51 protein-coding genes are annotated in these 48,525 nt (G+C 28.2%); 14 read left to right on the top strand and 37 right to left on the bottom strand.

Annotated elements, in window-relative coordinates; all coding sequences use genetic code 11:
- Both GBG18_RS07915 and GBG18_RS07910 read right to left on the bottom strand, forming a co-directional pair.
- Nucleotides 1-438 (bottom strand): pyridoxamine 5'-phosphate oxidase family protein (locus tag GBG18_RS07915; RefSeq protein WP_152189988.1); only part of this gene is annotated, 438 nt, incomplete at its 3' end.
- A gap of 1 nt (nt 439) precedes the next feature.
- Complete coding sequence (locus GBG18_RS07910; RefSeq protein WP_152189986.1) at nt 440-1,024, bottom strand: DJ-1/PfpI family protein; 585 nt, start codon at nt 1,022-1,024, stop codon at nt 440-442.
- A gap of 90 nt (nt 1,025-1,114) precedes the next feature.
- On the opposite strand from GBG18_RS07910, the gene pdxR reads away from it, so the two are divergent.
- Complete coding sequence (pdxR, locus tag GBG18_RS07905) at nt 1,115-2,509, top strand: MocR-like pyridoxine biosynthesis transcription factor PdxR (protein ID WP_152189984.1); 1,395 nt, start codon at nt 1,115-1,117, stop codon at nt 2,507-2,509.
- Between the two features lie 14 nt (nt 2,510-2,523).
- Here the strand turns inward: pdxR and GBG18_RS07900 are convergent, their stop codons facing one another.
- Nucleotides 2,524-4,356 (bottom strand): SLC13 family permease, encoded by a 1,833-nt coding sequence (locus tag GBG18_RS07900; protein WP_152189983.1) that lies wholly within the window; start codon nt 4,354-4,356, stop codon nt 2,524-2,526.
- Nucleotides 4,357-4,447: 91 nt separating this feature from the next.
- On the opposite strand from GBG18_RS07900, the gene GBG18_RS07895 reads away from it, so the two are divergent.
- Both GBG18_RS07895 and GBG18_RS07890 read left to right on the top strand, forming a co-directional pair.
- Nucleotides 4,448-5,194, top strand: a complete 747-nt coding sequence (locus GBG18_RS07895; protein WP_152189981.1) for a metallophosphoesterase family protein — start codon at nt 4,448-4,450, stop codon at nt 5,192-5,194.
- Between the two features lie 86 nt (nt 5,195-5,280).
- The gene (locus tag GBG18_RS07890; RefSeq protein ID WP_152189979.1) at nt 5,281-6,453 is read left to right on the top strand and encodes a class I SAM-dependent methyltransferase; all 1,173 of its coding nucleotides are present in this window, start codon (nt 5,281-5,283) and stop codon (nt 6,451-6,453) included.
- Here the strand turns inward: GBG18_RS07890 and GBG18_RS07885 are convergent.
- On the bottom strand, nt 6,450-6,800 hold the full coding sequence (locus tag GBG18_RS07885) for a rhodanese-like domain-containing protein (RefSeq protein WP_152189977.1): 351 nt from the start codon (nt 6,798-6,800) through the stop codon (nt 6,450-6,452). The two genes, GBG18_RS07890 and GBG18_RS07885, sit on opposite strands and share 4 nt — an antisense overlap.
- 192 nt (nt 6,801-6,992) lie before the next feature.
- On the opposite strand from GBG18_RS07885, the gene GBG18_RS07880 reads away from it, so the two are divergent.
- The 4 genes from GBG18_RS07880 to GBG18_RS07865 are packed head-to-tail and all read left to right on the top strand — an operon-like array spanning nt 6,993 to nt 9,016.
- On the top strand, nt 6,993-7,409 hold the full coding sequence (locus GBG18_RS07880; protein WP_193311097.1) for a MarR family winged helix-turn-helix transcriptional regulator: 417 nt from the start codon (nt 6,993-6,995) through the stop codon (nt 7,407-7,409).
- A gap of 58 nt (nt 7,410-7,467) precedes the next feature.
- Nucleotides 7,468-7,734: a hypothetical protein gene (locus tag GBG18_RS07875; protein ID WP_152189974.1), complete on the top strand. Its 267-nt coding sequence runs from the start codon at nt 7,468-7,470 to the stop codon at nt 7,732-7,734.
- 60 nt (nt 7,735-7,794) lie between these two features.
- Complete coding sequence (locus GBG18_RS07870; protein WP_193311096.1) at nt 7,795-8,598, top strand: DnaJ domain-containing protein; 804 nt, start codon at nt 7,795-7,797, stop codon at nt 8,596-8,598.
- Between the two features lie 22 nt (nt 8,599-8,620).
- On the top strand, nt 8,621-9,016 hold the full coding sequence (locus GBG18_RS07865) for a hypothetical protein (protein WP_152189971.1): 396 nt from the start codon (nt 8,621-8,623) through the stop codon (nt 9,014-9,016).
- Nucleotide 9,017: 1 nt separating this feature from the next.
- On the opposite strand, the gene GBG18_RS07860 is transcribed toward GBG18_RS07865, so the two are convergent.
- Nucleotides 9,018-10,265 (bottom strand): lysozyme inhibitor LprI family protein, encoded by a 1,248-nt coding sequence (locus tag GBG18_RS07860; protein ID WP_152189969.1) that lies wholly within the window; start codon nt 10,263-10,265, stop codon nt 9,018-9,020.
- On the bottom strand, nt 10,262-10,864 hold the full coding sequence (locus tag GBG18_RS07855) for a pseudouridine synthase (protein ID WP_152189967.1): 603 nt from the start codon (nt 10,862-10,864) through the stop codon (nt 10,262-10,264). Before GBG18_RS07855 ends, GBG18_RS07860 begins: the two co-directional genes overlap by 4 nt.
- A gap of 125 nt (nt 10,865-10,989) precedes the next feature.
- On the opposite strand from GBG18_RS07855, the gene GBG18_RS07850 reads away from it, so the two are divergent.
- Nucleotides 10,990-11,337, top strand: coding sequence for a hypothetical protein (locus tag GBG18_RS07850; protein ID WP_152189965.1), 348 nt, complete (start codon nt 10,990-10,992; stop codon nt 11,335-11,337).
- A gap of 60 nt (nt 11,338-11,397) precedes the next feature.
- Here GBG18_RS07850 and GBG18_RS07845 read toward each other — a convergent pair whose 3' ends face one another.
- From GBG18_RS07845 to GBG18_RS07790, 12 genes are all read right to left on the bottom strand, one after another.
- Nucleotides 11,398-12,288, bottom strand: coding sequence for a dienelactone hydrolase family protein (locus GBG18_RS07845; RefSeq protein WP_152189964.1), 891 nt, complete (start codon nt 12,286-12,288; stop codon nt 11,398-11,400).
- 121 nt (nt 12,289-12,409) lie between these two features.
- Nucleotides 12,410-13,570 carry an alpha/beta hydrolase gene (locus GBG18_RS07840; protein WP_152189962.1) on the bottom strand — a complete coding sequence of 387 codons (1,161 nt, stop codon included), beginning with the start codon at nt 13,568-13,570 and terminating at the stop codon, nt 12,410-12,412.
- Nucleotides 13,571-13,647: 77 nt separating this feature from the next.
- The gene (locus GBG18_RS07835) at nt 13,648-14,262 is read right to left on the bottom strand and encodes a cupin domain-containing protein (protein WP_152189960.1); all 615 of its coding nucleotides are present in this window, start codon (nt 14,260-14,262) and stop codon (nt 13,648-13,650) included.
- A 23-nt stretch (nt 14,263-14,285) separates the two neighbouring features.
- Nucleotides 14,286-14,801: a C40 family peptidase gene (locus GBG18_RS07830; protein WP_152189958.1), complete on the bottom strand. Its 516-nt coding sequence runs from the start codon at nt 14,799-14,801 to the stop codon at nt 14,286-14,288.
- Nucleotides 14,802-14,822: 21 nt separating this feature from the next.
- Nucleotides 14,823-15,272 carry an anti-phage protein Upx-like protein gene (locus GBG18_RS07825; RefSeq protein ID WP_152189957.1) on the bottom strand — a complete coding sequence of 150 codons (450 nt, stop codon included), beginning with the start codon at nt 15,270-15,272 and terminating at the stop codon, nt 14,823-14,825.
- 114 nt (nt 15,273-15,386) lie between these two features.
- A complete protein-coding gene (locus GBG18_RS07820) occupies nt 15,387-16,205 on the bottom strand; it encodes an alpha/beta fold hydrolase (protein WP_046225087.1) in 819 nt (272 codons plus the stop codon).
- Between the two features lie 152 nt (nt 16,206-16,357).
- Nucleotides 16,358-17,545, bottom strand: coding sequence for a hypothetical protein (locus GBG18_RS07815; protein ID WP_152189955.1), 1,188 nt, complete (start codon nt 17,543-17,545; stop codon nt 16,358-16,360).
- Nucleotides 17,546-20,083, bottom strand: a complete 2,538-nt coding sequence (locus GBG18_RS07810) for a DNA cytosine methyltransferase (protein ID WP_152189953.1) — start codon at nt 20,081-20,083, stop codon at nt 17,546-17,548. It abuts the gene before it with no gap.
- Nucleotides 20,084-20,307: 224 nt separating this feature from the next.
- The gene (locus GBG18_RS07805) at nt 20,308-22,875 is read right to left on the bottom strand and encodes a DEAD/DEAH box helicase (RefSeq protein WP_152189952.1); all 2,568 of its coding nucleotides are present in this window, start codon (nt 22,873-22,875) and stop codon (nt 20,308-20,310) included.
- 109 nt (nt 22,876-22,984) lie between these two features.
- Nucleotides 22,985-23,695 (bottom strand): S1 family serine peptidase, encoded by a 711-nt coding sequence (locus GBG18_RS07800; RefSeq protein WP_152189950.1) that lies wholly within the window; start codon nt 23,693-23,695, stop codon nt 22,985-22,987.
- Nucleotides 23,696-23,778: 83 nt separating this feature from the next.
- A complete protein-coding gene (locus GBG18_RS07795; RefSeq protein WP_152189948.1) occupies nt 23,779-24,690 on the bottom strand; it encodes an abortive infection family protein in 912 nt (303 codons plus the stop codon).
- A 139-nt stretch (nt 24,691-24,829) separates the two neighbouring features.
- Nucleotides 24,830-25,219, bottom strand: coding sequence for a tautomerase family protein (locus GBG18_RS07790; RefSeq protein ID WP_152189946.1), 390 nt, complete (start codon nt 25,217-25,219; stop codon nt 24,830-24,832).
- A 342-nt stretch (nt 25,220-25,561) separates the two neighbouring features.
- On the opposite strand from GBG18_RS07790, the gene GBG18_RS15750 reads away from it, so the two are divergent.
- Nucleotides 25,562-25,651 (top strand): hypothetical protein, encoded by a 90-nt coding sequence (locus GBG18_RS15750; RefSeq protein ID WP_373279291.1) that lies wholly within the window; start codon nt 25,562-25,564, stop codon nt 25,649-25,651.
- Entirely contained in the window at nt 25,635-26,375 is a 741-nt protein-coding gene (locus GBG18_RS07785) for an integron integrase (protein ID WP_255467377.1), read from the top strand. The genes GBG18_RS15750 and GBG18_RS07785 overlap by 17 nt, the downstream gene beginning before the upstream one ends.
- A gap of 12 nt (nt 26,376-26,387) precedes the next feature.
- Here the strand turns inward: GBG18_RS07785 and GBG18_RS07780 are convergent, their stop codons facing one another.
- From GBG18_RS07780 to GBG18_RS07710, 14 genes are all read right to left on the bottom strand, one after another.
- Complete coding sequence (locus tag GBG18_RS07780) at nt 26,388-27,410, bottom strand: energy-coupling factor ABC transporter ATP-binding protein (RefSeq protein WP_226896428.1); 1,023 nt, start codon at nt 27,408-27,410, stop codon at nt 26,388-26,390.
- The gene (locus tag GBG18_RS07775; RefSeq protein ID WP_152189943.1) at nt 27,407-28,102 is read right to left on the bottom strand and encodes an ABC transporter permease; all 696 of its coding nucleotides are present in this window, start codon (nt 28,100-28,102) and stop codon (nt 27,407-27,409) included. The genes GBG18_RS07780 and GBG18_RS07775 overlap by 4 nt, the downstream gene beginning before the upstream one ends.
- Before the next feature lie 41 nt (nt 28,103-28,143).
- On the bottom strand, nt 28,144-28,968 hold the full coding sequence (locus GBG18_RS07770; RefSeq protein WP_152189941.1) for an ABC transporter substrate-binding protein: 825 nt from the start codon (nt 28,966-28,968) through the stop codon (nt 28,144-28,146).
- Between the two features lie 13 nt (nt 28,969-28,981).
- On the bottom strand, nt 28,982-30,241 hold the full coding sequence (locus tag GBG18_RS07765) for a molybdopterin molybdotransferase MoeA (RefSeq protein ID WP_152189939.1): 1,260 nt from the start codon (nt 30,239-30,241) through the stop codon (nt 28,982-28,984).
- On the bottom strand, nt 30,231-31,220 hold the full coding sequence (locus tag GBG18_RS07760) for a cysteine desulfurase (protein ID WP_152189937.1): 990 nt from the start codon (nt 31,218-31,220) through the stop codon (nt 30,231-30,233). The genes GBG18_RS07765 and GBG18_RS07760 overlap by 11 nt, the downstream gene beginning before the upstream one ends.
- Nucleotides 31,217-31,591 carry a winged helix-turn-helix domain-containing protein gene (locus GBG18_RS07755; protein ID WP_152189935.1) on the bottom strand — a complete coding sequence of 125 codons (375 nt, stop codon included), beginning with the start codon at nt 31,589-31,591 and terminating at the stop codon, nt 31,217-31,219. Before GBG18_RS07755 ends, GBG18_RS07760 begins: the two co-directional genes overlap by 4 nt.
- Nucleotides 31,575-32,009 carry a ModE family transcriptional regulator gene (locus GBG18_RS07750; RefSeq protein ID WP_152189933.1) on the bottom strand — a complete coding sequence of 145 codons (435 nt, stop codon included), beginning with the start codon at nt 32,007-32,009 and terminating at the stop codon, nt 31,575-31,577. Before GBG18_RS07750 ends, GBG18_RS07755 begins: the two co-directional genes overlap by 17 nt.
- Nucleotides 32,002-32,799, bottom strand: coding sequence for a formate dehydrogenase accessory sulfurtransferase FdhD (gene fdhD / locus GBG18_RS07745; RefSeq protein WP_308418448.1), 798 nt, complete (start codon nt 32,797-32,799; stop codon nt 32,002-32,004). Before fdhD ends, GBG18_RS07750 begins: the two co-directional genes overlap by 8 nt.
- 88 nt (nt 32,800-32,887) lie before the next feature.
- Nucleotides 32,888-33,847, bottom strand: a complete 960-nt coding sequence (locus tag GBG18_RS07740; protein WP_226896429.1) for a cytochrome b/b6 domain-containing protein — start codon at nt 33,845-33,847, stop codon at nt 32,888-32,890.
- Nucleotides 33,837-34,451 carry a formate dehydrogenase FDH3 subunit beta gene (gene fdh3B / locus GBG18_RS07735; RefSeq protein ID WP_152189931.1) on the bottom strand — a complete coding sequence of 205 codons (615 nt, stop codon included), beginning with the start codon at nt 34,449-34,451 and terminating at the stop codon, nt 33,837-33,839. Before fdh3B ends, GBG18_RS07740 begins: the two co-directional genes overlap by 11 nt.
- A 10-nt stretch (nt 34,452-34,461) precedes the next feature.
- Nucleotides 34,462-37,293, bottom strand: coding sequence for a formate dehydrogenase subunit alpha (locus GBG18_RS07730; protein WP_152240607.1), 2,832 nt, complete (start codon nt 37,291-37,293; stop codon nt 34,462-34,464).
- A 15-nt stretch (nt 37,294-37,308) separates the two neighbouring features.
- Nucleotides 37,309-37,521 carry a Tat pathway signal protein gene (locus tag GBG18_RS07720; protein WP_152189928.1) on the bottom strand — a complete coding sequence of 71 codons (213 nt, stop codon included), beginning with the start codon at nt 37,519-37,521 and terminating at the stop codon, nt 37,309-37,311.
- Between the two features lie 103 nt (nt 37,522-37,624).
- Nucleotides 37,625-38,398, bottom strand: coding sequence for a TorD/DmsD family molecular chaperone (locus tag GBG18_RS07715; RefSeq protein WP_152189926.1), 774 nt, complete (start codon nt 38,396-38,398; stop codon nt 37,625-37,627).
- Nucleotides 38,398-40,086 (bottom strand): 4Fe-4S binding protein, encoded by a 1,689-nt coding sequence (locus tag GBG18_RS07710; protein WP_152189924.1) that lies wholly within the window; start codon nt 40,084-40,086, stop codon nt 38,398-38,400. The genes GBG18_RS07715 and GBG18_RS07710 overlap by 1 nt, the downstream gene beginning before the upstream one ends.
- Before the next feature lie 191 nt (nt 40,087-40,277).
- Between GBG18_RS07710 and GBG18_RS07705 the strand changes: the two genes are divergently transcribed.
- Genes GBG18_RS07705 through GBG18_RS07695 form a run of 3 tightly spaced genes read left to right on the top strand, consistent with a single transcriptional unit; the run spans nt 40,278 to nt 43,663 of the window.
- Nucleotides 40,278-41,426 (top strand): ABC transporter substrate-binding protein, encoded by a 1,149-nt coding sequence (locus GBG18_RS07705; protein ID WP_152189922.1) that lies wholly within the window; start codon nt 40,278-40,280, stop codon nt 41,424-41,426.
- 1 nt (nt 41,427) lies between these two features.
- Entirely contained in the window at nt 41,428-43,011 is a 1,584-nt protein-coding gene (locus GBG18_RS07700) for a sensor histidine kinase (protein WP_226896430.1), read from the top strand.
- Nucleotides 43,001-43,663, top strand: coding sequence for a response regulator (locus GBG18_RS07695; RefSeq protein ID WP_152189921.1), 663 nt, complete (start codon nt 43,001-43,003; stop codon nt 43,661-43,663). Before GBG18_RS07700 ends, GBG18_RS07695 begins: the two co-directional genes overlap by 11 nt.
- On the opposite strand, the gene GBG18_RS07690 is transcribed toward GBG18_RS07695, so the two are convergent.
- The 5 genes from GBG18_RS07690 to GBG18_RS07675 form a co-directional block, all read right to left on the bottom strand.
- Nucleotides 43,660-44,019: a hypothetical protein gene (locus GBG18_RS07690; protein WP_152189919.1), complete on the bottom strand. Its 360-nt coding sequence runs from the start codon at nt 44,017-44,019 to the stop codon at nt 43,660-43,662. The two genes, GBG18_RS07695 and GBG18_RS07690, sit on opposite strands and share 4 nt — an antisense overlap.
- A gap of 67 nt (nt 44,020-44,086) precedes the next feature.
- A complete protein-coding gene (locus GBG18_RS15655; RefSeq protein ID WP_255467376.1) occupies nt 44,087-44,218 on the bottom strand; it encodes a hypothetical protein in 132 nt (43 codons plus the stop codon).
- Between the two features lie 37 nt (nt 44,219-44,255).
- Nucleotides 44,256-45,737 (bottom strand): PhnE/PtxC family ABC transporter permease, encoded by a 1,482-nt coding sequence (locus GBG18_RS07685; RefSeq protein WP_152189918.1) that lies wholly within the window; start codon nt 45,735-45,737, stop codon nt 44,256-44,258.
- On the bottom strand, nt 45,724-46,383 hold the full coding sequence (locus tag GBG18_RS07680) for an ATP-binding cassette domain-containing protein (protein WP_152189916.1): 660 nt from the start codon (nt 46,381-46,383) through the stop codon (nt 45,724-45,726). The genes GBG18_RS07685 and GBG18_RS07680 overlap by 14 nt, the downstream gene beginning before the upstream one ends.
- A gap of 8 nt (nt 46,384-46,391) precedes the next feature.
- A complete protein-coding gene (locus tag GBG18_RS07675) occupies nt 46,392-47,237 on the bottom strand; it encodes a putative selenate ABC transporter substrate-binding protein (RefSeq protein ID WP_152189914.1) in 846 nt (281 codons plus the stop codon).
- Nucleotides 47,238-47,481: 244 nt separating this feature from the next.
- On the opposite strand from GBG18_RS07675, the gene selD reads away from it, so the two are divergent.
- Nucleotides 47,482-48,519 carry a selenide, water dikinase SelD gene (gene selD / locus GBG18_RS07670; protein WP_226896432.1) on the top strand — a complete coding sequence of 346 codons (1,038 nt, stop codon included), beginning with the start codon at nt 47,482-47,484 and terminating at the stop codon, nt 48,517-48,519.
- Nucleotides 48,520-48,525: the final 6 nt, after the last annotated feature.

Genomic DNA, 48,525 nt, shown 5'->3' with positions numbered 1-48,525 from the left:
AGTTGCATTTATAATTTTTTTATATATTGCATCATTTAAAGATTTGTATCCACCCTCTTTTTGATACTTTTGCATTAAGAAAGCTAAGCCATTTGATTTTTGCTCATAATCTTCAACAAACTCTATTTCTCCATCTATTATCACTGATTTAAACATATGTGTTGCAGGTGATGCATTTCCTGTATCTGTACTAAAATATGATGGAAGTAAAGAATATGATTCTACAACAGAGAAACTAGCACTGTTATTATTTTTTATAATATTTATTTTTTTGCCTTTTTTTCCTCCATGAAAAAAGATTTCTTTATTTATTGCTACAAAGTTTAAAGGAAGAGAATATGGTTTACTATCACTACAAATTGCTAAGGTTCCATATTCTGCATCTTCTAAAATATTTTCTATTAAACTTTCATCTTTTATTTCATAAATTTTTCTCATATTAACTATTCTCACTCCAATCAAATTGCATTTGTTTCGCTGTTTTCTTTGCTAATTCATAACTTATAAGTTTTGAAACTAAATGTAAGCTCATATCAATTCCAGCTGAGATTCCTGCTGATGTAACAATATCTCCTTCATCAACCCATCTTACATTATCTACAACATCTAAAGTTGGATAATCTATCTTTAAATCTTTGATATCTTCCCAATGTGTTGTAACTGTTTGAGTTGTAATAACTTTAGCTTGAGCTAAAAGAAAAGCTCCAGTACAAACTGAAGATATTAGTTTTACACTTTTTGATTGTTCTTTAATCCAATTTATTACATTTGGCTTTCTTACTTCTTTAGTATGAACTCCACCAACTACAACTAAAACATCTAAAAAAGGATGATTAGCAAAAGTAAAATGAGTATTTACTTTAAACCCACCTCTAGCTGTTATTGTAGTTTTTTCTTCACTTATTAAAAAAGTATTAAATTTTTCATCATCATTTAAAAATCTTGCAGCCACAGAAAAAACTTCAAAAGGTCCAGAAAAATCTAAAACTTCTGCATCATCATAAATATAAATTCCAATATTCATTAATCTTTCCTTTTAATCTTTTTTTAGTAATATATCAAATATCTGACATTGTAACAAGTGCCAATTTATAAAAATAATACAAGGACAGTTATGTATCATATAGAACAAAATACTAAAATAGCACTTCGTATACAACTTTTTGAAGCTATAAAACAAGATATTATTGATAACTATAAAATAGATGAAAGACTTCCATCAATTAGAAAAATGATGACAATGTATAATCTTAGTAAAAACACAGTTGAATCTGCATATTCTCAACTTGTAGCAGAAGGGTATATAGATAGTATTCCAAAAAGTGGTTATGTTGTAATTGAAAATAATTTTACAAATTTTAATAATACATATATAGAAATACAGAAGAATAAAAAAACAGAAGAATTTTTATATGATTTTTTTCCTGCGAGACTTCAAAAAGAAAATTTTCCTATAAAAATATGGAAACGTCTTTCTTCTAAAGTTACTAATAGCTCTTTAGATTTAGGTGAATATCCAAATAAGCAAGGAGAAGTTGACTTAAGAATCCAGATTGCAAAATATCTAAATACCTCACGTGCAGTAAAATGCAGTGCAAATCAAATAATAATTGGAAATGGATTTATTAGTTCTATTAGTTTATTAGCTTTAATTTTAAATAAAGAGCATGACACCCTAGCTATTGAAGAACCAGGATATCATGTAGCTAGAAAAGTTTATGAAAATCATAAATATAAAATAGAGAAAATTGATATAAATAATAATGGTATAGATATAAAAAAACTAGAAGAAAGTAAAGCTAAACTAGTTTATATCACGCCCTCTCATCAATACCCAACAGGAGTAGCAATACCTATTTCAAATAGATTAAAACTATTGGATTGGGCAAATAAAAAAGATGGCATTATAATTGAAGATGATTATGCAAGTGAATTAAACTACGTAAACAGACCTATTCCTTCACTTCAAGGTCTTGATACAAATAATAGAGTTGTATATGTAGGAACTTTCTCAAAAGCACTCTCCCCTGCTTTAAGAGTTAGCTATATGGTTTTACCAACAAACATACTTAAAATTTATCAAGAAATGTATTCTTATTATGATTCAGGAGTATCACTTCTTACTCAAAAAACACTGCATAGTTTTATGAAAGAAGGGTATTGGGATAAGCATTTACGAAAAATATTAACTCTAAATAAAAAGAAACACAATCTTTTAAAATCTCTTCTAGAATCCAAATTAAACAATAGTATGAATATAGTAAGTCAAGGTGGGGGATTAGCTATTTTAATACAGCCAAAAACAGATTTTGATTATGAAAAGTTAGAAACTTTAGCAATAAAAGAAAAGATAAAAGTATATTTTGCGAAACCTAGATGTGGAGGAAAATATCAAGCAGTCATGATGGGATTTGGAGGAATAAAAGAAGAAGAACTAGAAGATGCAATAAATATTTTTTCAAAGATTTGGTTTAAATGCTTGAAGGAAAAGAAAGAAAAACTCTCTTAACTTTTCTCTTTCTTTTAAATATTATATAACAATGGTAATAGCCATGAAAAAGTAATCCACATAATAAAAGTCAAAGGAATTCCAACTTTTAAGAAATCTCCAAATGTATATCCACCAGCTGTCATAACTAGTAAGTTTGTTTTATATGCCATTGGAGTTGCATAACTCATATTTGCTCCAAAAAGTACAGCTAATACAAAAGGTTCGGGATCTAAGTTTAATTGTTGTGCAATTCCTATAGCAATTGGTGTTCCAATTACTGCTGCTGCGTTATTTGATACAACATTTGTCATAATTGCCATTAAAAGCATTAATCCACTTAACATAAAAGTAGTAGACATTCCATCCATGGAAAGAACAAAAAGATGAGCTATATAAGAAGCTGCTCCTGTTTTTAAAAGTGCTCCTCCAAGAGCTAAGGAAGCCACTACTATTAATATAACTTGTGTATTTAAAGCATTAGAAGCATCTTTCCAATTTATACAAGAAGTTAAAAACATTAAAAACACTCCAAGTGTTGCACTAATTGCAATTGGTAGTATTCCTAAAGCAGCAACTGCAACTATTCCAAACATAATAAAAAAAGCAATTGGAGCTTGTTTTGTATGTGTTAAATCAGAAGTTGCATCTAAAACTAAAAGTTCCCTGCTTTGCTTTAACTCTAAAATATGTTCATTTTTTCCTTGAATTAGTAAAACATCTCCAATTTTTAGACTTATTTCTGCAATATCTTTAAGAACTGTTTCTGTTTTTTTACCAGAACGATGCAGGGCTAATGCAATTAAGTTATGTCTTTGTAAAAATCTACTTTGTGAAAGTGTTGTATTATTTAGTTTTGAACCTTGTGATATTATTACCTCAGCAATTTGCTGTTCTTCTTCTAATAAAGGGTGTTCCTCATCAACAGCACCTAAACTTGAATATAAAACTGCATCAAGAATTTTTTCATAACTTTTTAAATTTTCAGGAGTATCTTCAACTACTAGCATATCCTCAGCTTTTATAATTGTCTTAGAGTTTGGTAAAACATACATATCATTACTATTTCTATGTATTCTTAAGACTTTCATCATGCCATCTGTTTTTAAAATTAGTTCATTTAAAGCTTGGTCTTTTGAAGCTGATTCTTCTGTAATCATTAGTTTTGCAGTAAACACTCTAGGAGAAGTATCCATTAATGGTGCACGTCTTTCTTTTATAAAATATGGCACTACTAACCATAAATATACAATTGCAAAAGAACCTGCTATTAATACAGGAAAAATAAAATCAAACATACCAAAATCTCTCATTCCCATATCAACAGCAACTGAGACAACAAGTAAGTTTGTTGATGTACCAATTGTTGTACTCATTCCACCTATTAGTGTTGCAAAACCCATTGGCATTAAAACTTTTGAAGCAGATGTTTTTGTTTTTATAGAAACTGCTGTTAAAATTGGCAATAGTAATATTACAATTGGAACATTATTAACAAAGGCACTTAAAGTAGCACCCACTATTAAAGTAAGAAGAAGTGATAACTTTGGACTTGATGCCCAAAGTTTTGAGAGAACTCTTCCAACTGGTTCTAATGCACCAGTTCGTACCAAGCCTTGTCCTGCAATCATCAAAGCACAAACAGCAATCAAAGCTTCATGTCCAAAACCTGAAAAGAAATCTATTGAATGAAGCTCTTTATTTTCATACTCATAAGGAAAGATTGTAAAACCAACAGTAAGGGCTACAATAATAAAAAGACTTGAAGTTTCTAATGGAATTTTTTCTCTAGTAAAAAGGAAAAGTGCTAAAACAGTCAAAAGCATTACAGCTATTGAATGACTATTTACAGATGTAACTAATTGCATAAAATAATACCTTTTTTATTTATTACTTTGATTATATCAAATATAGATATATTTGTTATAATTGCTTTTAAATATATATTCAAGGAAAGAAATGAAAATAGCTATTTTATCTGATATTAAATCCAATGTTTATGCTCTTGAGGCAGTTCTATCTGATATTAAAACTAAACAAATAGATGTAATGTTAAATCTTGGTGATTCTTTTTATGGACCAATTGAACCTAAAGCTACCTATGACTTACTAAGACAAAATCAATTTATCAACCTTTTAGGAGATGAAGATAGAAAGATTTTAGAATCAAGCCTAGCACAATTAGAAGAGAATGATACCTTAAGATATACATATAACAATCTAGGTGATGATGTTTTATATTGGATTCAAGACTTACCATTTGAAAAACTAATTGGAGCAGATTATTATATGATTCATGGAACATATTTAGATGATACTGCTTATATGTTAGAAGATATTACAAGTGGAAAAGCAATACTAAGAGATGATAAAAAAATATTAGAAATAATAGATGATATAACATCAACTTTTGTAATGTGTGGAAACTCTTGTCTTCCTCGATGTGTCAGTTTAAGCTCAGGACAAATTGTGATAAATCCAGGTTCAGTTGGACTACAAGCTTTTAAAAGTGATACTCCACCTTCTCATATCATAGAAAATAATACACCTGATGCTTCTTATGTTATATTAACTGTTGAAGACAATACTTATTCAGTTGAGCCTGTACGTGTTGCTTATGATTATGAAAAAGCAGCTTTAAAAGCAGAAGAAAACAATAGACCCGATTGGGCATATAGTTTAAGAACAGGAAAAGTTTTGAACTAATAAATAGATAATTATTTAATAAGTAAATGAACTGTGTTTAGATATCATACAAAAAAAGTAATCTCATATTAGGAATTTTAAACATTATGCAAAATATAAGTGAATTAATAGAAGAAATAATCAAGCAAGAAAGTATAATTTATGCAGTTTTTAGTGGAATAAGAAATAAAAGTGAAAAAACTTTCAATAAAGTTACTATAAAAAAAGTAACAATTCAAAATGAAATAAAGCATCAATTTGAATACTTTTATGATAAAAATGTAGAGCATAAAAATCTAGACAATGATGAAACAAAAGCTGAAATGTCAACATTACTTGAAACATATTTTAAACAAGCACTTATTAATACTAAAGATTCAGATTATCATATTTTAATTAGTAAAAAAGGTGAGGTAAAAATAAATAAAAAAGCACCTACAAAAAAGTTTGAAGAAGCATCACATAATAGAAAGAAAAAATATATTCTAAATGAAGGTGAAAAATCAGCATTTTTAATAGAACTTGGAATTATGACAGAGCAAGGTAAAATCGTAAATTCAAAATATGATAAATTTAAACAAATAAATCGTTATTTAGAACTTGTATCTGATTGTATTCCTTATTTAGATAAAGATAAAACTATTAAAATTATTGATTTTGGATGTGGAAAAGCATACTTAACTTTTGCACTTTATGATTATCTTGTATTAAAAATGGGATATAACGTAGAAATTGTTGGTTTAGATTTAAAAGAAAATGTAATTAAATTCTGTTCAAACTTAGCAAAAAAATTAAATTACGATGATTTAAGATTTGAGCAAGGTGATATTAAAGGTTTTAATCAATTTGGTGATGTAGATATGGTTATCTCATTACATGCTTGTAATACAGCAACAGATGAAGCTTTAGCAAAAGCAGTTAATTGGGGAGCAAAAGTAATTCTTGCAGTTCCTTGTTGTCAACATGAGTTTTTAAAGAAAATTAAAAATGAGAAAATGATTCCTATGATGAAATTTGGAATTATAAAAGAAAAATTAGCATCATTACTAACAGATAGTGTAAGAGCAAATGTTTTAGAAATCATGGGTTATAGAACTCAAGTCTTAGAATTTATTGATATGGAACATACACCTAAAAATATAATGATAAGAGCATTCTTTGAAGAAAATACTAATATTAATAAAGTACTTAAAGAGTATAAAGAGTTTAAAAATGAGTGGCAAATAACTCCATATATTGAAGAAGCTTTTGGAAAAAGTCTGACTAATAAACTAAATTAGTCAAACTTTGTAAGAGCTCTCCATGTTCCTGCATTGTGAACATTTTCAAAACCCTTTGCCTTTAAAATACGTTTTGCTAAGCCACTTCTACTTCCTGAGGCACAACAAAGAATTATAGGTTTAGTATTATCTAACTCTTTAGTTCTTTCTTTTAGTGAAATTAGCGGAATATTAACACTTCCTTTTTTATTAGCTACAGCAAATTCATCTGTACTTCTAACATCAACAATTTGTCCACCATCTTTAAGTAGTGATGGTACAAGTTTTAATACCTTATATGTATTATATTTTTTATAAGCTATAAAAGCTGCAAATGCGATTATCGCATAAATTATATTTTCGTTCATAAAATTTTCCTTTATTATAATTCATCTTTATGAACTATGAAGTTGTACTCTTTTGAATATACAAGATTACCACTATTTAAATCCTTTTATATTCTTCGTATTCTAATGAAATTTGACTTACATTCTTTAATTTATATAAGTTGTCTAAAAGGTTGCATATGCAATAATTGCATATGCAACAAAAGGAAATTGATGAATCATGCTTTAAAAAATTCTATTGCTTATAGATTTATACGAGGGGCAAATCGTGTTAATAAAACATTAAATAAGAAGTTAAATCCATATAATATAGCTATAGAACAAAGAGCAACATTAGAAATTATTAAGTTCGAACCAAATGTAAATCAAGTCAGAATTGCTAAACTTTTAGGAAAAGATAAAACAACAATTAGTCGTTCTTTAAACTCTTTAGAAAAAAAAGGATTAATAAAAAAATCTGAAACAATAGAGGACAAAAGACATAATAAAGTTGAACTAACAAAATCAGGAGAATCAATTTTAGAAGATACAATTGATGAAGTTACCTCTTTTAGAGAATCCCTAAATAAAAAGCTAACAGCCCATGAAGTTGAAATGTTTTTCAAAATTGTTGACAAATTAGAACTATAATATTTTTTTAATTTTAAGGTTGCATATACAACTAATTTAATAAAATAAAGGATAATAAATGACATATTATAAAAGTATAGATAAATACGTAAGAGTTTCAAATGAACTATTTAAAGAGTTTGATAGATTATATAAAAGAAAAGAAGAGTGTGAATTAGTATATTTTAATAATAGTAATGACAAAGTAAGTATCAAATCAAAAATTTTAAAGTTCTTAAATATTGATGGTTCTGAGTTTATGGATGTTAAAGAAGGAAAAAGAATTAGACTTGATAAAATCGTTTCATATAATGGAGAGGATACAAAGTCTTTAAATCACTATTAATTTCCTCTATATAAGATTAAATAGATATAATTTCACCTATATAAATAAATGGGTGAAATTATGAATTTAAAAAAATGGATATTTATAGCAATACTACTAACAATACTTTATTACACATTTGTAGTGAATTTTGTTATAACACTTTCAATTATAGCTACTTTATATGTAGCATTTAGGCTATACAAGTTTAACACTAGAAGAAAGCTAAATAAATTATCAGCTTCAAAAGAACTATTTCAAGAAAGTGAATTAGGACTTTTTATTGCACTTGTTGCAAAAGTTGCTAAAGCTGATGGAAGAGTGCAAGAGTTAGAAGCACAACTTATTGGTATGATGTTTGATGATATTGCAAAAGTTTTTGATGAAAAAGAGAAAACAAGAGCTATCATGAAAGAGATTTTCAATGAAGAAAAAGAAAAAGATGGTGATACAAAAGAGATAGCTCAAGCTTTAAATAAACTACTTGGTCGTAGCATACTTAAACGTAAGCAATTTGTAACTTTTTTAATCCAACTTGCATTTGTAGATAATGGTATTAGTTCTGATGAAGAAAAAGTATTACGAGAGATTACAAAAGAGTTAAATATAAGTGATGCTCAATATGACACTATTATAAATAACTTTGAAAATAGAATGAAAAATAAACAACAAACTATGACTCCTAAAGAAGCTTATGAAATTTTAGGAGTTAAAGAAAGTGACGATATGAATACTATCAAAAAAACATATCGAAAACTTATCAGACAATACCATCCAGATATTATAAGTTCACAAGATAAGGGTGAAAGTTATATGGAAGAAGCAACTGCTAAAACTCAAGAAATAAATCAAGCATATCAAGTTATAAAAGATGAAAAAAAATAAAATTTATTAAAAGGTAGTTTTTGTGTCAATATTTGCGTTACAATCCCTAGCAGGTGGTTTTCTAGATGAAGATTTAGAACATTTTAATAAATATTTTGATGATTGGTGTATTCAATTTGAAGATTATGAAGATGCACAAGATATAGTACAAACTCTTGAAAATCAAGAAGCTATAGATATAGTAGAAATAACACCATTGAGTTATCCTAAGTATTTCTTTTCATCTTTACAAGGAACTGTTTATACAACAAGACAGATTAAAGATAAAATTGTTTGTGTTGTAGAACCTGTTATGGGTGCTAGTTTTAGAATTGCAATATGTGACCTTAAAACAAAAAAAGTAAGATTAACAAATACACGTTATAAAAGTATTCCAAGTGTTGAAGGTGCTTTTGCTAATCTAGATGAGATTCTTTAATTTAATTGAAAATATTAATAGTATCTTCTAATAAGTTATAATCTTTGATTCTTTGGCTTGTAATATAATTTTCCCAAAACTTTTTATCTTTTTGTTTTGAAATAGAAGTATATAATTCTACATTTATATCCCGATAATCAATCCACGATCTTTGAACTTTTATAAAATCTTTTTCCATAATAGACATACGCATACCACGAACAGGAGTCTTTTTTAATCTTTCTTTGATTTTTTTATATCGTTTATTTAATATTTTGTCATTTTCACTTAGACTAGCTTTTACTATAGGAACAAAGCCATTTGCAATTTTTCTTATAAACTTTATATATTCATTCTTTTGATTTAGTAAAGAACTTGTAGCCCATTGAGCATAACCTGAACCATCATGTCCTTCTTCATACCATACTTTTGTATCTAGGTATTTAGATGTATTTTTATATGCACTATATAAAAGATCACTATTATTTAAATTTATATCTTTTAAAAGTAAAGATAACTCTTTTTCAATCTTATTATTCTCTGCTTCTTCTTGTCGTTTTGCACATAAACTCATACCATAAGTACTTGTAACATAATTACAAATATCAAACTCTACTAATTCTTTATTATTTTTCCAAATATCATAATAATCAGATACAGCACTTTTAACTTCAGCAGGAACAAAAGCACCTTTGATAATTAATTGTAAAACAAGTTCTGGATTTGAATTTTTAAATATTTCTCCTCGTGAAGCTTTTTCAGCTAGCTTCCATATATAATAGCCATCATTTTTAAAGTCTTCATCTTTTTCTAATTGATATTGTTTTATAAACTCTTCTGCTCTAAATAAAGGAACTTCTGCTGCCATTTTTAATATTCTTATAGAATCCTTTTCATCATAAAAAGTGATTTCACTATTATTATTTTTAGCAATATTATAAACTTCAAGTGCTTTTTTAGGATCAGATAAAAGTAAATCATTTGCTCTAAAAAATAGTTCTTCTAAGGTATAAAATAAAGCTTTTGAATGACCAAGTTTAGCTGCTTTTGAGTAATGATAAATTGCAGTTTCTTTATCAACAACATATTGATAAGCTAATTTAAAATGTGCTTGTGCACTATTATTTTTTGAAGCTTTTATATAATACTCTTTTGCTTCTTTTTGCTTCTTTTGTTTATATAAATCATTAGCTGTATTTAAATCTTCTGTAAAACTTGCACCACTAGCAATAGTAAATAACAAACTAAGTAAAACTATTAACTTTTTCATATTAATTCTCCTTTTTCTATATTAAAATCAGGGAGAGAAACTACCTCCCCTGGAATCATACTATCTAAATGAATATCTCCAATACGAACTCTTACAAGTCTTAAAGTAGGAAATCCAACAGCTGCTGTCATTTTTCTTATCTGACGTTTTTTTCCTTCACAAAGTGTAATAGAAATCCAACTTGTTGGTCCATGTCTTGCATCTCGTATATTTCGACCACGTAATGGTAAATTTGGCTCACCATTAAGGCTAAATGCTTTACAAGGTAGAGTTAGATAAGAAGTTGAATTAACAGTAATATCAACACCATTTTGTAGCTTAAGAACTGCATCTTCAGTAATCTCGCCATCCACTTGCACGTAGTACTCTTTTTCTATACCTTTATCTCGTACTTGAAAGCTTTTCATACCATCAGTTGTAAGTAATAATAAGCCCTCAGAATCATGATCTAATCTACCAATCGCCATCGTCTTATTAGGAAAATTAGCTAAATCACCTAATAACTTTTTCTTTCTTTTAGCTTCTTGTACAAACTGACTTAAAAAACCATAAGGCTTAAATATCTTGAAGTGATGGTGCTTTTCATTTGTGTTTGGCATTAGACATTTCCTTAGAATGTATGGAGTATGAACTTTTGTTGTTGAATTATATTCCTTTTATTTTAAATTATAATTAGTTTAGTATACTGTCCTAAGATTTATAAAAATCAACATAAGGAAAATATATGAAGAGATCTATTGGAATGAAGAGTTCTTATGTTTTAACACAAAAGAGTGTAGATTATGAAATCACAAAAATATCAGCTGGAAACTTTGCTTTAGGATATGAAACTAAAAGTGGATTATTTGTAGTAGAATATTTTGGTCGAAGTGACACGGATTTAAATCACGAAATAAAAAAGTATATTGATAGATATGAAAGATTTAAATTTTTCTATGCATCAAGTCCTAAAAGTGCTTTTGTAAAAGAGTGCAAAAACTATCATGCTTTTGATAAAAATAAAATAGTGAATAAAAGCCACCCAGAAAAACCTGAAAATACAGATTATGAGTGTCCTTACTGTAAACAATAAATAAAGAGGAACAGTAATTTAAAATTTTCTGTCCCTTTTATTCAACTCGGAGAAAGAATATTAAGTTAATTTTTTATTAAAAAACTCAATAGTACGCTTCCATGCAAGTTCTGCCTTTTCTTTATCATATCGTCCTGTAGAGTCATTATGAAAACCATGATTAGCATTTTTATACATATGCATTGTGTATTCAACATTATTAGCTTTTAAGTCCTGCTCATATTCAAGCCATGTGGCATTAACACGTTTATCTAGTTCACCTAGTTGAATCATTAAAGGCGCTTTGATATTTTTGCGTAAGTTTGCACTTGCAGGCGTACCATAAAATGGAACACCAGCACTAAGAAGATTTGAATCAACTGCAGCTAAATAATTTACAATATACCCACCAAAACAAAAACCAACTGCACCTAAGTTACCATTACTATTTGAGTGCGATTTTAAAAAGTTGGCAGCAGCTACAAAATCATTTTGAATTTTTGCTCTATCCATAGTCTTTTGCATAGCGCGACCTTCATCATCGTTCCCTGGATATCCACCTAAAGGATATAAAGCATCAGGAGCAAAAGCAATAAAGCCAGCTTTAGCAAGTCGTCTTGCAACATCTTTGATATAAGGGTTTAAACCACGATTTTCATGTACTACTAATACTACAGGAGCTTTACCATCCAAATTTTTTGGAACTACTAAATAACCCTTTCCTTTACCATGACCTTCAGGTGAATCAAACTCTTCATATGTTGCTTTTATACCTTCATCATTAAAAGATACTTGCTCTGCTAAAAGATAGTTTGGTAATAAAGCAGAAGTTAATGTAGCCATAGTAAACCCAAGAGCTGTTAATCCTCCAAGCTTTTTCATAAAAGTACGTCTATCTATTATACCGTGTGCATATTCATCATACCAATCAAATGCTTCTTGAGGTATATTATCTGTTTTTAAAGTATTCATATTTGATCCTTATTTTTAAATAATTTCTAATTTTATACTGTAGAGTAATAACAATTTATAAGTGAAATATAATATCTCACTATTACTTTTTTAACAATACTAGTATATCAAAAATATTTGTTTATTTATTTTTATTGGAATTTATCACCTCTGTCATATGCTCTATAGTTTTTTCAAAATATGGATTCCAAGTAAGTCTAGCAAAATACTTACCCTCTTCTTTTAATCCCCAAGCTGAATACCAAAGTTCATCTTTACTACTATTGTAAATTTTATCTTGTCCATTTCTAAACATTTTAAATTCATTATTTATTCCGTAAAAGAAATGATCTTTTTTAAATAAAACACTCAAATGAGAGAAGTTAGCAATATTTTGATTAGGAAGATAACTAGGTAAGTGAATAATTCTTTTATCTTTAAAATTGTTTTCTTTTCCAAACCAAAGTAAGTGACTTTTTGAATTTTTAAATTTACTTGTAAAAATTGATACTATTTCTTTTGCTTCTATAACACTATCATCTTCACTAATAGTTATAAATACTGGTTTTGAAAAATTCTTATTGTCAAAACCTTCTTCGACTTTTTTTAATGATTGGTAATATAAATTTGAAGCATTCATTGATAAAGATTCATATCGCAAGATATTCTTACTATTATCATTTTGAAATAACCACGTTTTAAAAAAAGAGCCAATTTTTGAAAATGGTAATAAAGTACTTTGATTTGATGCAAAGCCAGGAGAAAAAAGTAATAAACCTGAAATATCTTCTTCATTTTGTAAAGCATAAGAAGTTACAAGATTAGCTCCTGTTGAAAATCCACCAAGCCATAAATTTTCAACTTCTTTTTCTAATAGTTTTATATGATGCTTTACAAGATTTTCCCATTGTTTAAACTCTACATTTATTAAATCAGCAGGTTTGCTACCGTGACCTGTCAATAAAATAGTTCTTACTAAAAAGCCTTGGGAAACTAACTCTTGCGTTAAATCATGAAAATAAGCAGGAGAATCACTAAGTCCGTGAACAAGTAAAATTCCTTTTGAAGCTTTTTGATTAATAGGTTTTCTTTCATATGGTGAATTTAAAAAAAGTTCTAACTCCTGATTTTTTGTCAAAAAAATACGATTATTTTCTAACCATTTTTTATTTTCATTAACATATTTTGAAAAATTTTCTTGATTAAATTTAGGAAGTGATTTGGAAGTGATATATAAAGGGTTTTTGTCTAAGGCAAAGCTAAAATTAAAGATTAATATTAATAGTAAAAGAAGTTTAGTCAAGTATTAACCTTTTTAATTAATAATTTATTTTAGCAAAAACACTTTGAGAATTAGCAACATTTTTAGTGAATTGTATTTTAGATATGACCTGTTTTTACAAAAATTACAGTTTCTTCATTAACATAAGGAAAGTGTTCACTTAAGTGAGGGCTTCTTATCCACGATCCTTTTGGATATTCTCCATATTCATCTATAAACACTCCATTAAGAACTAATACTTCTTCTCCACCCCAATGTTTGTGTGGAATAAACTTTTCACCTTTTGGCCATTTTACTAATGCCGTTTGTTCATGTAAGGGTTGAACTTCAAGATTACCTTGACCAGGAAGCCAAGGAGAGCTATTAGTATCGATTATTACTTGTGCTTTATCAGTAAAGAAATTAGTTTTTCTAAAGATTACAAAACCTTTATCTGATTTTACTAATGACTCATCTTCTTGCGGCAGTCTTAGATAAGTTCCTTTTGGATATTCTCCATATTGATTAATATAAGTACCCTCTAATACAAAAATCTCAACACTGTTTATTTTCTTTGTTTGATTTAATGACGAATTTTCATTTAATTTGATAAATGAAGTTTCCTCTTTATCTTTTATTGATAATATTTTTTTTAATACATTTTTATTTTCTGTTTCTTGCCATTTGATAGTATTAGTATCTATTAAAGCTCTTTTTTCATAGTCACTATTCATTTTTATTCACTTTTTTTTCTTTATTATAGTTTAGAGTTAATTAAATAAGTATTTTTAATACCCCATTTAAATTTATCTTTATACCATCCATCTATATCTGAAATAGTAACACCATTAGCTTTACCAGAACTTGCATGAATAAACTTACCCTCACCTAAATATATACCACTATGATTTACATGACCTTTTAAACTTGTATCAAAAAAGACTAAATCACCTTTTTTGATTTCAGCTCTTGTAATCTTGGGACCAATTTTCGATTGGTTAATAGATGTTCTGGGTAGACTCATATTATTTTCATTAAAGACATAATATACAAACCCAGAACAATCAAAACTATCAGGACCTGTTTTAGCATAGACATATGGGCTTCCAAGTTTTGATTTGGCTAGGGATATTAAAGTATCAGAAGAATTAGTAATAATAGGAGAATTAGCTTCTTTTGTCTCTTTAATAGCAATTGAAGATTGTGCAGATAAATACATATATAAAGTAGATGTAGTTACTAATAACAAAATAAAAAGTTTTAATATTTTCATAGCTTTGTTTCCTTTTTATATTTAGTATACTGTCCCCGGATTTTCCATCAACCCCTTAATATTTTTATATAGGTTCATACAAGCAACTGTTTTTGGTAAAACATTTAACATATTTAAGAAAAGTTGAGTTTGAGGTATACATCCTTCCCATAATCCTAATAAAAATTTATATCGCTTACCGTCTAGTAATAATGATGAAGTATTAATATCTTCAACTGGATCTTCCTGAAGGGTAATAGAATTTTTTTCAAGTGATTTATTAATCTTATTAATGATTTCTTTGTTTGGAGTATTTATTCCACTGCAATGAGACAAACACAATTTAATCGCATATTCAAGCCTGTATGTACATTTTTGATATTTTGGATCTAATAGCATTCCAGAAAAAACAGATGCCATCTCTATGGGAGAATAATCTTTTAATTCCAATTCTATTTCTTTAATCCATAGGCCATCATTTTCTTGTTTCATAGTATGACTTTACCTTCATATAACGCCGCATTAAGGTGTGACGCACGCTTGGCTACACTTGAGCGAAGCGAAACTGCCAAGCGTAAGGAATCACTCTTAAATGCTTTGTTATATTCAACTTTCGAAGAACTCTCGGATCTCTTTAACCAATGCTTCTGGTTTTTCTTCGATAACCAAATGTCCAGATTCAGGCACTGTAACTAACTTAGAGCCTTTAATTTTACTATGAAGTACGTGAGCTTGCTCAACAGGGATCCATTGATCTTCTTCACCCCAAAGAATTAATGTGGGTACATCAAAGCTAGAGAATTTATCTTGAAATTCATCCGTATACTTTGAATCAGCTTGAGCTATTTGCCTATAAAAAGCTTTCTTACCTTCATCTCCAGACCAAGGGCGGAGAATACCGTCAATTGTTTCCTGAGATAATGGTTGATATGACGCTGTTTTTATGTATGCTTCAACGATTGCTGAATGGATGAAATCAGGCACTCCTGCAAAGGCTTCTTCATGCTTTTCAATATGTTTAAAAAATGGAGAGCCCCAAGGAGATAACGCAACTGGATCAATTACAACTATCTTTTTGTACTTTCGTTGATTCAGCAAGTAATTTCTCAGTACTGTCGTACCGCCGAAGTCATGCCCCACAATATAAGGTAACTCAAGCTGCCAATGACCTATTAATGAGTCTAATAGCTGATTTTGTATTTTTAAAGATACATCCGCATCACTTTTATCTGATTCACCATAACCAAGTAAATCAAAGTAGTAGACTGTATAGTGGCTCGAAAGTGCTTGAATCAAGTGCCTAAGGTTGAATGATGACCAAGGCGTACCATGAACTAAAACAAGAGGCTCTCCTTTTCCTTCAATCCCATATTTCACCTTTCGACCCTCATACTCAAAAGTATAAGGTAAACTCCAAATGTCCATTGTATCTCCCTGAATATAACGGTTGAGTTAAGCGACAAGGCGATATAACTCAGTAAAAAACTGCTTTATCATTTAACTTAGTTTATAAGATAAAAACTTGGTATTTTCACTCTATAGCCTTGTTCGATTTCTACGATTTGTTATCTGTTTAATTAAGCAACATTGTACAAGTCAACAAGCTTTTCTTTCAATTCTCCAAACTCAATCTTATTAGAAAATTCTTTATTTAATCCTATTTTTAAGACAAAAAGAAAATCTTCTTTTGAATAAGTATTATAATATTTTTCAATAGAATCACTTTTTGCCAACAAACATAATAATTGATAATCTTTATGTATGTTTCTTGTATTATTACTTGGATGAGCTTTAGTATTATGTTGAGTAGCTGTTAATAAAATTAGGTTTTCTATATATGATTCAATTTGTGGATATTCTGATTTCATGAAAATATGATGTACTTGTGTAGCTTCACCTATTGCTAACTCATCTTTTACTTCACTTGTTGGTGAATGTAATTTCCTAACTATATTAGTAGCTTTATTGATAGTATATTTAACATAAGCATCTTTAGTTTGTTGTACTTCTAGTTTAGCTCTAATTTCATATTCTTCTCTAGTTTCTGATTTATTTTTAGTGATATCTCTCCAGTTTTTTCTATTATACATTAATACATCATTTGATATTATATCTTTAGAAAAAAATCCTCCACTTGTTCCATGCTTTTGTCTTTTAAAAGAAAGAGGATTTAGAATTTTTGTAAAAATTCTTCTTACTTCGATTTCTCCATTAATTGGAGTATGTAATATAATAAATTTCTCATATTCACTTTTAAGGCTAGTAAAATTATCTTTTGTATTATTTATAAAAAAATTTTCAAATAAATGCCAAATATGGCTATCTTCTAAAACTTTTTTCAAATATATGTCTAAAAAATTTAGTGTATTTCGCTCTTTTATTGCAATATATTCTAAAATTTCTAAGTTCAAAACGGTGAAATATATTTTATTGCCTTGCTTTTCTTCTTTAAGTATTTTTGCATATGCTAATGCTTTTAGGGGTTGTTGAAAAAATTTATCATATTCATTTTTTGCTTTTTTATTTGATACATCAGTTTTACCAAATATCTCTTTTATATTTGTATTTGAATACTCATGTTTCCAAATATCTGTTGAACTAAATTTAATATTTTCATCATTTTTAGTTTCTATAAAATTTAATACACAATCAGCAATCATACACATTACATCTGGTGTAACTTTTTGATCCATAAATCTTGCATTTTTTGTAACTTTAATATCAAAATTATAATTATTAAAATAATTGTTTATTGTATCTACCATTTATGCTTCCTTTAATAATCCAAAAAATTGAACAGAATTATTATCAATATTTAAAGATCTAGTTCCTCTATTTCTTGCAATCTTATAATATTCAATAAATTCACTACTACTATAATATTCTAAATGATTGCTAGTAATATTTATATTGTTTTTTGCTTTTAAAAGTGCAACTGAACCATCTGTTATTGTATCTTTAGGTAAAAATGTTGCTCTTGGATTATATGTTAAGTTTGGGATAAGTACAATATTATTTTGATTTAAATACTTTGATACAACAAAGCTATCTATTTCATCAATAAAACAATCATAATTGTCTATATTTTTAATACTATTGTTAGCAATATTTCTTGATTTTAAAACTCTTATATTCCCACTATTTAAAGTATGTTTTTTTGTAATTTGTCTATCTCTAAAACTTTCAAAAATATCAAGTTCCATTTTATTTACAATAGTATCAAAAAAATTATTTCTATAAATTAACCAATATGGAAAATCTTTTGAGAATATGTAGTCTTTATTTTGGTAAAAGATAGTATTTGTTATATAACTTTCAATTTTTATCTTTTCAAATTTTTCTATTTTGTAAGTATCTAATAAAAAGCTTATTGTTTCAATTTTTACACCTTTAAAAGCTTTTTCACCATAATCAGTAATTGAGTGTAAATTTTTCTTTTCTAATATTTCTCTTGTTTGATTGAATTCTGGAGAATTAATCAAGCTTTTTGGAACTATTAAGGATACATATTTGGATATTTTTATAGACTTCTCGATAAAAAATGAAAATAAATTATTTGTATTTTTATTATCACAATCTAATTTATATTTATCTAGTAAAAATTTATTATTTATTACTTTTCCATAAGGGGGATTACCAACTACTAAATCATATTGATATTTATTTTCCCATAGTAAAAAATCTGTATTAATAAAATTAATAGTAAAGTTTTTTGGTATTTTAGTCTTAGTTAATAGTATTTTTAATGTATCTAATGAATTATTGTCAATATCAATAATATCTAAAATAACATTTTGAATATTATCATATTTTTTAAATAATAAAGGTAAAAAATTTCCTATACCAACTGATGGTTCAAGTATTCTTATACTTTTTTTATTTTTAAATGTAGGAAGTTTATTTATTACATTGTGTACAATATCTTCCCTAGTAAAATATGCTTTTGTCTCAGTTCTTTTTATATTTGAAAGTTCAGCAATATTATAAAGCGTATTCAAATCATATTTATGATTATTGTTAATAATAAAATTTTGTAAATTATTTATATCTTGTAAAGTATATTCTTGAATAATTTTTTCACATTCATTAATTGATAAGACTTTATGTTTTAAAACTTTTTTTACATTTTGAGCTATTTGTTCAAAAATTATAGTTGGAACTGCTTCACCAATGCAATGTCTTATATTTAATTCATCTTGTTTTAAATATTTCTTTTTTTCTTCATGTGATAAATTATTAAGTGTGTTAAAATCTATATTTGACCATTTGAATTCAGATGATATTGTCATCATCCTCATTAATTCTCTAATACTAAATACTCTATTGTCTGAGGGATGTATAGTACTTTGACTAGCTAAAATATCATTTCTTGTATGAATACAAGGAGCTTCTCTATCCCAGTACCATCTTGAATACTTATCACCATTTTTATTCTTATTAAAAACAATTTCACCATCAATTATTTTATGAGGTATTCTTGTTGGTTCTATATTATCAAAAGCTGATTGTCCCTCTTTTATATTTTCTATCCAAGACAACATTTTAGTATCAAAATTTCTATAAGAATGATAAATATCATTATCAGATATTTCACCCATTATTTTTAATGATGGTAAATCACCAATTAATGATTTTAGTTTTTTAGCTTTTTGTTGTTTTGGAAATAGTTGATAAGGGCTTATATTAACTAGGTCCTTTCTAGTACCAATTACAAGCGTTCTTGTTCTACTTGATTGCGAACCGTACTCTTTAAAGTTAACTACTTTTGAGAGTATATTATAGTTTCCACCAAGATTTAACTCTATAGATTCTTCGATTGGCTTATCAATATTATCAGTATCTGTACAAATTGTATTTAAAAATGCTCTTACATTTTCAAATACAAAAAATTTTGGTTTTATTTTTGAAACTATCTTAATTGATTCTACAACTAATGAATTTCTTTTTGTTTCATTATTTTTTTTATGATTTGCAACAGACATACCTTGACAAGGTGGGGTTGCAATTAAAATATCTAAATCTTTTATATTATTGTTATCTAACTCTTTATAAATTCTATCTTGAATTTCTTGAGTTGATAAATCACCTTGAATATAACCACTATCAAATTCACACTTATTATTGTATTGTTGTATTTTAATTCTTTTTTCTAAATATTCATTAGTGGCTATACACTTAAAGCCTTGTTGTTTAAATCCATAACAACCAATTCCCGCACTACTGAAAAGTGAAATATATGTTAAAGCTTTTATATCTTTTCCTTGTGATTTATTTATAAAATCAAATAAACTTGGTGTTTTCATTATACTTCCCCATCTTTTGAAAAAGTATAGCAATAAATTTTAAGTTTCTTTAAAAGTATGTCATTTTGCAATGTTATTTATAAATTATATATTGAATATCTATTTTATCTAAAGTTAACTATTATTTTTATAATTTGATATTTTAGAAGTATTTACTTTTTTCAGATAACGGTTGACTTCAGTGACGCTATGCGTTCACTGCTAGGTCTTGTTAGGTTTTTAACTTATTCATTACTTTTAAAATAATCATATGCTGATATTTTTTTAATTGTTTCGACTAACATTTTAGGACTTAATTTATTACTAATGTAGCTATCTTTTGTATCTACTCTCCAAAATAAATCACCTTCATTGGAAAATTCATTTCGTCTTGTTCTTAATACACTTAGAATAGTTGTTGTCCATGACCTAAAATCATCTAACGTCCATAGATATACATCTTTTAAATGAGGGAATGCTCCTTTATGTGCCTTTTTAACAGCAGTTATTAAAACTTTTATAATCTCTATGTCTTTAGAAACAGACAGATTCTCTTTAATCCAATTATCATGTGTTGTGGCTTGTCTTGCTTTAGTGGCACTAAAGTATTCTGCAGTTCCTTCTGAATGATCTTCAAATACTATACATAAGTTATCACTTAATATCCACCAAGGATCGGGAGAAGCATCATCTTCTATATTGCCTGCTTCAAATCCAATTAGTGCTCCTAGTCTCTTTTGTGCTTCTTCAAATTTTTTAGCATCTTCGTTCATAATTCCTTCAAGAATAAACTGTTCTTCTTTATCATATTTTCTATTACTCGTTAAACCAAATTTTTTGATTTCTTTTTCAAATTTTTCTACAACAGAGTTTAAATCACTTTCATCAATAACATCTTCTGATTTTATTCCTGAACTTTTAGCTAATGTAACCATCCACTTCAAGGATGGAGCAGCTTTCATAGCATTTGTAAAAAATTCTGATGCTAAATCTGCATTATCGGCTAATAGAGCAGACGCTCCTGCTAAATAGTTCCAAAGTGCTCTGTATCCTTTTAGATTAGTGTCAGTTAATTCTTTTAGTGCATTTCGTGCCTCATCAGTAGCACCACTATAATCTGTTTGCCACATTTTATATTGATATTCTATCTCATACTTTACACTGTTTTGTAAATTTTTTATATATGCGGGTTCTTCTTTATTCAATTCATCTCTCAATGAAATAATTTCTTTATCGGCTTCAAACCAATCATCTGTTTGTCCAGAAAAATCATTAATATTTTCAATAAAATCTTGTAAAGTCATATCTTTTGATTGGTCGATACCAAATTCAAGCTCAGCTTGTAATTCAGGATGTAACAACTTTCTTTTCCTATCTGGAAGTAAGTAAGATACAAGTTTTTCCCCTAATACAATTACCGATGAATAATCAGTAGGTGAACGAGTACATCTTCCCATAGCTTGAACAACTCTAGTTAATATTCTTTCGTTTAATAACTCATTTGCAGCCATACGGTTTACTAAAAATTTCTCTTGTAAATTTGTTGATGTAGGTAAATCAGAAATTATTAATGTTCTTGCTTCATCTTCAGCAAAGTCGATACCATCATATCTATTTGCAATAATTGCTACTGCATGTTCTTTTGATAAAAATGTTTCTTTAGACTCTTCAATGTCACTAGCATCAAAAGTTTCATATTTGATTTTTTCATCTATAAATTTTTTAAATATTTCTGATGAAGTAAAATCTTTAGTTAAAACAACAGACCTTCCTGAAGATTTAATAGTGTCTTCCAAAAACAATTCGACATCATCGCTATCTAGTGACCTCTCTGGAAATAGGAAGAATCTTCTTCCAATACCTTGTTTATCCCAACCATCAGGGATAGGTAGTCTAAATATATTACTCATTCCTGTTAATCTTTCTAAATCACCACCATTACCAAGTGTTGCGGACATATAAATTCTTTGTTTAGCATTTGAAAAAGGTTCATGTGATTTTGTTGGAGGAATAATTGGTCTTATTAAAATTTGATTTGTACTAATATAACATTGACAAGCTATCAAATTATTTTTTATTGTTTGCCAAGGATATTGCATTTCATTCTGAACACAATATGTATCTAATAATGAAGAAATATCATCTACTAGTTTACTAAAAACAGTTATAGGTAATTTATCGTTCCATTCTTCGTAGTTATTTTCACCAACCATTCTGTCGTAATCTATTTTTGGAATATAGTCTTTAATCAAATTTGCAAATGCTATAAATAAAGTTTTTGAATACTCAGCATTCTTGTTGATTTCTAATGACCACAATGTGCTAATATAATTTTCTGAAGAATGTGCATCATCCAATATAATAATATCAGCATCTTTAAAGTATGGATTAGTATTAAACAAGGCACTATACGATGTAATAGCTATTTTATCAGCACTTTCATAATCTGATTTTATTGAGATAGGATAATCTCTAATTCTACCAACAAATTTTGCAACTTTTAATCCATATTGATTTTCTGCTTGTTCTGCTACTTGATGTACTAATTGATTTGTAGGGCAAACATATATAACTTTCTCTTTAAACTTTTGTCGTCGCCATTCAGCTAATATTAAACCTACAAGAGTTTTTCCACTACCTGTAGGTAATTGCAAGGCTACATCAGATTTGTCTAAAGCTTTTTCTAAGTATCTTCTCCACATGTCTGCTTGATGAGAGAATGGGGCTTTGATTTTTTTGCTTCTTAAGTCATGAAGTAAAGCTTCTGGTGTTTCTATTGTAACTTGGCTAACACGATTCTTTTTAAATGCCATGTGCTTCCTTATTATTTCTTTTGTAACCTAACGTCTAAATTGAAGAACGATGACCCCTCAATATGTTTGCTGATTTTTTTTATAACCACTATATTAAAGCTAATTAGGCTTAAATACTCGCAGGGGTCACTCGTTCTTCTTCCAATGATTTGTTAGATGTTTTTATTACATGATATATCCATCTAGCAGAAATAAAATACTTTTCTCTAATCATCATTCCTACAAAACAATAGTTAATTTGACTATTAACTTTTTTTAATCCAAAGACTGGTGAACCACTTAATCCATTTAAATATTCTTTTGTATCTTCTGCTGTTTCTAAACTATAACAATATGTATATGGACTTTTAGTTATATTAATAGCTTCAATTATCATTCTTTGAGCATTTACCTTTTTCTCTTCATAGTCTATTCCATTTATTTTTGAGGGAAACCCATAAATAATAAATTCTGTATATGATGTTGCTTCCAATAGACTGTTATCTATTTTATAAAAACTTGTTTTTATAAAATCTTTATTTAGCTTCTTTTTCTCTATATGTATAATTGCAAGGTCAAATTTATCAGTATCATCTATTTCACTAGAATAGCTTAACTCATGTATGATATTTATTGGTAAGAAGGTATCACTACCTAATATATAAGGTACTAAAATATTCTTATTTTCAAAGTTGTCCAGAACATGTTGTGCAGTAATTATTAGATATTCATTTTCATATTCTATTCCAAAACAACTTCCTAATAGTCCATAAGGGTAGTCACAAGATTTTGTATCAAATAATACTGGTCTAGTGTAAATACCAAGATCTTTAATTGTCATAACTTTCCTTTTATCTAACGTTTGAGTTGAGAAATATTTGAGCCGCAGGTTCAAATATTTCTCTCCAATGATTTGTTAGCTTTTTATGTTAGCTGTTGCTCATGTTCTACTAAAAACAATAAATTAGTTGCAGTTAAATGCAACATATAACTTGTAATTTCAGCCGTAACTTGAATTGGTTGAACCCCTTGACCATGTCCAGAATTTTTATTTCGTATTGTTGGAACTCCACTTTCAAATAATTGTTGGAGTGATGAAAATTGTGTTTGTAAATATGTCGGAATCAAATTATTATCAAAACATATTTTTATTAATTTTTTTGATGTGTCATTTTGATTATATGTCCAATTATGCTTATCACAAATTGTTTTCATTGTACTTTCAAATGATTTAAGGCATTCATTTAAACACTCTTTATATCTTTTATGTCGATAGTGTTCATGAGCTTTTAAAAACTCTTCATTAGCCCCTTTGTATAAAGAATTATTTAATATTTTTAAAGTTGGTTTTACAACTTCTGAATGAATAAATTTAGAGTCTACTTTAATTGCTTCACCTGATTCAAATGAATATCCGATAGCATTTTCTTTAAACCTTTCATTAAGTTCAATGATCGCATCATCAATCATTTTACTATAAGTAACATGGTCTTTATACTTTTCTTTTAATACAAGATAAAAGTATCTGTAAAATAATTCAATTATATCTAGTGCTTTTTGATAATCCTTAGTGTTTAATAAAAAATCAAATATTGCTTCTTCATTATTTTGTGCATATTCTTTTAATGTAAAGACACCATATTCTTTACATAATATTTTATGAATCTCTAAGTAAATATTATCTTTACTATAATGTTCTGTATCAATTACTTCTCTAAAAATGTGAATTGCTTGAACTTTTAAATTGGATGGAATACTTTCATATTCATATACATCAACAGTATCGTTATCTAATTTTTTTTGTCTTTTTGAAAATATATTAAAAACACCAAGCATCAATATCCTTTTTTAAGCTAACGACCGACTTAAGGGACAATGACCCTCAGACAGTTTGATGATTTCTTTTATAACCACTACATTTTAGCTAGTAGAGACTTAAAAATTTCGTGGGTCACTTGTTCCTTTCTAGGTTTTGTTATACTCCTACTTTATAGTTCAATTGTATTTCATCCCCTGTCATACCTCTAAATCCCCAATTTGAAGCTTTGCTTTCAATAATACAAATTTCTATATCATTTACTGATATATCTAAATATTTATTTATATTTTCAAATAAAGATTTTATCAAATTCTTTTTTGTTTCAGTTTCTCTACCTTCCATCATCATTATTTCTATAATAATATATTGATGACTTTTATCATCTGGAAATATCATATCATCTTTTTCTAATGATATAAATCTATGATATTTTTTATCTTTTGGAAATGATAATACTTCAACTATTGTTGAATGTATTGTTTCTGATAATTTTAGTTTAATATTATCAAGGTTCTCTTTTAATCCATAAATTTTTACTTGCGACATAGAGTATGTTCCTTTTTGAGTATAACTATTTATTCAAGGAACATTATATCCCAATTAATATTTAAATACATTATTAAAAGACATAAAAAGTGTTCCTTTAATAATATTTTTTATTACAAAATGTAATGTATTTAAAAAAATACTAACTTTTATACTATTATCCTTAAATATAAAATGTCCTTTTACCTCCATATTAAGAGATAACAGGACAAAGTGTTCCGTTATTTGTCACATATCTTAGTATAAGGACATTATCTCCCTTAAGAAAAAGGTTTTTATTATGGAAGTTAAAAAAAGTTATTAGATGTAGTTAGAGATAAAGTTAGATTCAAACACTATAGTATTTCAACAGAAAGAACATATATACATTGGATAAAACATTGCTCCAACAACTCAAAATCAAGCTTTTTCAGCAATATTATTCTTATATAAAGAAGTTTTAGGTATTGATTTAACAAATGAAAATATACAAGCATTAAGAGCACAAGAAAGGAAGCATATCCCTGTAGTTTTAACAAAAGATGAAGTTAGAAAGGTTATTGAAAATATTGAAGGGATATACAATCTTGTAGTCATGCTTATGTACGGTTGTGGACTTCGTATGAGTGAAGTACTAAGTCTTAGAATAAAAGATATAGACTTTGGTTTTAACAAAGTATATATATGGGATAGTAAATCACTTAAAGATAGAACTATTCCCCTACCCATAAAATTAAAACAAAAACTTTCAATTCAAATTGAAACTGTTTCTGACATACATAAAAAAGATTTAGAGGAAGGTTATGGAACTGTGTTTATGCCTTTTGCACTGGAAAAAAAGTATCCAAATTCTAAAAAAGATACAAAGTGGCAATTTTTATTTCCTATGACTAAAGTATCAAAAGATCCAAGAAGTGAAGAAATAAGAAGACATCATATTCATCCTAAAACTTTAGGAAGAAATATATCTAAAGCTGCAAAAAAAGCAAATATATTTAAAAAGATTTCATCTCATACTTTCAGACATTCGTACGCAACACACTTACTACAATATGGAACAGATATACGTTCAATTCAAGAGTTATTAGGTCATAAAAGTATAGAAACAACTATGATATATACTCATGTTGTAAAAGAGTTGAATAAAGATGAGATAAAAAGCCCATTAGATTTTTAATAAAATCTATTTTTATATCCAACAAACCTCATCAACATCAATATTCACATGGATTTTATCGCCAGGTAGTAGTGTTTGTTCTTTCATTTCTTCTCTTGTAATTTTGCTATTAAAGCTTACTCCTCCTATTGAGAATTCTATTAGAAGGAATTCATTTGATGATTGTTGTCTTATCGTTTGAACTTCACCTATTAGAGTGTTTTCATTTTTCATATCATCACAGTTTTCTCTACAAATAGTAATATTATCACTATTTACCATCATTACAGAATCTCTTTTTTTCTCACTTGTACTTGGGATAGTTAATCTTTGAGAATCTAAGAATACTTTTACAAGATTTCCTTCTGAATCTTTTTCCCATGGTGCAAAAAGTAAGTTTACACTACCACTTTCTACTAAGTTTCCTTGAAAAAGAGCAATTCTTCTATCACATATATGATTTAGCCAGTTATGGTCATGGCTTGAGATAAATATAGTAGTATTATATTTTTGTTTTGCTATAAGAATTGCTTCTTTTATAAGTTGTGCTGAATTTGTATCAACTCCAGATGTTGGTTCATCTAATATTAAAACCTTTGGTTTTAGTATTAGTCTAGCTGCAAGTGCAACTCTTTGAGCTTCTCCACCTGATAATTGAGACCATTTTCTATTTATAAACGAGCTATCAAGTCCTACTAAAGTTAAAGCTTCCATTACTTTTTCTTTTAGATTATCTCTTTGTTTTCTAAGTTTCAAACCATAAGCTATGTTTTCATATACAGTTCTTTTTAAGAGGTATGGATTTTGTGGTACGATAACAACGCTTTGTCTCATTTCTTGGTCTAACTTTTTATTACTTATTCCATTAAACTCAATCTCACCATGACTTTGTTTATCAATAAAAGAAAGCAATGAAAAAAGAGTTGATTTTCCACTACCATTTGGACCAAAGAAACCTACTATTTGATTTTCATCTAAAGTAAGAGTATCTATATTTAGTACTTTTCTTCCATCATAGTATTGTTCAATATCATGTAATTCATATAAACTTTTCACTGTGTCCATTTCCTTTTTAACTGTGATAATGCAATATTAACTATAAGTGCAACTGCAAATAAAACTAATCCTAATGCAATACCTGTAACAAACTCACCTTTTCCAGTTTCAAGTGCAATTGCAGTTGTTACTGTTCTAGTATGATATTTAATATTTCCACCAACCATCATAGAAATACCAATTTCTGTAATTATACGTCCATAAGCAGTCATAGCAGCTGTCATAAGACCAAATCTTGCTTCTATTAAAGTAGCAACCAAAATTTGATGCTGATGGGCACCTAGACCTTTTAGTGAGGTATATAACCTTTTATCAACAGATTCAACTTGTGTTGCTGTTAAAGCAATAATAATAGGTAAACCCAAAACTATTTGACCTATAATTATTGCTTCTTGTGTAAAGAGCAGATTATGCTCTCCAAAAGGCCCAGCTTGTGAAAGCATAGTATATGCAATAAGTCCAATTACTACAGTAGGAAGTGCTAATAGTGTATCAACTATAGTTCTAATAACTGCCTTACCAAAGAAGTTATAATAACCAAGAGCAAATCCTAAAGGAAGCCCAATAGCTAAACTAATTAATAAAGACCAAGAAGAGACTGTTATTGTTGTACTAATGGCAGAGTAAACACTTTCGTTCCCTGTCATTAGTAGTTCTATTGCTTCGTTAAAACCATCTGTAAAAAGATTCATTCTATATACTAACCTTCAAATTTAATTCTTTAATTTTTTACTTATTTTCCAGCATTTGGAATAAACAGTGCTTGACCTAATAATCTAAAATCAGCAATTGTTTTTTGTGTTGAATCAGACACAACCCAGTTAGTAAATTTCTTAGCTAGTTCTGGTTTTACGTTTGAACATTTTTCTTTATTAATTGAAACAACAGAGTATTGGTTAAATAGTGATTTATCACCTTCAACTACAACTTTCATCTTATTTGCTTCACCTTTTTGAGACATATACTTAATCCAAGTACCTCTATCTGTCATTGTATATCCAGACTTTTCAGATGCCATATTAATAGTTCTTAACATTCCTTGACCAGTTTGAACATACCATGTAGAAGCTGATTTTGCATCAACATTTGCATTTTTCCATAAAGATAATTCTTTTTTATTCGTTCCTGAATTATCACCTCTTGAAAAGAAGTTAGCTTTTTCATCTCTAATTTTTTGTAAAGCTGCACTTGGAGCCATTCCAGATACACTTGCAGGGTCTTTTTTAGGACCTACAATAATAAAATCGTTATACATTACTTGCTGTCTATCTCCACCAAAACCAGTAGCAATAAACTTTTTCTCAGATGCAGGTGCATGTACAAATAAAATATCAACATCACAATTTCCACCCATTTTAAGAGCTTTTCCAGTACCTGTTGCTACCCACTTTAAATTTGTACCTGTCTCTTTTTCAAACTTTGGTGCTAGATAATCTAATAATCCTGTATTATCTGTACTTGTAGTTGTTGCCATCATTAAAGAATCTTTTGCCATTAATCCTGTTGCAAATACCATTGATGCACTTGCAACTAATAGTGATAACTTTTTTAATTTCATTATGTTTTTCCTTCTAATTAAATATATTTACTGTCTTAGATAAAAACTTATTATTAAATTTAATAAGTTTAACCATTTGCTCTGCTTCTACACCAGCTGTATTTTCCGATGTTACTAAAATACAATTACTCTCATACAATGCAGTAATCATTCCTGAACCATATTTATTATTTCTCGTTACGTTAAACCCTCCATTCTCACAATTTCCAAGAACTAAATTTACTCGTCCTTTTTTTGTTTTAAAAGATTCTTGATTTTTTGCAATTACTACATCATGATAAAAACCACTATTTCCTTGTATTTTATTTAATACAGGAATTGCAAAAAGTTGCATATTAACCATTGCAGTTAGAGGATTACCAGGTAGACACATTACAAAAGTTTGTTTCTTATCACTTTCCATACTTCCCATCATAATAGGTCGTCCTGGTTTTACATTTACTCCATGAAAAGCAGTTTGCAATCCATTTTGAACAAATGCTTCACCAACAAAGTCAGCATCTCCCATAGAAATACCGCCCGTTGTAATAATTACATCAAATGTTTTTAAATTTGAAATAAAGTTTATAGATTCTTCTAGATTATCAGGAACTACACCACTATATGTTGCACAAAACCCTGCTTCTTCAAGTAATGAAACTAAAGCATATGAATTACAGTTATAAATCTCTTCTTCATTTGCTTCTTCCCATGGTTCTTTTAGTTCATTTCCTGTTGATACAACAGCAATTGAGATTTGTTTAAAAACTTCAATCATCATAAGACCTTGAGAAGCTAAAAGAGTGATATGAGATGAATTAATCACCTCACCTTTTTTAAATAATACATTGCCCTCTTTTTGCTCTTCACCTTTTAATCTTAAGTTGCTTCCAACTTTTAAATCATTTGGAAGAGTTACAGTTTTTTCATTTGCATCAATACAGTTTTCAATTGGAATAATAGTATCAACATCACTAGGTACTTTTGCACCTGTCATTATCTTATAGCATTCACCCTCGTTTAAAATAGCTTCAACATCACTACCTTTATCACCTGCAAATATCACTTTTTTGATTTTAAGTGTTTTGCCACTATCAGCTATTTTAAAAGCAAAACCATCCATTGCTGAATTGTTAAAAGATGGAAGATTTTTTTTACAAATCACATCACTCGATACGATTCTTCCTAATGCTTTTGAAATAGGTACAATCTCTTTTAATGTTGTTGTTTTTGCTAAATTTAGACTTATTTTTACTGCTTCTTCAAAGTCTAGAAAGTTAAGTTTATTGCTCATTTAAAACCCTTATTTGTCTATATTTTTTTGCAAATGCATTTACTGTTTTTTCAATCTCTTCTTCTTCATATTTTTTAGTAAAAGTTAAAGATATTGCATTTCTTGAGATTACTTCTTCATAACCCATAGCTTGAATAACTCTTGATGGCATTGATAAACCTAAAGAGCATCCTTCTCCATTTGTAATAAGAATAGAGTTTAAAGCTAATGTTCTTATGATTTCTCTTGCTTTTATGTTTTTTAATGCAAAATGAAGAGAAAAAGGAAGTGTTTGTTTTGAATCTACAAAAAAGTATAAATCTTCTCCAAATGCATTTACTAACTTTTCTTTAAATATCTCTTTTTGGCTAGTTTCAAAACTTTGTGTTTTTAAAGCTTCATTTATCGAATTTACAGCCACAACATCTTTAAAACCAATAACTTGTTCTTCAAATAACTCGTTTTTAAATAATATACATGAAGATAAAGCAAAACCAGTTAATTTATAAGTATCAAAATATATTGCATCGCTATTTGTAGAAAAATCTGCACTCGCATTTGAAATTATTTTAGCATTTGTTAAATTTTTTAAATCTTCTAAATTAGTTTTTACAAAAGTATCAATAACATAAGAAGAGATAAATATAAAATCAACATCTACATTTTCTAATTGTTTTGTATTTACTTTCCCATTTTTTTCTAAATCAATCCAAATAAGAGGAAAACCTAAAGCTTCAAAACTTAATGCAGCTTGAATAATTGCATATGATTCACCAACACTTACAGCTATTTTTCCTTTTTTTTCTAGTTCTAAAAATAGACCTAGAAATCCACTTTTAGAAAAAGAGAATGTTAATAAATCTAGAAAATTGTATTTTCTTTTTAGCTCATTTTCAACTTTTAAGAAATCATCATTGTTTTTCAATATATCAAGTGAAAGCTCACTAGATATATGCAAATTTTGCACATTTGGGTATTGTAAAGAATTTAATTTAATCACTTTTCATTATCCTTAATATTTAGTATCTCTTTGTTATCTTTCAAAAACAGCTCTTTAAATCTATCATCTGCATATTTTTTAATATCATGTTGCAAGATTTTATAAGTTTGTATAACTTCTCTTGCTTTTGGAGTAAGAGAACTACCACTTAATTCTCCTTGTCCTTTATTTGTATTTACTAAATCATCTTCAATATTATTCTCTAATATTTTTATATGAGACCATGCTTTTTTATAATTCATCCCAACTCTTTGGGCTGCTTTTGAAATAGAACCTGTTTCATCAATTAGTTCTAAAACTTCTGTTTTTCCACCACCAAATATAAGATTTTTTTCATCATCTTCAATCCAGATTTTAACTCTTACTTTCATGATGTACCTTATGTCCTTTTTTCTCTCTAAAACATCCTAATTGACAATGTACTACATCAATATCAGAGTTTTTAACAGTAGAACCCACTGCTTTTAAAGATGATCTTTGTGCTTCATCCCATAAAATTTTACATTCAAGTTTTTTATGACCCGAATAATTCTCTTTTAATCTATTATAAACAGCAATTTTTGGGTCTTGAAATTTTAGCTTTCCAAAAACTCCTAATTCACAATTTGTAATTTTTAATCCTAAACTTTTTGTAATTGCAGACATTTCTTTTGGTTTTCTACCAATTAAACGTGCTACTTTAAACGCTTTTAGACAAGATAGTTTCCCATCTTCATCTAAATTCGTCATTATTAATTCTTTTTGAATATTATCAAGTTTAAAATCTAGATTATCGTCAATACTAGACATCGATTCTTCCTTGATGTGTATATAAATTCATTTTCTTTCCTCTTGCAAAACCTATCATTGTAATACCATGTTTATGCGCTACTTGAACACCTAAATATGTTGGTGCTGTACGTGAAACAATAATAGGAATTCTATGCATAACAGCTTTTGTAACCATTTCAGAACTAAGTCGTCCTGAAACAAATAAAACAGATTGAGTTGTATCTAAACCTTGCAATTTACATTTACCAACAACTTTATCAATTGCATTGTGACGTCCTATATCTTCAGCAGTAATAGTCGAACCATCAAGTAAATAAATCATTGCTTTATGTACACAACCTGTTAAATAGTATAATTCACTCTCTTTGTAAAATATTTTCACTTCAGTCGAGATAGTTTCAGGTTTAACTTTAAAAGTAGTTTGATTAAATGGAATTTCTAAAGAACCTTCAATATTTCCAGTAACTCCACCACCACAACCACTAACAAGTGTTTTTTCTTTGTATAAGTTTTCTAATGAACCATCATTAATTCTAGCTTTAACATCAACTCTTAGTCCATCTTCACTTATAGTTAATTCTTCAATATCATCTACACTTGTAATTACATTTTCACTCATTAAAAAACCAATTGCATGTGCATCTTGATCTTTAGGTATACACATCATAGATATAGTTTTTTCACCATTTAAATACAAATTAAGACGTGATTCATCAATAGTCACATCTTCAAATTCAGTTGCTTCATTTTCTATAAGTTTGTCAATAATTACTGTTTTTAAATATTTGGCGTTTTCTATATTTTCCATGTCTTTCCTTAATATGCAAATTTTGCATATTTGTATATTTTTAAAAAAGAAAAGAGGCTTTACTCCCATAGGAGTAAAACTACTTAACTTATTTTCTTAAATCTTCTTCTGCTAAAACATCAGGTCTTAACTGTTCTAGATACTCAACAGGTAATTTTCCTGTAATTACTCCAGGGATATATCCTTTTACAGATACAAAATATGAGTACACTGTTTCAAACGTAAAGAATGAAATAATAGCACTTCCCATAAAGTGAATAAACAGAATAAATCTTTTTAACTGTATCGTTTCCGCATGTGTTGCTGCATCAGGAGCCATCCACCAAATTATAAAACCACTAATTACAAGTAATGCACCAAATGATACATACATGTAATAGTTAATTCTATCCATTGGCTCATATTTTCCTCTTAAGAAAATCTTATTCCAAAGTTTTGTACTTGATCTTTTAAAATACTTATGATCTTTAAATGCAATAATAGTCATGATTAACCAAACAGGTATCCATCCAACTCCTACTATTTCATGAGTTGATCTCATAAATCTAGCAAGTTCTCCACCACCAGTTACGTTTCCAAATGTAATTGAAAAACCAGTGATAAATAAATAACACATAATTATAATATTTAGTAAAAGTACTAATCTTTGAAAAATTGAATATACTTGAACTTTATCATCAGCTCTAGTAATTTCAGCTTGTTTTCTTCCCTTTGCAACAATAAACATCGTTAAGAATAAAAAGAACTCTACTACAAATACAATAGGTAATAAATGTTGTCTTTCTTCAAATGCTCTAATTACTTCAGGCGCAATTGCATTATAACTAGGTCCGTAAAGACCAACTTCCATTTGTTGATACTTAGTTAAACTTTCAAAAGGAACAATTTGCCCTGTAAAGTTTCCTTGTAGCATCTGTAAAAGGAATTGATATACGTAACTAATATCAGCAATAGTTGCTAACCAAAAGTACCAATATGTTAAAAGGACGAATAAAAGACCTATAATTATATAGGCCTTATATTCACTTAGAAAACTTTTATTTTCCATACGCTTTATCCCAACCATAAGGTGCAGATTGAACCCCATGTCCAGCAGACATTACTCTTTCTCTAAAAATATTTGCTACAGATTCTGCATCACCTACTAATAAAGCTTTTGTAGAACACATAGCAGCACAAACAGGAACTTTACCTTCTGCGATTCTATTTTGTCCATATAATTCTCTTTCATGCTCACTGTTAGTTTCTAAAGGACCACCTGCACACATTGTACATTTATCCATAACACCTTTTGTTCCGAATGCCCCATTACTTGGGAACTGTGGAGCTCCAAATGGACAAGCATATAAACAATATGAACAACCAATACATGTATTCTTATCATGTAAAACGATACCGTCTTCTCTGATATAGAAACAATCTACTGGACATACTTGTTCACAAGGTGCGTCTGTACAATGCATACAAGCAACAGATAAAGAAAACTCCATCCCTTGCTTACCTTCATTAACAGTAACAACTTTTCTTCTAGAGATTTCAACAGGTAACTCGTGTGCTTCTGCACAAGCAACTGAACAACCATCACAATGAATACATCTGTTTTCATCACAATAAAATCTCATGCTTGCATAATCTACATTATTATTACTCATATTGATTCTCCTACACTCTTGCTATCTGACATAATCCACCCTTAGTCTCAGGTATTTGAGTAACAATGTCATAACCGTAGTTAGTAACAGTATTTGCACTTTCACCTGTTGCATAAGGAGCAGTTCCATCTGGATATTTATGAAGTAAACTTTCACCTTCCATTACACCAGCGAAGTGAATTGGAATAAATATTCTATCAGGAGTAACTGAATGAGAATAATGTGCTTTTACTTTAATTTTAGTTCCTTGAGGTGAATGAATCCACATCATTGAACCATCTCTAATTCCGTATCTTCCCGCTAAATCAGGATTGATATCACAGAACATTTCTGGTGTTAATTTAGCTAAATATTTACTAGCTCTATTTTCCATACCAGCACCGTTCATATTTACAAGTCTACCTGTAACTAAGTTAATTGGGAAATCTTTTGCCCAATCTTGTTTAGTTTGCTCAGAAATATATCTTGTATCAACTCTCCAATGATTCGGCTTATCTGCAAAACTTGGATATTCTTTTGTTAAATCTGTTCTTGGTGAATGTAATGGTTCCCTGTGTTTTGGAATCTCATCTGCCCATCCCCAAACTTTAGCTCTTGCTTTTGCATTTCCATAAGGAGCAATTCCAGCTTCCATACATTTTTCAGCAATAATGTTTGATTTATCAACTTTCCAGTTTTTACCTATCTTAGCTTTTTCATCTTCAGTTAATGTAATACCTAATACAGCTTCTATATTATCTTTATTAATTTCAGGATAACCATCTTTGTTACTAGAAGCTTTTGGTGCACTGCCTTTACCAGCTAGTAAATTAACACCATCTCTTTCCATACCAAATCTGTTTCTGAACCCCATACCACCTTCTTTAACACTTCTGTTAATGTTGTATAATACTGGGCTTCCTGAGTGTCCTTCTGTCCAACAAGGCCATGGTAAACCATAGTACTCACCTGTCATTGGTCCGTAACCTCTTAAACTAACTTCATCAAACATGTGCCAATTTTCTTGGTGCATCTTTAATCTCTTAGCTGTCCAACCTGTTAATCCAATAGTTTTGATAATTCTAGCTATCTCATCTGTTGCATCCTCTGGCCAAGTAAAGTCTTTTTTATTTTCTTTTACTTTCATTCCAGCTGTAAATTCATCATAGAACCCAAGTCTTTTTGCTAATTCAAACATAATATCTTGGTCAGCTTTCGATTCATACATTGGTTCGATAACTTTATCTCTCCATTGTGCAGATCTATTAGTTGCTGTTACTGAACCTGCTGTTTCAAATTGTGTAGCAGCTGGTAAAATATAAACATCATTTTGCTTATCAGTAATAATTGCACCTTCATTTACAAAAGGATCACAGAATACTGCAAGATCTAAATGGTCTAAAGCTTCTTTAACTTTTTTTGTTTGTGCAGTTGATGTAATACCATTACCCATAACAAATAAAGCTTTTAATCTTGTTCCTGCATTGTGAATTGCATCTTCACCTGGATTTTCACCAAGTACACCAGCCCACCATCTAGCTAATGTGAAACCTTTTTTATTCATCCATGAAGGATCTTTAAATCTACCTTGTAACCAGTCAAAATCTACACCCCATGATGAAGCGAAATATTTCCACGAACCTTCAGATAAACCATAATATCCTGGTAATGAATCAGCTAAACAACCAAAATCAGTTGCCCCTTGAACATTATCATGACCTCTAAGAATATTTGTTCCACCACCTTCAACACCCATATTACCAAGTGCTAATTGTAAAATTGGAGCCATTCTTGTATTAGAAGTTCCATTTGTGTGCTGAGTTAAACCCATCGCCCAAATTAAAGTTCCTGGAGTATTTTGTGCATAATGCTTCGTGATTTGTACAATTAAATCTGCATCAACACCTGTAACTTCGGCAACTTTTTCAATAGGCCAGTTTTTAGCTTCAGCCATAATTTCATCCATACCAAAAACTCTATCTTTAATAAAATTCTTGTCATGCCAACCTTTTTCAAAGATTATATTTAACATTCCATACATAAATGGAATATCAGTTCCTGGTCTAATTTGTGCAAAATAATCTGCTTTTGCAGCAGTTTTAGTAAATCTAGGATCTACTACAATTATTTTAGTGTTATTTCTTTCTTTAGCTTTTAAGAAATGTTGAAATCCTACTGGATGATTTACTGCTGGATTTGCTCCAAAAATAATTATCGCTTTAGAATTTTGAATATCTCCTAAAGAATTTGTCATAGCACCATAACCCCATGTGTTTGCCACCCCGGCAACTGTTGAGCTATGTCAAATTCTAGCTTGGTGATCTATATTATTAGTTCCAAACATTGCAGCAAATTTTCTATAATAATAAGATTGCTCATTATTGAACTTTGCTGAACCTAAAAATTGAACTGAATCAGGACCATCTTTTTGTCTTAAATCTTCAAGTTTTGAAGCAATACCATCTAATGCCTCATCCCAAGAAATCCTTTTCCATTCACCGTTTTTCTTAACCATTGGGTGTTTAAGTCTTACTTCAGATCTAACCATATCAATCATATCAGCACCTTTACAACAGTGCCCTCCTAATGATACAGGGTGATCTTGAGCAACTTCTTGTCTTACCCAAACTCCGTTTTGAACTTCTGCTATTACACCACAACCAACTGAACAAGCTGTACATACAGTTTTAACTGTTTGTGAACCAGGGAATGGATTCTTAATCTCTTCCGCTGTTGCTTTTCTAGTAGCTGTAGTACTTGCAAAAGATGATGTAACTCCAAATGCAGTTGCAACTGCAGCCATTTTCATAAATGACCGTCGTCCTACTTTTGCATTTAAAGATTCATATGTATTTGCTGACATACATTACTCCTCTACTTATTTTGCGCTCTTGTAAAATTCTTCCCAAGTCGCAGTTTTTTTGTATAGAATTTCTTTTTTTGTAGAACTTCCAACAATAACACCATTATTTTCATCACCTTGTACAGATGATTTTCCAGTAGCCGCCAATACACTAGTTCCTGCAACTGCTGCTGCACCTGCTGCAACCAATGCCGTTTTCTTGGCAAAATTTCTTCTGCTTTCTTGCACGACTGACCTCCTTATAGAAATTAAGCCCCTAAACTAAGAGACTTTATTAAAAAAATTATTCCTAATTTTCTTAATAAAATCTCCAAAAAAGGAATTACCTTTTTTAGATCTCGCTTTCTGCTGCACTTACGTTATCAATAGGTCCTGTAGGTTTTTCATCTTTAGGACCCATTGCTTTTAATGCTTTATTTCTAGCACGTCGTTCTAGTTCTTCATCAGAAATAGTCTCAACTACTTCTTTTTTCTCAACTTTTACTTTTGCTTTTGGTTTACTAACACTTAAATATAATCTTTCAAACTCTACAAAAGAATGTAAAACAACTATTAATTCTTTGAAAATTTTTGAACTTTCGTGTTCATAAACTTCTTTTGCAAAATCATCTATAAAATCATTAATAATTTCTGAGAATATACAGTGAACAGTATTTTCATACTCTTTTTCACCATTTGTAATACTTTCACATAATTGTGCCATAAATGAAAATAAGAAACCAACTGAATCTTCATATTCAAAATAGTTCTTTTCATCACGTCTTAGCTTTGTCTTTGCAACAAACTGAATCATTTCAACTCTTTTCTTACCAGACTCAACACCTTCATCATAGTAAGAAGCGGTTAACCTTATTTTTTTTGTTGATGGGTTATGAAAAATATCATCAAATTCTTGAAGTAATACTACATTTGAACTTGAATCAAGAGATTTTGAAATATCTTCTAAAGCAGACCCAGAACTTGGATCTAATGGGTTTTCTTTTAAAACATTAATTAATTTAATTAATTCAAAATAGTTCTCTGTTTTTTGAGTATCCACGAAAAAATTTGCAAATAAATTATAATAAAGTGCTCTTGCTTTATTTATTGCTTGATTATCTTGCATTAGGCATTTCCTTTGTTTCTTTGATCAAAATGATTTTGCATCATAATTTTTGGTTTACAATCTGCACAACAATATAAACTTCTCTCTTTTACAGGATCATGTGCAAAAAGAGGACTCATCATATTTGCAATTTTTGTAACTGCTTTTGTAGTTGCAAACTCAACACCACACTCAACACATGCAAATAAATCATCTTTTGCTAAGATACTTTCTTTAAACCAAGTTGGTTCTAGTTTTATAACATCTTTTTCAATTGTTAAACAATCAGCTTCAGGGCATGAAACTTCACAGTAACCACAAGATGTACATAAAGAAGGATTTAATCTTAATGTATTATCACTTGCATCTGCTTGTAAAGCATCAACATTACAAGCTCCAACACAAACTAAACATAAAGTACATTTATCTTCATTTACTTTTACAAGTCCATAATGAACATGCTCACCAGTTTTTACTTCACCTAAATCTTCATCTCCTACAATTTTTTGTAATCTATGAGAGAAAATTTCTCTTTTTTTAAGAGTATCTTGGTTGAAATTAAACTCAGAACCTTCAATAAATGAAACTTCATCAAGTGCAACTTTAAGTTCATCTTGATTCATTGCAACTAAAATTGCATTTTTACCATATTTAGCTTGGTAAATATCATTTACAATTCTAATTGCATCTCCAGAACCTTTTGAAATAAAGTCTGAGTAGAAAATAACTTGAGAACCTGAAATTTGAAGTAGAGTTAAGAAAGAAGCTTCATGTAAAAACTTTTCTCCCTCAACTGCAAAAGGTAAGATATTCTCTTTTAATGAAACTTCTAAAGAACTCATGTTCATTTTCTCTGGAATTACTAAAGGATGAGTCTCCTCATAAAATTTACTCATTTCAAATAAAGATTCTTTATTTGATGGTGCATAATCAATAGCACCACTTGGACATACGGAAACACATCCACCACAACCATGACAATCAATTTGAGAAAAACCTAAAGTTTTTGTCTCATCATCTTTTGTAATTGCAACTGTAGGACAAACTTCTTCACATTTAGAACAGATTTCTTCTCTTCTTTCATGATACTGACAAATAGTATGATCATAAGTAGTAAATTTTTTATAAGAATAAGAGTTTATATTCTCTTTTAAAGTTTTAACAACATCTTCTACACTTGTTAAATTTGGATCAAAAGTACCACTTTGATTTAATCCAATTTGCTTAGCATCAAACCAAACAATTTGAGATACATTTAAAGTAACATCTTTCCCCTCATCATCAACAATAACTGACAAGTTTCCAATATGACCTGAAATTTGTTTTATAATATCTTCATTAATAGAAAATAACTCAAAATCATCTGGATTAATTGCATTAGTAAAAGATTCATACTCTTCTTTTGTATTTGCTATAAGTAAAAGTTGTTTTGAAACTTCTTCATCATAAGAAATATCTTGTGCAAAGTCGTATTTTGTAGCTGCAATTTCATAAAGTTTTAGTACATTTTCAATTTTTGCAGAAACTGAATCCTTAGAATTTTTAATATAAAAGTCGATTTCATCAGCGTTTAACTCTGAATCTACTTCTTTTGTATTAGAAATTAAAAAGTTTTTATTTTTTGTATCATTAATATCACTAGTAACTAGAATCTCTTCACTAATAGGGAAATCTAGGCCTTTTGGATTATAATATATAAATTCTTGCATATAACATGCCTTTTTGGTCAATAATATTTTACTTAATGATATATGTATAAAAATTAAACAAGGCTTAAAAGTTAAAAAATATTTTACCAAAATTTTACCAACTGTTACTTTTAAGCTCGAATATAAATTCAAATGTTTTTATCTATCAAAAATTAAAGCATTTTTTTGAATATTTTTTAGTAAACTACATTATGATTAAACGTATTCCAATATTATTTTTTATTTTAGCAATAATTTATATTTACTTTAAAGATGAAACTTTTACTGACAAAAATATTACCATAGGAACCTCAATTCCTAAAACTGGTATTATAAAAGCTTGGGGAGATTCTGTAACTGCTGGAGCTAATTCTTACTTTAAATATGCAAATGATGAAAATCTTTTAGGTGATAAAAAAATAAACTTTTTAATTTATGATGATAAGTATGAACCTGAACTTACAGTTGACAATGCTAAAAAGCTTACATTTGAGGATAATGCTTTTGCACTCTTTGGTTTAGTAGGAACTCCAACTGTAAAAAGTATTTTGCCTATTTTATATGATAAAGATATACCTTTGTTTGCTACATTTTCAGGTGCATCTTTTTTAAGAAATACAAAAAATGAAAACTTTATAAACTTCAGAAGTTCATATCAAGAAGAGATAGAAGCTATAGTTAGTCATCTGCATGATGAAAAAGGCTTAAGTAGAATTGCTGTTTTTTATCAAAATGATGATTATGGAGAAGAAGGATATATATCATTAATTAACTCTTTAAAAAAAAGAGGACTTCCTTTAGTTGCAGAAGGCTCATATAAAAGAAATACCCTTTCAATTAATCATGCTTTTAATGAAATAAAAGATGCTAGTCCTGAAGCTATTGTAATGGTTGGAGCTTACAAAACAAATTCTCTTTTTATAGAAAAAGCAAAAGAAAATATAAAAATGAAAAATACAATTTTTTGTAATATATCTTTTGGTGATGCAAATGAAATGGTAAAAGAGTTGAAAAAACAAAAAACAAATACTAAAAACCTTTTATTTTCTCAAGTTGTTCCAAGTTATTTTGATACGAATATTCCTGTGATTTTAGAGTATCAAACATTAATGAAAAAATATTATCCAAATCAAGAGTTAGGTTTTATTTCACTTGAAGCCTTTTTATCTGCAAAAGTTTTAGTAAATGCAATAAAAAGAATAAAAGGTGATATAACAAGGCAAAAATTTCTTCATAATTTAAAAACTACACCATACAATTTATTAGATGGAGTTATTTTAAACTTTAGAAATACACAACTACTAAATAAGGTTTATTTATTTGAATACAAAAACTCTACATTTGAAGAGATGAAGAACTAGTATGAGTTTAAAAAAAATATTTGCATTTTTTGATAATTTAAGTTTTAAATATAAAACTTCATTTTTAATTTTTATTATTGCGGGAGGAATGATTTGTATAGTTGTTTTATCTCAAATTTCTACATTTACAATAAAAGAAGATTTTGATATTTTATTTGATAATAGAACAAAAACATTAATTAAATTAGAAAATATGAAAGATACTTATAAGGTAAATATACAAGATACCTTAAAAGACCTAGAAGAGAAAGATATTTCTTATATTCAAGCAAAAGAAGTTTTAGAGTTAGCACAACAATTAATTGAAAAAAACTGGCTTGAATATAATGAGAATATAAAGCATAAGGCATCTCTTTTATTCATAAATACTTTTATTAAAAAGTTTTTAATTAATGAAGAAAAATATCATGAAAATAAAGTTTTAAAGAAAAATATAATAAATAATATTAATAAAAAACTATTGAAAATAAAAAAGAAACTAATTAATTTTGATGCAAAAGAAAAACATGCTTATTATGCTGAACTTAATCTTAGTATAAATGCTATATCTATTTACATAACAAGTTTGATTAACTATGATTTATCACTTGCAATTAATGAAAAAAGAAATACTCAAAAAGTCTTTAATACTATTATGATTTTTTCTTTTATTTCTATCTTTTTAGTATTCTTATTTTCTATTATTCTTACTGTTTTAATTATTAATAATGTTAAAACCTTACACAATAGCTTAGAGCAAAAAGTAGAAGAAAAAACAAAAGAGTTAAAAGAGTTAAATAACTATCTAGAAACAAAAGTATCAAAAGAAGTAACTCAAAATAGAAAGAAAGATATTATTATGTTTCAACAAGCAAGGCTTGCATCTTTAGGAGAAATGCTTAATAATATTGCACATCAATGGAGACAACCACTTGGTTCTTTAACTATGATAGTACAGAGTTTTCAAACAAAAATGCTAGTAGGAAAATTAACTGAAAAGTTTGTAGATGAAAAAGTAGAAGATGCCCTACTTTTAGCACAAAATATGTCTAATACTTTGGATGATTTTAAAAACTTTTTTTCTCCAGATAAAGCAAAAAGTAAATTCTTTATAAAAAACTGTATTGAACACTCAATGCAACTTGCAAAATACTTATTAGAAAAAGAGAATATAAAAATAAATCTAATAATAAAACAAGATATTGAGATAAATAGTTTTTATAATGAGCTATCTCATGTATTTTTAAACATTATATCAAATTCAAAAGATGCTTTATGTTCCACTGTTAATAAAAATGATAGAATAATTAAAATTATAATACATAAATATAAAGAAAATATCATAATAAATATGATTGATAATGGGGGAGGAATTCCTGAAGATATTGTTCCTAAGATTTTTGAACCTTACTATACAACAAAGTACAAAAGTGCAGGAACGGGTATTGGTCTTTATATGTCAAAACAAATTGTTGAAAAACATATGAATGGTACTATTTTATATAAAACTGTAACACATAAAATCAAAGACAAGCGAAATTTTAATTGTTCCTTATTTACTATTAAAATTCCAATTATAAACGAAGAGGTTAAAGATGGAAAATAAAGATTTAAATATCTTACATGACTTTAATATTTTATATTTAGAAGATGATGAAAATTTATTAAAACATACACATGATGTATTAGAAGATTTTGTTAATAATATATATGCAGTAAAAACATCAAAAGAGGCTATGGATATACTACTTAATAAAAAAGTGGATGTAATAATTTCTGATATATTACTTGAAAATGAAAATGGAATTGATTTTTTAAAACATATAAGAGAAAAAAACATCTATATTCCAACTATACTAACAACAGCACATACAGATACAAAATATTTACTAGATGCTATAAAATTAAAAGTTGAAAACTATATTGTAAAACCAATTAATATAAAAGAGTTATTAAATACTTTACATGACATATTACTGCCTGTAGTTCAAAGAAAAGAGATAAGAAAGAATATTCATGTTATTAAAACAATATCAGCAATTACAGATAGTAAGCAAGTAGATATTATAAAATATATCATAAATAGTTTAGATAATGATAATCTTTTTACAGCCTCATATACTGAAGTGATGGAAGAGATATCTATTTCTAAACCAACTCTTATTAAACTTTTTAAAGAGTTAGCAGAAAAGCATATATTAGTGAAAGTTGCTCATAAAACTTATAAGTTTAATGAAGCATCTTTAGATAGTATTTAAATTACAGGTTTATCTATTCCAAATTTTTTATACCAATCATAAGATAATACTATATGATGATTAGCTTCGTTGTCTAAGCTTTTAAGATATTCATCATTTGGGTATGTTTTTGATAATTTAATCCATATATTTACAGCAAACAATAAGTGTGCTTTAATATCTTTTGGAACTGGAATATAGGGTCTAAAGTCTGTAATGCCTTCTTTTTCAAGTTCAGCAAGTTTTTCATCTGTAATATAATCTATTGGTGTATTTGTTCTAGGGTTTCTAACTATTTTAGCTTCCATATCTTTTTGATATTGTGCATAATCAAATACTTCAACAGGTTCGTAATCTTTATTTATAACTTCATTCATTTTAAAACTTCTCTTATGTGATTTTTGCGTATTATAACAAGTTAATATTTAAATTAAAAGTTCTATACTATTTAGTATTTTGTTGAGTTTTTTTAATAGTCTCATTTGTAGTTTTAATAGTTTCATACCTATCTAATAAAATTGTAACCATGTATCCAAGTGAAATAACAATCACTGAAATTATTACTATATTTTTCATGTTTTTCCTATAATTTTTGATTGTATTATAGAGTAATTTATTTTAAAGAACATCCACAAGAAGAAAAACTAGCATCAGCTCTTAAATATTCTCTTGCTTTTTTAGAAATTAAATCAACTATAATATTTAATAAAGCAGTTACAAGTAAAAGCAAAAACATTTTATCTAATCTAAAATCAGCAATTGCAGAATCAATAAAGAATCCTAAAGTAGCAATTCCTAATATTCCTAATATTGCACTTTCTCTCATAATAATTTCCCATCTATAAAATAAAAATGCTAAAAATTGATTATAAACACGAGGTAGTACTTCATAAAAATACTTTTCATTTCTTTTTTTTGTAACATCGGGACGTAAGCTTAATAGATTTGTTTCATTACCCATTAGGTGTCCAATTATTGAACCATTATGTAACATTAAAGCTAATGCTGCTGGAAGCATTGAGGGACCAAATAACTGCAAGAAGATATAAGCTAAAATATATTCAGGAGTTGACCTTAGAATTACTAAAAATATATGTGAAGTAAGTCTTGTAGGTTTTGAAAAAAACTTTTTTGAAACTAAAGGAAATAAAACTAAAGCCAAAAGTGCAGTTAAAAAAAGAGATAGTTGTGTTAAAACTATTGTATTAAAAACACCAGGAAGTATCTCGTTTGAAAAGATATTATCAAACCAAGCTAGAGTTTTGTCAAAACCTAAATCATTTCTAATTGGATGTGGCACAATATCACTTGTTACAAATCTTACTAAATTATCCCAGTTAAATCCTGAAAAATCATCTAGATAAAAGAATGAAGCAATAGTCAAAGGAGTAAAAGTATATTTATTAAACCACCATTTAACACTTGCAATTACTATATAAAATAGTATTAACATTAACCAAACTTCGTTGTAATAGCCTTGCATAAAAGAACTAGAAAGATAATATCCTAAAGTAGTAATTCCAACAAATCCTAAAATTGCAGTTGATCTTAATGCACACTCAAATCTATATAAAGTATAAGAAATCAAATGAGGAAAGGCATCTGGTATTTTTGTATAAATAAAATATGATACTTTACTTTTCCCTCTTAAAACGTCAGGGAAAGTATCATGTTCTTCAAGTATTTCAGCGTATACTTTTGCAAGAATTGCACTATAAGGTATGATAATTGCTAGTATTGCAGTTAAAGTATTTAGTCCAAAAATCTGTAAAAATATTAAAGCCCAAAAAAGTTCATGAATTGCACGTGTAAAGGATAAAGATATACGAACTAGCATATTTGAAAAAAACAAAGCTAGAAAAAATCCAATAATTGAAGAGATAAAAATCGAAATAATAGCAATAGTAATAGTGTTTAAAAAAGCTTCGAATAAAATAGAATAATTACTAAAAGAAAGCTTTATAATTGAGAAAAAGAATTCTTCAACTAATAAAGAAGTATCAACTGTTGAAATAGATAAGTCAGCAATAAAGAAACTTATAAGTCCAACAATAAAAATTATAAAGCTTACCCTTAGGTTTTTAGTCACAAACATAATACAACTTTTGCCTATCATCTTCATTTAAGTCACTACAAGCTTTATCAACTAAAACTTTTCCATTTTTAAGGCCTATTACCCTATCAAAGTTTTTTATTGCTAAATCTACATTATGTAATGCACAAATTGAAGTTTCAAACTTAGTAGTTAATAGTTTTAAAATTTCATCACTTAAATATTCATCAAGTGCTGAAATTGGTTCATCTGCTAAAAGTATTTGTTTTTTGTCAAAAACTGCTCTAGATATTGCACATCTTTGTTTTTGTCCACCTGATAGATTTGCAATTTTTGAATGAAGTTTATCTTCTAATTCTACTTCTTTTAAAACTTTTAAAATTTCATCTTTATATTGTTTTGAAGGTAGAATTAAATTTCGTAAGTTAACAAAAAGTGAGTTTTCATCAAGTTTTGAAATATAAACATTGTGAAAAACTGACAGATTATTTACAAGACCTAACTCTTGTGGAATATATGTAGAGTTTTCTTTTTCTAAGTCAAAAAGGTGTTTTAATAAAGTAGATTTACCACTACCACTTTTACCTAAAAGGGCAACTTTCTCGCCCTTTTTAATAGATAAACTAAAATCACTTAAAACTGTAAAGTCTCCATAAGAGATAGATTGTTCTTGTAAATTAAATGCCATATTAAAAATTAGTCAACTAAACCTAATTTTCTAGCTGTATCTAATACAGGTTTAAAATCTTCATTTTTAGCTTCAATAAATCCAGTTCTTGGGAAAGCATTTAAGATTTTTTCATCTTTAATATTTAAGATTGCTGCTTGAAGTTTTTTAGTAAAACCAGCACCGAATTGCTTATCTAAATCACCACGAGCAGTGAAGTTGTAATCAGGATATCCAGGTGTTTGATAAATTATTTTCACTTTTGAAGGATCAATTTTTCCAGATTTAAGTTCTCTTTTCCATACTTTATAGTTAACAGCACCTACTTCGTAAGCACCACTTTGAACTAATTCAACAGTTTTTGAATGGTTTCCAGAGAATCCAACTTTTTTGAAAAGATCATTTGGAGATTTTTTGAATTGCTCAGTAATAAAATACTCAGGCATTAATCTTCCAGATGTAGAACCTTTTGAACCAAAAGTAAATGTTTTACCTTCAATTCCAGCAGGAATAGTTTCACTTTTTTCTAATCCTGTTGAAGTATTCGCAATTATAAATGAATGAAAATTCGGGTCTTCGTACCCTTGTGCAATTGCAACTGAACCAGGAACTACAAGTCTAGCTTTAACACCAGATAATCCACCAAACCATGCAAGTTGAACTTGATTGTTTCTAAATGCTGCAATAGATGCAGAATAAGACTTAACAGGTACAAACTTAACGTCAACATTTAATTCTTTAGTTAAATAAACAGCTAACTTAGAGAATCTCTCTTTTAATTGTGTTTCATCTTGATCTGGAATTGCAGTAAATGTAAAAGACTTTGCATATACAAAACCAACAACCATGATTAACATTAGTAATATTTTTTTCATAGGATTAAACCTCAATAATTTGAAGCATACATTAAGATATAAAGTAAGATTGTTAAATATAATCATTCTTTATGTCAAACCTAAACCTTAGGTCTAAATGCTATTTTAAGTTGGCATAATACTATATCAAAAGTAAACAAAAGATTAAATGGTAAAAAAATTTTTACTATCTTAATATCTATTTAAAATAAAAAGATGTAAAATCTTTTTATATCATTACATTTAAATGTAAAAAAGAGGAAATATGAATAACGAATATAAACTAACTAAATTCGTTCAAGCAGCAGGATGAGCAGCAAAGATGGGTCCGGGGGATCTTAAACAAACTCTTTGTAACTTATCACCAAGTGATGAAAAAATTTTAGTAGGATTTGACACAGCTGAAGATGCTAGTGTTTATCAAATAAATGAAGAACAAGCTATTGTACAAACTTTAGATTTTATTACACCAGTTGTTGATGACCCATATATTTATGGTCAAATTGCAGCTGCAAACTCTTTATCAGATGTTTTTGCTATGGGAGCAGAAGTTAAAACTGCTTTAAATATAGTAGGATTTGATAAAAAGAACTTATCTTATGAAGCCTTAGGAGAAATCTTAAATGGTGGAAATGAAAAGATTAAAGAGTGTGGTGGACTTTTACTAGGTGGACATACTATTGAATCACCTGAAATGTATTATGGACTTTCTGTAACTGGTATTATTCATCCAAATGATATTGTAAGAAATAATACATCAAAAATTGGACATGTTTTAGTTTTAACTAAACCAATTGGAATGGGAATTTTAACAACAGGAATAAAAAGAGATTTAGTTGATATGAAAGTAATGAAACATTGTGCAAATATTATGGCAGCATTAAATTACCTTCCATCTAAAATAATGAAGAAATATGATGTTAGTTCTTGTACAGATATTACTGGATTTGGTTTATTAGGACATAGTTTAGAATCAGTAAATGAACTTACTTCTTTCTCTATTCAATGTTCAGAAGTTCCAATTATTCAAGAAGCAATTGGATTATCTGATGATAATGTAATTCCTGGTGGGACTAAAAAGAATATGAAGTATATGGAAGAAAAAGTTACATATATGAGTAACTTATCACACTATTGTAAAGCACTATTATGTGATGCACAAACATCTGGTGGCTTATTAATTGCAATGGATCCAGCTGATGCTAAAGAGTATGTAAAAGAGATTCAGGATTTAAGTTTTGGATATGCTAGTATTATTGGAGAAGTTATTCCAAAAGGTGCAAAAGATATTATCGTTCACTAACAAAAG

The sequence above is a fragment of the Poseidonibacter ostreae genome (genome assembly GCF_009208075.1).
GTDB classification, from domain to species: Bacteria; Campylobacterota; Campylobacteria; order Campylobacterales; family Arcobacteraceae; genus Poseidonibacter; species Poseidonibacter ostreae.
This window is presented reverse-complemented; position numbering and strand designations above follow the sequence as displayed.

Excerpts from the sequence above, each read along its gene's own strand:
- GBG18_RS07910 (WP_152189986.1), bottom strand. The coding sequence starts at position 1,024 with ATGAATATTGGAATTTATATTTATGATGATGCAGAAGTTTTAGATTTT.
- pdxR (WP_152189984.1), top strand. The coding sequence starts at position 1,115 with ATGTATCATATAGAACAAAATACTAAAATAGCACTTCGTATACAACTT.
- GBG18_RS07900 (WP_152189983.1), bottom strand. The coding sequence starts at position 4,356 with ATGCAATTAGTTACATCTGTAAATAGTCATTCAATAGCTGTAATGCTT.
- GBG18_RS07895 (WP_152189981.1), top strand. The coding sequence starts at position 4,448 with ATGAAAATAGCTATTTTATCTGATATTAAATCCAATGTTTATGCTCTT.
- GBG18_RS07890 (WP_152189979.1), top strand. The coding sequence starts at position 5,281 with ATGCAAAATATAAGTGAATTAATAGAAGAAATAATCAAGCAAGAAAGT.
- GBG18_RS07885 (WP_152189977.1), bottom strand. The coding sequence starts at position 6,800 with ATGAACGAAAATATAATTTATGCGATAATCGCATTTGCAGCTTTTATA.
- GBG18_RS07880 (WP_193311097.1), top strand. The coding sequence starts at position 6,993 with ATGAATCATGCTTTAAAAAATTCTATTGCTTATAGATTTATACGAGGG.
- GBG18_RS07875 (WP_152189974.1), top strand. The coding sequence starts at position 7,468 with ATGACATATTATAAAAGTATAGATAAATACGTAAGAGTTTCAAATGAA.
- GBG18_RS07870 (WP_193311096.1), top strand. The coding sequence starts at position 7,795 with ATGAATTTAAAAAAATGGATATTTATAGCAATACTACTAACAATACTT.
- GBG18_RS07860 (WP_152189969.1), bottom strand. The coding sequence starts at position 10,265 with ATGAAAAAGTTAATAGTTTTACTTAGTTTGTTATTTACTATTGCTAGT.
- GBG18_RS07855 (WP_152189967.1), bottom strand. The coding sequence starts at position 10,864 with ATGCCAAACACAAATGAAAAGCACCATCACTTCAAGATATTTAAGCCT.
- GBG18_RS07850 (WP_152189965.1), top strand. The coding sequence starts at position 10,990 with ATGAAGAGATCTATTGGAATGAAGAGTTCTTATGTTTTAACACAAAAG.
- GBG18_RS07845 (WP_152189964.1), bottom strand. The coding sequence starts at position 12,288 with ATGAATACTTTAAAAACAGATAATATACCTCAAGAAGCATTTGATTGG.
- GBG18_RS07835 (WP_152189960.1), bottom strand. The coding sequence starts at position 14,262 with ATGAATAGTGACTATGAAAAAAGAGCTTTAATAGATACTAATACTATC.
- GBG18_RS07830 (WP_152189958.1), bottom strand. The coding sequence starts at position 14,801 with ATGAAAATATTAAAACTTTTTATTTTGTTATTAGTAACTACATCTACT.
- GBG18_RS07825 (WP_152189957.1), bottom strand. The coding sequence starts at position 15,272 with ATGAAACAAGAAAATGATGGCCTATGGATTAAAGAAATAGAATTGGAA.
- GBG18_RS07820 (WP_046225087.1), bottom strand. The coding sequence starts at position 16,205 with ATGGACATTTGGAGTTTACCTTATACTTTTGAGTATGAGGGTCGAAAG.
- GBG18_RS07815 (WP_152189955.1), bottom strand. The coding sequence starts at position 17,545 with ATGGTAGATACAATAAACAATTATTTTAATAATTATAATTTTGATATT.
- GBG18_RS07810 (WP_152189953.1), bottom strand. The coding sequence starts at position 20,083 with ATGAAAACACCAAGTTTATTTGATTTTATAAATAAATCACAAGGAAAA.
- GBG18_RS07805 (WP_152189952.1), bottom strand. The coding sequence starts at position 22,875 with ATGGCATTTAAAAAGAATCGTGTTAGCCAAGTTACAATAGAAACACCA.
- GBG18_RS07800 (WP_152189950.1), bottom strand. The coding sequence starts at position 23,695 with ATGACAATTAAAGATCTTGGTATTTACACTAGACCAGTATTATTTGAT.
- GBG18_RS07795 (WP_152189948.1), bottom strand. The coding sequence starts at position 24,690 with ATGCTTGGTGTTTTTAATATATTTTCAAAAAGACAAAAAAAATTAGAT.
- GBG18_RS07790 (WP_152189946.1), bottom strand. The coding sequence starts at position 25,219 with ATGTCGCAAGTAAAAATTTATGGATTAAAAGAGAACCTTGATAATATT.
- GBG18_RS07775 (WP_152189943.1), bottom strand. The coding sequence starts at position 28,102 with ATGAATCTTTTTACAGATGGTTTTAACGAAGCAATAGAACTACTAATG.
- GBG18_RS07770 (WP_152189941.1), bottom strand. The coding sequence starts at position 28,968 with ATGAAATTAAAAAAGTTATCACTATTAGTTGCAAGTGCATCAATGGTA.
- GBG18_RS07765 (WP_152189939.1), bottom strand. The coding sequence starts at position 30,241 with ATGAGCAATAAACTTAACTTTCTAGACTTTGAAGAAGCAGTAAAAATA.
- GBG18_RS07755 (WP_152189935.1), bottom strand. The coding sequence starts at position 31,591 with ATGAAAGTAAGAGTTAAAATCTGGATTGAAGATGATGAAAAAAATCTT.
- GBG18_RS07750 (WP_152189933.1), bottom strand. The coding sequence starts at position 32,009 with ATGTCTAGTATTGACGATAATCTAGATTTTAAACTTGATAATATTCAA.
- fdhD (WP_308418448.1), bottom strand. The coding sequence starts at position 32,799 with ATGGAAAATATAGAAAACGCCAAATATTTAAAAACAGTAATTATTGAC.
- GBG18_RS07740 (WP_226896429.1), bottom strand. The coding sequence starts at position 33,847 with ATGGAAAATAAAAGTTTTCTAAGTGAATATAAGGCCTATATAATTATA.
- fdh3B (WP_152189931.1), bottom strand. The coding sequence starts at position 34,451 with ATGAGTAATAATAATGTAGATTATGCAAGCATGAGATTTTATTGTGAT.
- GBG18_RS07715 (WP_152189926.1), bottom strand. The coding sequence starts at position 38,398 with ATGCAAGATAATCAAGCAATAAATAAAGCAAGAGCACTTTATTATAAT.
- GBG18_RS07710 (WP_152189924.1), bottom strand. The coding sequence starts at position 40,086 with ATGCAAGAATTTATATATTATAATCCAAAAGGCCTAGATTTCCCTATT.
- GBG18_RS07705 (WP_152189922.1), top strand. The coding sequence starts at position 40,278 with ATGATTAAACGTATTCCAATATTATTTTTTATTTTAGCAATAATTTAT.
- GBG18_RS07700 (WP_226896430.1), top strand. The coding sequence starts at position 41,428 with ATGAGTTTAAAAAAAATATTTGCATTTTTTGATAATTTAAGTTTTAAA.
- GBG18_RS07695 (WP_152189921.1), top strand. The coding sequence starts at position 43,001 with ATGGAAAATAAAGATTTAAATATCTTACATGACTTTAATATTTTATAT.
- GBG18_RS07690 (WP_152189919.1), bottom strand. The coding sequence starts at position 44,019 with ATGAATGAAGTTATAAATAAAGATTACGAACCTGTTGAAGTATTTGAT.
- GBG18_RS15655 (WP_255467376.1), bottom strand. The coding sequence starts at position 44,218 with ATGAAAAATATAGTAATAATTTCAGTGATTGTTATTTCACTTGGATAC.
- GBG18_RS07685 (WP_152189918.1), bottom strand. The coding sequence starts at position 45,737 with ATGTTTGTGACTAAAAACCTAAGGGTAAGCTTTATAATTTTTATTGTT.
- GBG18_RS07680 (WP_152189916.1), bottom strand. The coding sequence starts at position 46,383 with ATGGCATTTAATTTACAAGAACAATCTATCTCTTATGGAGACTTTACA.
- GBG18_RS07675 (WP_152189914.1), bottom strand. The coding sequence starts at position 47,237 with ATGAAAAAAATATTACTAATGTTAATCATGGTTGTTGGTTTTGTATAT.